This window comes from Serratia sp. MMO-28, from assembly GCF_037199905.1.
GTDB classification, from domain to species: domain Bacteria; phylum Pseudomonadota; class Gammaproteobacteria; order Enterobacterales; family Enterobacteriaceae; genus Chania; species Chania oryzae.
Genome location: NZ_JBBCVB010000015.1, coordinates 57,672 through 115,342, shown reverse-complemented (window position 1 = coordinate 115,342; position 57,671 = coordinate 57,672). Strand labels below are relative to the sequence as shown.

Here is a 57,671-nt window from a genome sequence, read left to right as displayed (position 1 = left end):
GCTGGCTGCCGGTCAGGATGTTTTTAATCTTGTTGAAAAACTGCATGCCGGTATCTGCTGGCGGTTCGACGTCTTCCAGTTCAATGCTGAATTCCATGGTTTCATCAACGGCGGCGATCAGGCATTCGGCTGATTTCTTGCGGCTGGCGAGCGGGTTGGTTTTGGCCTGAGCGCAAAACTCCAGCATTTCGGTGCCGAGGCTGGCGGGTGTGTCGGTCAGGGCCAGGCCCATCAAATACGCGCCCCCGGTCTGCTCGAATTGCGGGTGAAACTGGATTGAGGGGTAAACCTTCTGCCGTTTCTTGTTCAGTGCGACCAGATCGTCGGTAGCATCGATCTGCGCGTACAGTGCCAGCTTGCCCTTGAGTGGGCCGTCGGCAATGACTTCGGTTTTCAGTGGTGCCAGGACATCACCGTAGGCGCGAAAGACACTCTCCGGAGAATAACTTTTGATGTGTTCCAGATCGACGCGGGCACCGTATAACGTCGGGTCATAACTGGAAGCAATATCCAACAGGTCGCGCTTGGTGATGGCGCGCCCGTCCGTCGTGCCCCCCTCGACTGCAACGCGGAACATTTTGGTTTTCTTACCCATCTGGTAGCCCTCCGGGCGTGATAAAGTGTGATGACAATCAGTCAGGGCTTTATCATTACCCCTGAATCTATCCCTCTCAATTCCTTGCGGTTGTAGGGCTCCCGGTACAATTCAACGCAATATCTCCTCGCCACCCGCGCGCGATAGTCTGAGCGCATGAAAACGAACGTTGCCGATCCCCGCCGACAGGCGCAAACCCTGTATTGGTCTGGGTATTCAATCCCCTATATCGCAGAGTTGACCGGCGTTAAGCCGCCGACGCTGTACTCATGGCGCAGGCGTGATGCCTGGGATGAAGTCGCGCCCCTTGATCGTGCCCGGAGTACCACCGAGGCGCGCTATCAGATGTTGATCAGCAAAGAGGTTAAGAGCGGGCGGGATTTCAAAGAGATTGACCTGTTGGGGCGGCAACTGTCGCGCTTCGAACGGCGTGTGCAGGAGGACAAGCAGGCCGAGAAGAAAAAGGCACCCAAAAACCACTTTACAGATGAGCAGATCGCGGAGCTGCGTACCCGGTTTTTCAACAGCCTGTATGAGCATCAGCGCCGCTGGTACAAATACGGTAACAAGCGTAACCGCAATATCCTGAAATCACGCCAGATTGGTGCTACCTGGTACTTTGCCCGCGAAGCACTGATCGATGCGCTGGAAACCGGCAGAAACCAAATATTCCTGTCAGCCAGCCGGGCGCAGGCACACCAGTTTCGGCGCTATATCATTGCGTTTGCACGTGAGATCGGTATCGAGCTGAAGGGCGATCCGATGGTGCTGTCGAACGGCGCAACGCTCTATTTCCTCGGCACATCGGCAGCATCGGCGCAGTCATACAGCGGCAACCTGATTTTTGATGAATATTTCTGGACGAGTAACTTTATTGAGCTGCGCAAAGTGGCTGCGGCCATGGCGACACATTCGCAGTGGCGCCGTACTTACTTTTCCACGCCTTCCACCGAGGAGCACGAAGCGTATGGCTTCTGGACAGGCGCAACCCTGCAATCGTCGAAGAAAAAAGTTGACCGTGCCGAGATCGACGTCAGTCACAAAGCGTTGAAAGGCGGCAAGATCTGTGCGGATGGTCAATGGCGTCAAATTGTCACCATTCGCGACGCACTGGACGGCGGTTTCAACCTGGTCAATCTTGACGAAATCATGCAGGAGAACAGCGCTGAGGATTTCGACAACCTGTACATGTGCGAATTCGTCTCCGGCGATCAGCGGCCCTTTGGTTATGACGAGCTGATCCGCTGCGGCGTTGATGCCTGGGATCCCGGTAACCCGGCGGCGTGGAAAGACTGGAAGCCTTACGCGGCGCGGCCTTTTGGCGATCGTGGTGTCTGGTTGGGTTATGACCCCAACGGCGACGGCGAAGGCGGCGACAGTGCCGGGCTGGCCGTTCTGGCCCCCCCAATGGTGCCGGGTGGTAAATTCCGCGTGCTTGAAGCGCTGCAATTGCGCGGCATGCCGTTTGAAAAGCAGGCTGATGAGATCCGCAAAATGACCAAACGCTATAACGTCCAGTTCATCGGTATTGATGGCACTGGCATCGGTAAAGCGGTGTACCAGATCGTGAAAGGATTCTACCCGGCGGCGGTCATGTTTGAGTATTCACCATCGGTGAAAGCGGCCCTGGTACTCAAGGCGCAGATGGTTATCCGGCGCGGGCGGTTTGAGTATGACGCTGGCCTGCACGTTGTTGCCCGATCATTTCGCACTATCCGCAAAAAGGTTACCCCTGGCGGCATGGTGACCTACGCGTCAGACAGGACAAAGGGAGCCAGTCACGGCGACGTGGCGTGGGCCATCATGCATGCACTACATAACGAGCCTATCGGCACCGAGTCCGGCGGCACCGGCAACAGCTTTGTAACGGAGTTTTAAACGTGAGCCGAAACCGCAATAGGAATAAACCGCGCGGCATGCAAAACCATGCCCGCGAAGTAACCCTTGATCCCTTTACGGAAGCGGCAGTTACCGTGCCGCAGCCGATTGGTGATATCCAGTCATTCACCTTTGGCGACCCTAGCCCGGTACTGAGTCAGCGTGACCTACTGGATTGTATGGAATGCGCGAATAACGGGATATGGTACGAGACACCGATCAGTTTCTACGGCCTTGCACGTACCTTGCGCGCGGCTGTTCATCATGAGTCGGCCATCATGTTCAAGCGCAATGTGATCATGAGCTGCTTCCAGCCTCACCCGATGCTGAAACGCCAGGCGGCAGAAGCGTTCATCCTTGATCAACTGGTGTTCGGCAATAGCTATCTTGAGCTGGTCAATAATCGCCTTGGTCGCCCGCTGGAGCTGCGACACGTCCCGGCCAAGTACACGCGCCGAGGGGTGGATCTCGATCAGTATTTCCTGGTGACCTACTCGAAACCCGATCACGCGTTCGCGCCTGGTTCGGTGTTTCATCTGCTTGAGCCTGATATCAACCAGGAGATTTACGGCCTGCCGTCCTACATGGCCGCGATACAGTCGGCGCTGCTCAATGAAGATGCCACGTTGTTTCGCCGAAAGTATTACATCAACGGAAGCCATGCCGGGGTGATCGTCTACCTGTCCGATGCCATCCAGAATCAGAGTGACGTTGACGCACTCAAGCGCACGCTGACGGATGCGCGCGGCAAGGGGGCATTTAAAAACGTGTTTGTCTATGCTGCAGGTGGCAAGAAAGACGGCCTGCAAATCATGCCGTTCAGTGAGATCACGGCGAAAGATGAATTCAGCGGCATCAAGAATGTCACGCGTGATGACCTGCTGGCTGCGCACCGCGTGCCGCCGGTGCTGATGGGTATCATGCCGAATACCAACGGCGGTTTCGGTGACGTTGAGAAAGCCGCGAAGGTATTCGCCATCAACGAATTGGCACCGCTGATGTCACGCTTGAAAGGGCTTAATGAATGGATCGGGGTTGATGTGTTCCGCTTCGATCCCTATGCCCTGATCGAAGCGGCTGGCGGAATGCCACCACGCACCTAAAGTCATTCAAATATTTTACTCATCACCTCGCCCGCAACCCGCGCGGGCTCTGGCTTTTCTCGGTTTTACCCCACCCCCAACCTAAGCGCCTGAGCGCCTCATAGCGAGGCGTTCCCTAACCTCAACCCGCGTCGTGACTCGTCAGAATGCCGCCTCACCTTGGCCCGTATAGGTGCCCCCTTTGGTGCGCCAGCGCCGACCCCTCCCATGACCCAAAGCGCGCGCTCTGCTCCCCTCCACGCCCGCACGTGAAAAGTGTCGATTTCTATGCACTGTTGCAACCTACCCAAAGCCGCGCCAGTTCTGGCCCCGGACGGCCTGATTACTGTCAAAAAAATTGTGCAATCCTATGCAGATTTATGCGGCTATTTTCAGCGCTATTGCTGCGGTAAAAATGACTGGCGTTTCGCATGGCTTCAGCTATTCCCTTTGAGCATTTCCGTGAGGATTGCAAGCTGTTCACCTGGTGGCAATTCCCGGTACTTTGCAGCCCAGCGCTCAGCTTTGCGCTTGATGCGCTGGCGATCGATGTAGTCCGTTCCCGCATAGGCGGCACTGTAAGCGGCCTGTTCTGGAAAGTTCATCCACAATTGTTCGGTGCGCGGCCCGCCGCGCGTCATAACTTGAAACTGTATAGAGCGCCAGTCGCTTAACAGGTCGTCATAAAGTGCAGATGGATAGCCGGAGATCATTACATTGGCTGGCACGTTGCGCAGCTTGGCAATCAGTTTGCGGTGATCGTCGTCGGTGTATTCATGGCGATAGCGCGCGTTACTGGTGCGAGTTGATGCCAGATACGGCGGATCCGCGTAAATTAGTACTCTGCCAGCTCTGGAAAAATCAAAAAAATCCAAATAATCAACTGCATCTGTGTTTACTAAACTCACGTGCGGTAAGTTATGGGTAAATGCAAAATCTATCAGGGCGTCGTAATCTATGTCGATCCCGATATTGAGGGGTGCTGGCGGCTTTTTCAGCATAATGGCACCGCCGCCCAGGTGCGTTTCAATGTATGTATCATGCGGTGGCATCTGGCTGATGATCGCTTGATATGCGCCGCTTGCGGCTTTACTTCCCAAATACCCCATTTGCAGGCCTCCATAGTTAAAAATAACTTTGCTGCAGCACAGATAAAAATGGCCTTGCCGCAGCAAAGTGGTGATTAGCCACGGGTGCACATCACGTCGTCGCACACTTCTACGCATTCGTTGCAGATGCATGTACGTCCCTGCCCTAAAATCAACAGCCTCACTTCGTGCTGAAACTTGCCGCAAAAACCGCACTGTAATTGCTCATTGGTATTTGCTTCTGATATCTGCCGAGGCTCCTTAGGTGGGCTGCTCATTCCTTCAAAATCTTGATGACTTCTGCGCACGACGCGCGCGCAACCCACCAATTCATTGGGTGTAATGTTCTCGTTTAGCATGATGCTTTGTAAGCGACTGGTGATCGCCGCCAATTTCTTCATGCGCCTGCTTCTGCTGTGGCGCGGATTCTCAGGTATTTTTTTTAGTGGTGGTACGTATGGCATTGAGTGATCCCCTTTGTTTTGTGTGGCGGTACCACATAGACGCCGCCGTCTTTGCCTGGTAGCACAGACGTTCTCGCCTGTGCTCGATGTCATGGCCACAACAGCCATTACTGTCTATGCGGTACCCAGCAGCTGACACAGATGTATGCGGCTGTGTGTACCGGCCAGCATAGTTAGTGCTGACAACTTGCCTTTTGCTGTGCTGCGTTTTTCCATCTTTCGATCAGGCTGCTGGTTTCTTTACGCGATATTGACTTGCGCCACGGCTCAAAGATGCCGCATGGAATGATCTCGCCGGTGTTGAGGTTGGCGCGGTACACGTTATCAAGCACCGTCACTTCATTGCCCTGCGCAAGCTGTACCGCCTGCGGCTTGCTCAGTGGTACTTTGCGGATTTCTGCCCAGCGCTGGATCTGTTCGGCCAGTGCAGAAACACCGGCGGTTACCGGTTGCTCTGCCTGCCTGATTGCGCTCGCGGCGCGGAGGTAACTGTCGGCGCGGCTACGGTCATAATCCGAACATTCGCCACTGACAATGACCTGCGCCAGCAATTCGAAATCATCAGCGGGCGATTTACGCCGCTGCGGTGGCTCACTGTGCAGGCTGGTTTGCAGTCGGTTTCGCTGCGCCCTGGTTGGCTGCCCGAAAGCCAACTGCTCCGGCTCGAGCTGATACAGATATTCCTGATCGTCCGGTGGTTGATCTCCGCCCGGTTTTGTCTGTTTTTTGGCCTCGGTACAGTTATTGACACGAGTCCTAGAGGGCGCGGGCGCGCCCGGCAGGTCAAAATCAAAACCAACGTCAAGGTCAACGGCCTGGCCTGCGTCGTCTGGCTTGGCGTTCATCTTCACTATTCGGTAACTGCGAAGGCGGGTTTCAACTGGCGGCAGCGCCATGCCTGGCATGTATACGCCTTTGATTGTCGGCAGGTATTCACCGTAGGCGTTTGGCTCATCTTCCTGCTTGTAGTAGGTGCGAACGTGCAGGGCGGCGCGGCTAACAAACGGGCCGCCCTGCAACTGTACGTATTCATCCCACCACCCTTGATCGGCGGCGCGGTGGATCTCGGCAAACAGGGGATTTACTTTGTCTGCCAGTTCCTGATCGCCCATTCTGCGCAGTTCACGCCAGACTGATACCGGCGCGCCACCGAGGAATTGAAACTGTCTGATGCCCCAGCATGAGGCCCACGCGGTGGCGTGTTTGGCGGTTTCCTTTAGCGGCTTGCCGCTTTCGTCGTCTACTTCGTTATCTAATGCGTAACCGTCGATGTTTTTTGAGACATATTTTACGACGTAGCCTGTGGCGCTACCGACTGATGCGTCGATCGGCTTCATCTCGAAACGTGGCCGGCTGCCATGCTTGCCTTGCAATTCTTCGGCATCTTCACGCGTGGCGTATTCTTCCATCACTGCGGCCAGGGTGTTGCTGTGTTCTGGTGCGGTAAACAGCAAGCCATGCCAATGCGGCGTGCCATCGTGATGCGATTCGGCAACGCGCAGGCCAAATACGGGAATTTCACGGCGGGCCAGTTCGGCGCGGATTTGTTGCCACAGGCGGGTGAGGTAGCGCTGAGTTTTGCGCGGGCTGGCCCCGCTCCATTTTGCGTTACGGTGGCCGAACATGGTGTAAGCGTGGTATTTCGACGGGGCTGTCAGCGTAAAGAAACTACCTGTGAACCCCTCACTATTTGCCACTTTTTCAAAACCGCCAATGCGCGTCATAAGCTCAACTCGGCGCTTTACCGGGTTGGAAATACTTTTATCAATCTGCTCTACCAACGAAATGCGCTCTTTGGTTTCTTTATCTTCCAGCTCAAGGCGGCTCATTATTGCGCGGCTGCGCTTGCGGCGTGCTTCCCATTCGTCAACATGGTGTTTGCTGCAATACGGTGCCGCGCCGCGCTTCACATCACCGAAGGCAATGTGTAGATGTTCACGCCAGCGGGCGGCATACTTGCGCAAGGTGCGCACCCAAAAACGCGGATCCAGCATCTTACTGATTGCCGATGCGTCAGCATCCCCAGGCGCTGCCTTGCGGCTGGGTAGTGCCGGTGACTGACGAAACAGCTCAGTAACGTTTGCCGCTTCTTGGTAGAGGTAGAACGGTAAATGAAGGTCGCTTTCTGACGCAAAAACCTCGTTCACTTCGCTCAAGGTTGCTGTCATGTAAATGGCAATATCCTGCGCCAGCAGCTCAATATCTTCGCGTGAGAAGTCAGGCAAATGATTGAATCGTTTGATCAGACCGTTCAGGGTAGCAAAGGTGTGATAGAGCGGATTAAGGTGCCGGAATGCGTCGGTGTAGGATCCTGCTGGCCTGCCGCTATCCTGCTGGATGCCGTATTGCTCTGTCACCATGTTGATGACCGGTAGATCGCGCCGGATGACATCGCGCAGCGCTAAGCGGGCGATGTGTCGCCCCTTCATGTTGTGAATACTGTCGATGCGTGACGCAAGGCGCTGGCGGATAAAGCGCGGGAATGGCTGGAGCGCGGTAGTAACCTGACCTAAAAACTCTTGCTCTTGACCCAGTTCAACGAGATCAACAGCAGGAGTTTTATCAACGAATATGGCGGTTTTTGGTTTGTTCCAGTCGTACTGATACCGGACATTGTCGGTAACAATGCCCGGATAGGGTAAGGGATCGGTCGGGGCGCGGCGGCCCCGTGTGTCTTTTTTCACTCACATACTCCCGCATAAACACTGCTGCAAGAGGTGTGATCGTTCATTGCGGCCAGTAAATCGAACTGTTGCCCCCCCCTAGTGGTCAAGGCCCAATCGCGATAGGTTTCAATGCCATGTGATTCAACGGTAATGCACTCAATGCGGCGTTCTGCTTTCTTCGGATCCTGAGTGGCAGGAAAGAAGGTGCTGTTTTGACGGCGTGAGCAGGCAGCGACCAGTTTTTCCCAGCAGGCGACGCGTGCGATCTCTTCGGGCCAGCGGGTGAATATTTCGGCCAGTTCTGACTTGCGGGCGTGAATGCATGGCATGCAGCCGACACGGCTACAGCCTTGCAGGTAGAGCGGGTTTGGTTTGATGCCATGATGCCTCGCAATAGCAAAAACATCGGCGTGCTTCCAATCCAGAATAGGGCGGTAAATGTTTAACCCTGGGGTTTTATCTGCGTCAGTTTCCCACATTGGTAAACCTGCGCGCTGCGGTGACTCTTCAGCGCGCACCCCTTGCCAGCTAATCACCTCGTCATACTCATCCAGCAACGGCATAACCAACTGATCGCGGATCGGGATGTGCTTCAGTTCGAAGGTGCAGAAACGGGCCATTGTTGAGGGGAAACGGCCTTTCCACATGCACAGATCAAGGAATGGAACGCCCGTTGGGTGAAGGCATTCAAGCGCCAAAGCAATTGTTTCTTGTGCTTGCTCATCGGTAAGCCCGCACTCAGTGACCAGTGATACGGGCCAGTGTTCGGCAATAAAGCGGCGCTTACCTTCAATGCGATCGCTAAAGTCGGCCTTTACGCGGCAAATCTGGCCCAGATTGTTTTCAAGGTAATCCAGGTATTCCATTGTGATCGGGTGTTCGTGGCCGGTATCCGCAAATACCGGAACAACATTCACACCCGCATCAAGGGCTAACAACCACTGCGCCAGGCTATCTTTACCGCCGGAAATTGAGATCACATTGATTGTATCGGTAGCGCTTGTGCGGGGATCGACAAACGCGATCCCTGATGGGTAGGTGATGGCTTTCATGATTTGAATGGCCCTCTCTCAATACTCAGCATCACGTAACCTGGTAACCACTTACTTAGGTCGGTGATGTGGGTTACACGCGCCCAGATAAATTCCCCAGAAAAACCCATCAATCCATTGAGTGCTGGACGCTGGCCGTATTCATTAAGGCGAAGCATGTCGCCTACCTCGTAGTCACGGTCATTGATGCGGATTTCTGCCTTCTTATCTCCACTTACTACCGCTGCAAAATACTCAGGCTGGATCTTTAGGTGATGGGTTTTCATGCTGACGCCCTCACTGCCTTAATGATTTCGCACATGGCCTTTGGCGGCACGGCGTTGCCTGCCATGTGGGTTGTTAGCCGGTTTGATGATGGGCGGATGTAGTCACTCGGGAAGGTCATTGCCTGCATATTTTCGTCTGCTATCAGCATGCGCATGCGGTCGCCATCGACAATGGCCCACCTGTCGCGGGTGGTGATCGTGCCGATAGGGCGAGAGAGTGATCGGCCTGTCTTGGTGTTTCCGTAGTAGCTAAACAGGAAGCGATCGCCAAACTGTTGGCGGCCATTTCTGACACGTTCCAGTGTGCTGGCTGCGCGCCCTGGCTTGTCAATGGGTTGCCATTTCCCTGCTGTGAAATCGATAAATGAATCAGCCGGTTTATGTGTCTGCTTTGGTAGCGTCAGGTAAAGCGGCGAATGACTGCGGGTGCAAACAATGAACATGCGTATGCGGTTTTGGGGAACGCCGAGATCGGCACATTCAACAATGTGAGGGGCGAGTGAATAGCCCAGCGCCTGCATAGCTGCTTCCCATGCTGGGTATAAAGCCCATTGCAGAAACTCTGGCACGTTCTCAACGATGATCGCCTGTGGCGCATGGAATTCAGCCGCCGAGACAACCGCCCATGCTGTTGATCGGCTGGCGTCATGTTGCGGGTTGCCGGATTTCTTGCCGCGAGCTTTGCTGTGCCCTTGGCAGCACGGTGAAGCCATCATCAGATCGTGCGCTGGTACTTGCGACCAGTCAGCCTGATGCAAGTCTTGGCAAACATGGATTGAATCAGGATGGTTTAATGCATGTATATCAACAGCGGCTTGCCAGTGATTACCCGCCCATAGAACCCTGGCGCCAGCCATGCGCGCGCCAGTGGATGAACCACCAAAGCCAGAAAACAGATCAATAACATTCATGCTGATGCCCTCATGCTTGCGATGATCTCGCCGACGCGTTCCCGGCTGGTTGCGCTGGCGCTAACGCTGCGGCGTGCGGTGATGGCGGTAATGCTGAAATCTGAGTACAGATCCAGCGCGGCGGCGGTTTCGCTGTTTGATGCCACAACGTGGCGCCCACGGCGGGCGGCAATGCGCAGCATGCAGGCCAACTTTCGCTGTTGGTCGCTGGTGAATCCGTCGGTGTGGTAGCCGGTGAAGTTGGCTGTTGCTGATGCAGGGATGTAGGGTGGATCGCAATAAATCACGTCACCGGCCTGCGCCATCCTGATCGACTCTTGGAATGTGCAGCACAGGAAAATAGCTTTCTTGGCCTGTGCCTTCTCCGAAAAGGCGTGGATTTCCGCTTCGGGAAAGTAGGGGGCTTTTCGGTGACCGAATGGCACATTGAATTCACCGCTCAGGTTATAGCGGCAAACACCATTAAAGCAGTGGCGATTCAGGTAGAGGAACTGCGCAGCACGGTACAAAAAATTACTGTCGCAGCGCAGGTTAAAATCAGCCCGCACGGCATAATAACCGGCCTCGTCTGCGTACTCGTTGAACAGGTTACGCGTTTCCCGGATCAGCGCGTCAGGCAGGTTTTTAACCGCATTATGGAAGTTGATCAGATCGCTGTTGATATCGGTCAACAGGTAGCTGTCGTAATCGGTATTGAGGAATACCGCGCCGGAGCCGGTGAACGGCTCAACCAGGCGTTTACCTTCCGGCAGGTGCGGGCGAAGTGTGTCGATGATGCTGGCTTTGCTGCCAAGCCATTTCAGGGCGGGGCGGATCATGCATCCCCCTTAATGACGGTTAACTGACGAGTGGACGCCCAAGCTTTCAGGGTGGTAATGATCTGATCGGCGTTGGCGTGATTGGCTTTCAATGTGTCGAGTTTTGATTCAAGCGCATCTAACAACTGAAGCCGCGCTGATAGGCGGGCATCGGTTAGCATTTGCACCAGTTCGGTGTTTATTTCCGGCGTGGTCATATAGCCCTCGTTAAATTCAGGATGAGCGAAGCCCGGTGCGACAATGCGCACCATTTTTTTAGTGGATACTTTTTTATTTCAGAAGCGACTTATAAGCGGCTTCTGAAATAAATGCCGGGTTTTACCCATGCCCGGCGCATGGTCTTGTGGTAACGTTGTTTCGCCTGTGGCTGTCCACTCTTGAAAGGACGCAGGCGGAACAACTACCAACCACAAAAGGAGTTAGTAAAATGGAAATATCTAAAACTCAGTACCTCAATCTTTTTAGAAAAACATTTGATGGAATACCTAAATCACACAAAATCGGTGTAAGTGATAATGCCATTAACTATTTTTCTCATCGTGCACTTATCATCTTTCGCCTAGACATGCTCCTGTTTAAATACAAGCAGGACAACGATCCCCTTCGATTAATATTATCTGGTAAAAATGCGCTGACATCCTATCTCATCAATAAGAAGAATATTCCGCTTAATGATGCAAAAAACGCTTCCTTGCGTGATGCACTTACTATTTTATGGACTGATATTAAATCAGTTTCAATACCCGACTCCCTGCTTGATTCGCTTATGGAGGCATACTCTTATAACTTCAATAAATTCAATCCTCGTTACTATGCGGAGCAGCATCTAGATTATGTTGATGATGAGTGGAATCCTGAGCTTTGGGATAAATTGCTCCTGCAATAAACTCCTTACTCTTTTTAAGAGTTGTTTGAGATAGCTCCACATCTTCTTTGAGATCTGCAATTCGTTTTTTTGTGGATCTCATGCTTTCTAATTTGTAAACAACCATGTGCAGCCATTCGATGAGTTTCTCATCGCTTAAGCTTCCGCGGTGAATAAAAGGTTTATCGATATCTTTTCCAGCACTCGGCGCCGCAGCCTCTTGTGGCCTATTCGCATTAATGAGTGCTAGCACTGCGCCTTCATCCATTTCACTTGATGGGCCGTTTTTTCTTGATACGCCGTAGAATACAAATCCCTCATGAGTGCCATTCTTAAAATATCCCCTTCTGAAAAATTCCGTTCCTTCATAAATTACCGTTGTGACATTTTTAATGTGCATTGATTCAGTCACGGTTAAACAGTTGCCGCAATTTGTACAGCCTGCTTTCTTCAAGCAAACAAACATATTCTTATTCATGATACCCCCTGATTTTGGTTTACCTATTGGAGAGCGCACCTTGATAAACAGATTCGCTCTCAAATAGGACCGGGCAAACCGGCCTAGGCTGCAAACTGATCCGCGCAGAATGGCTGCGGAATATCACCGGCATTGCACTTGCTGACGATCTCCGCCAGTGCGGTGGCTGACTCGGTATCGCCAGCGGCTTCGGCGGTAGTCAGCAACCCTTCGAGGCCAATGCTCAAGCGGAAGGCGTAATCGTTCTGCGAGTACTCGCGAACCACATCGGCAACGGCTGACGCCGCGCGCATGTTCTCGGCCTTGAAGTGGTACTGCTGCAACAGATCGTTGATAAGAACGCTGTAAGCCTGTTTCATTGCTGATCCTCGCTGTTACGTTTTGCCTCACGGCGGCTGCGGTAATCACTCACGACAAGCACCACTGACAGCACGGCGATGATCGCGATAACAATCAAGTGCGCGGTGGCGTCGGGTGATAGTGTTTTGATGAAATTGATCATTAGCACCCCATCTGATTAATTTTTGCCGGGGTTTTTAGCCACGCCCGGCGCGTGGTTTTTTGTGCTACTGTTCTTGCGTCTGCTTTATTCCGTAGCAGGAGAGACAGACGCAATAACCACTCACACACAAGGAGGTCGTATGACCGACAGAGAAGAGACTTTCCAAGGTACGCATGGCGACCGTGGGGATCTTGTTCCGCACCATGTTGTTCACAAGCCTGCCAGCCCTCCGCAATCTGATCGGGGTTCTGGCGGCGATTCCAATCAATCGGCGGGAGGCGACTCCAGCCAACAGGAGTAAAACCATGAACGAGCAGCCGTCTTACGATGAAAAACACAGTCTGTTTTACGCTTACAATCTGGAGGCTATGAGTGCGACGTTTTATCGCCGCGTAAATGACCTTTCCTCCTTCCTTCTGATTATTCTTGGTAGTGCCATTGCCGCTGGCGTTCTCAACGCCGTTGCCCTCGGCCTGGCTGTCACTGTGATTTCCGCTTACCAATTTACTTACAGACCCGGTGAGGCGGCTGCAAAGGCCAGCGCGCAAGCGCTGAGATATGAAAAGCTCATTCACAAGCTGAGTTTTCACGGCATGACTTCCAGCGAGCTGTTTAGCGAAATGGGAAGCCTTATTGAAAATGACACTCCACCGCTTGGCGTTTTTCGAAATCCGGCATATATCAGGGCGCATATTGCTTTGGGTATGGAGACCGAAAAAGTCACCGCAGAGAAAGCAAAACTGACACGCTGTGAGCGTTTCTTTTCGGCTATTTCCGGTGGTATACCGCAATAATAAATTCATGATCCTGATCCTCGTGAAAAGCCCTTTTGCAAAGCAATTTTGAAAGAGGGCTTTTTTAATGCCCGCTTTCCCTTGGCATTAGTGAACCGCTGCCTTTCATTTCATATGGTTTTGGTGTTTTCCCGGTGAGTAGCCAGTTGGATGCCATTAGCCCGAGGTAAGCTGCTGAGTCATCACCCGCATAACGGGCAGCGTCGGCTATTTGCTCAAGCAGGTTTGCCGCTGTCGTCATTTCTGCTGTGGCGTATTTCGGTTGCGTGTGTTCCATGCGTGCATTGAACCTGTCGATAACGGCACTCGCGGCTACATAGAATGGGTTGATGGACAGGGTTTTCATGCGACACACTCCGCCAGATCTTTGGTGGTAATAACATCTGTACCCAAGCAAGCCGGGGTTGTTGTCAAAAACAAACCGATTAAATAAGGAGATGGAAGTGGGCCTTCTCCGTACAGAATGGTAATTGCTAAATACTGGTTTTCCTTCCAGTGTTTCGACAACTCGAGAAAGTCTTTACTTGCCTTCACCTCAACATATAAATCGGCTTTATCACCTACCATTTCGGCTCTTGTGCTTTCAACAAAACCCAGCGTTGACGATAGGCTTGGCTGTTCTGCAATTATCGCTGTGCGAGTCGCTGTGTTGTAGTTGCTGGCGATAGCCATAATATCGGCGGCGCTGAACTCTCTGCCGTCTACGGTCTTGCCACTGGTGGCAACCAGGAACATTTTCTTATTCACTTTGAACCTCCGCGCTGCTGATACAGATGATCGATATACCCGGTTGCCTGTGCTTGCGCATCGAACTTGCCGTAAGACTGATCACCCTGGCGAACGTGGTAGCGGGTGATCGGCTGGCAGGCTTTACGCGGCAGCTTGATAACGCTGAATCCCCGGTAAACGCTGGTGTGCTCGCTGACTTTGGTCAGTGCGTAAACGTTTTGGCTCATGCTGCCGCCCCAGAGCGGCGACCTTTTCCGGTGCTGCGGCGGTAGGTTGATTTATCACGCATCAGGCGATCGATGTGATAACGCTCATCGGCGGTGATGATGGCGCGGCAGTGGCGCAGAGCATCCAAATATTCTTGCATCATGATGAAGCGCTTCGGACGTTTTGAACCCGGCATGCCCTCGCGGTGGACGGGGATCTGGTTTCTGTCCATGAGGTGCTGCACTGACTTGAGAGTGCGTCCGGTGAGATAGGCGAATTCTTCTGCACTAACAAAGATCTGGCTTGCCAATTCATCGGTTGGCATATCACGCAATTTTGCTACTTGCTTGGCGGTCATCCGGCACACACGCACCGCGCGCGCATCATCAACCGGGAACTGCCTGGCGTACCGCGTATCGATTTCGTTGATGGTTTTCATTGTGATAAAGTTCCTTAATTGGCCCCCATTGGGGCTAATTGGGTACAGGAGGCTCTTAGTCGCTTCCTGATTTCACTGTTGTGTAAAAATAGGAGATCTGTAGTTTTATGTCAATGACTCAAAGTGAAAAACTTAAGCTTATGCGGGAGTCTGAGCGTATGAAAATCAAGGAAGTTGCTGAATTGGTTGGACTTAATTATGTTACTTACCACAACTATGAAGTTGGCAAAGCCAAAATGTCATTTGAGGCTGGCATGAAGTTATTCAAGCATCCTCGTTTTAGAAAGTACCGCGATTGGTTCATGTTTGACGAAACAGATCCAGCGAAGGGGCAAGTTGCACCGGCGCTCGCGCTATATATGCCCGACGAAACAGACTCACCCCGCTAAGAGATGAGAATTGGTTAGATGTTTTTTACCTGTGGGTTGAATACCTATGGGAACAAGTTGTGCAGTACATCGGAGGGTTATCTTATGTCTATTAAGAAACTCGAAGATGGTCGCTTTGAAGTGGATGTTAGACCACGGGGCCGCAATGGAAAGCGTATCCGTAAAAAGTTTGATCGCAAGGCCGACGCTCATTCGTATGAGCGCAGCATTATCGCCAAGTATCAAAATAATGATTACTTGAACCGGCCAGCCGACAAGCGCCGCATGAGTGAGTTTGTTGAATTATGGTGGATGCTTTTAGGGCGAAACCTGCCGTATGCAAACGCAAGGCTGAGCACTATCAATGGAATATGTCGTGATATGGAAGATCCCATGCTTTACCAAATTGATTCTCGATGTTTGGTTAATTACCGGGCGTATCGCCTGGGTGAAGGGATCAAGGCGTCGACCATTAATCATGACCTGTTCGCCCTCAGCGGCGTGTTTAAGTCAATGGCCGAGATTGACGAGTATCACGGGGAAAATCCCGTCGCCTCACTGAGCCCTCTAAAAGAGGTGCGCTCTGAAATGTCTTACCTCACCGCTGATGAAATTGAACATTTTCTGGCGCAGTTGAAGGGGGATTACTACCGTATCGCCGTTCTCTGTTTGGCTACCGGCGCTCGCTGGGGTGAGGCTTACGGCCTGAAAGCTGAAAACATTGTGCATAACAATGTGATGTTCTCGCACACCAAAAACGGTGATAAGCGCGTTGTGCCTATTTCCTGCGAGGTTGCTGATATTGTCAAAACGCGGGAGTCTGGGCGATTGTTCCGGGTGAGTTACAGCCGTTTCCGCAAGATGATAAAAGAGGCCAAGCCAAACCTGCCGGATGGTCAGGCGGCGCATGCCTTGCGCCATACCTTTGCGACACACTTTATGATAAAGGGGGGCAATATAATCACCTTGCAGCGGATCCTTGGTCATTCTGATGTTTCGCAGACCATGACCTATGCGCATTTCTCCCCGGACTTCCTGGCGGATGCCGTAAGTTTAAATCCCCTTGCGGGCGTGTCCACATTGCGTCCACAGATAGAAGGTCAAAAGGGGGTAATTGGGGAGTAATGGGGTTATAATTTATTGATTTCCCACAGTCACATAAGTGGCTGTGGGTTCCGTAAACCTCCCAGCAAGGGTAAGGTCAAGGGGGTTCAATGAATATCAGCGATGTGGCTAAAAAAACCGGTTTAACCAGCAAAGCGATCCGTTTTTATGAAGAAAAAGGCTTAGTCACCGCCCCAATCCGCACGGAAAATGGCTACCGCAGTTACGATCTGAAGCACGTTGAAGAGTTAACGTTGCTGCGTCAGGCACGTCAGGTGGGGTTTAATCTTGATGAGTGCCGCGAACTGGTGGCGTTGTTTAACGATCCGGCGCGCCACAGTGCCGATGTCAAGGCGCGCACCCTGCAGAAAGTGGCTGAGATTGAAAAACACATCAGTGAATTGGGGCAAATGCGCCAGCGGCTATTAGCGCTGGCGGAGCAGTGCCCAGGGGATGAGGGGGCAGACTGCCCGATCATTAACAATCTGGCAGGCTGCTGTCACCGGCATTAGCGGTTAAGCGCGCGGATCACCAAGGTGACGCCTTCAACGGCCACCACTTCTACTTCGGTGCCGACCGGCAGATCCTCGTTAGCCTGCGCGCGCCAGCTGCTGTCACCAATATTGATGCGCCCCAGGCCGTTTTGCATGGGTTCGGTCAAGGTTGCGCGGGTGCCAATCAACTGGCGGTTACGCTGGTTCAGCACCTGCGAACCGCTGGTCGCTGCGGCAGGCCGCTGGCGCAGCCAGTACCACCACAGATAAGCCACGGCGATGGTCAGCACGGCAAAAATGGCGCCTTGCCACTCCCAACTGAGCTGCGGCAGCAACCAGACGACAATCCCGACCAGCACCGCCGACAGGCCGCTCCACAGCAGATAGCCGCTGGCACCGAGCATTTCGGCGGCCAGCAGCAACCCACCGAGAGAGATCCAGAACCACTGCGGGTTTGCTGCGATCTGCTCAATCATGATTACTTGCCTTTACTTTCTTTCAGCAACTCGGTAATGCCACCGATGGAGCCCAACAGACTGCTGGCATCCAGCGGCATCATGATCACTTTGCTGTTATTGGCGGAACCGATTTTCTGCAGCGCATCGGTGTACTTTTGCGCCACGAAGTAGTTGATCGCTTGAATATTGCCGCTGGCAATAGCGTCAGAAACCAACTGCGTCGCTTTTGCTTCCGCTTCGGCGGCACGTTCACGCGCTTCTGCCTGTAAGAACGCCGATTGACGTTCCCCTTCGGCTTTCAGGATCTGCGACTGCTTATCCCCTTCGGCACGCAGGATCGCCGCCTGGCGCACCCCTTCGGCTTCCAGAATATCGGCACGTTTGGTACGTTCGGCCTTCATCTGCGCATTCATCGCCACAATCAGTTCGGCTGGTGGGCGCACATCGCGGATTTCAATACGGGTAATTTTGACGCCCCAAGGATTGGTGGCCTCATCGACGATATGCAGTAAACGGCTGTTGATGCTGTCGCGCTGCGATAGCATTTCGTCCAGCTCCATGGAGCCGAGCACGGTACGGAAGTTGGTCATGGTGAGGTTAACGATCGCCTGCTCCAGGTTGCTGACCTCATAGGCGGCACGCGCCGGATCGACCACCTGAATAAAGCACACGGCATCAATGGCCACGTTGGCGTTATCGCGCGAGATAATCTCTTGGGAAGGGATATCCAGCACCTGTTCCATCATATTGATCTTGCGGCCGATGCGATCCATAAATGGCACCACGATGCTCAGCCCGGGCATCAACGTTTTGGTATAACGGCCGAAGCGCTCCACCGTCCATTGGAAGCCCTGTGGCACAATTTTTACGCTGGCGAAGACGATAATCAACGCAACAACGATCACAACGGGAATAACGGTAAACATGGCATAACCTCCTGTCAGACGTATTAATAGATAGTACGTCAACGGTGGGAGAAAGCCTAATGCCGCGGCATAAATATACCCTGATTACCCGAAGTTGCCGGAGTTCAAATCCCCGGCGGTATCACAGCATCATACCGCCGGGTGAGGTGTTACCGAACTATGGCAAGATCCTTTGATCTGCGATTATTTTGGGATAAACGCATTTTTATAGAAGTGGATAAATCCGTCATTAGGCACGGTGAATTCAACACCGTTATGCAGCGACAGCGGCGAGTTGACCGCGTCATTCACGATCGCCCCGTAGCGGAAATAGCGGCTGGCATCAATGTACATAAAGTCGAGACGGGCCTCGCGGTTATCCTTGGCCTGATAGAAATTACCGACAATCGGGCTGATAAAGGAGGCTTTCGGCCGCTCTCTGGTGCCTAACAGCCTGAAGTTAGTGTAGTTTCCTTGCTCGTCACGAGTCAGGGTGTAGTGATAGGTATTCTCTGGATCCAGATTGTTTTGCAGCGCATAGAGCAGGTTGACGGTGGTGCCGGTGGTGATGGCCGATAGCATGGCGAAAGGGTTCTGATAATCACCAACCCCATAATCATTAACAACGGTGGTGATGCGCCCACCGCGTACCTGATGGACTCTTTTGTTGGTAAAAATCAGGAACAGGGGTTCTGATAGGCCATTGACCGCCACCACGTCTTGCAGGAACTCCTGATATTCGGTCAGGTTCCGCAGCTCATTACTGCCGGTTGGTGCATCCTCGAGCCCCTGGGTCAGGAAAGCTCGCGGGTAGGCATACTGATCATTGGCGGCAAAAAATAGGGCGGAGGTGGCCCCGGATGACGAACGGCTTTCCACTGCGGCAGTACAGACTTGAAGTGCGTAATCTGGGTACCAGTTGCTTAGCCGCTGATTGGTTCCCTGTTTGAAGAAATCGGCGATATGGCAGTATGCCGCGTCGCGGATCTTGGCAAAGTTATAGATGCGCGAGGTTTTAGCAGAAGTGACCAGTGCCCCGGCTTGCGTATAGACGGCACCATCCTCTCGATCGACCAGATGTGGGACATTATCCCAATCTGAATTCATGGTTTTGGCATCATAAGCACAGACCATTGCACCATTCCAATAGGTCATGGCTTTGCACAAATAGCTGCCAATATCCTGATAGACCAGGCCTCTGGGTTGAATAACCTGATTGGTATAGTCTTGGATCGGGGACAGCGGGATCACCGGTTTTTTGAACAGTTCATACAGCCACTGGGCGATCATCACCACCAGGCCGACAATGGCAATGACGATCCCAAGCGGCCCGGCAATCGCCAGGCCCATCACGGCTGCGATGGAAACCCCCAGCGCCACGGTTGCAATGAGCATGTTGATCGAGGCAAAGATAATATCGGCGGTATCTCCTTCCATTACCGCCTGATAGAGGTTGTAGGCTGCCAGCGCGGCGCCCAATGCCGCCAGGCCGACGAAGCAGATTTCTATAATGCGTGTGACCGTGGAGGTGGCGATGAAAAGCTTATTGACCACCTGTCTTTCGAGGTTGTTCAGGAACTTCCCTTTGCCGCAGAGATTGCTGATGAACTGGCTGAATTTGCCCATATTCACCGCAATGGCTTCGATCAGGGGTTCGCCATTGCCAAAGATAAACATGCTGACGCGGTTTAACAGAATCTGGAAGCTGATGACGATCGTCAGCCCCGTTTCGACAAAGGCCAACCCCAGTTCCATCAGTGAGATCGGGCTGAAAAATTCCTCGCGTTCGGTTGCCGTTGCCCAGGTAAAGTGCCCAATCCCCAGCAGCAGGGCTAGTGTTGAAAGGGACGAGTCCAAATTCAAACTCTTTGCCCCGTTGCCCTTCAATTCCGGGTATTGCTGTATAATGCGTTGGCTGGCAGCGTCATCCTGCAACGTGTAAGACGCCAGCCCCAGGGTATTTAGATTATTCCAGAACGAGTCTGGATCATATTTTCTGAAGAAGTCCTGCCAGAAGATTCCACCGTCAGTTTTGAGTAAGTTAACCACATCGATAAAATTCTGGCGGTTAGCGAGCAGGCTATTTTTTTCGCTTTGTTTACCCCAATTCATACTCATGGCAAAGCCGCTGTAGACCGCACCGTACAGCGTGCGTTCGAAGTCTGCCAGTTCTTCTTCTTTGATCGAATAACCAGAGGCAATATTCAGTGCGCGAACTTTGTTGATGGTGTTATAAACCTTTTGCATGGCTTTGGAAAATGACGACTGAGTTGATTCTTGAATTTTGAAAGACAAGACAAGATTATTCAGCACATTATTATCAGAGTAATGATTAATCAGTTCGCGCGCCCAGTGTGCGCCGTTATTCTTATAAGCGCTGAATAAGCCATTCTGACAATAGTGTGTGGCAATAGCGTAGAGCCTGTCCATCATCGCTTTATATTTCTCACCTTTCTCAGCAAGGTGAATATTGGCGTTGGCTTTAATCATATCCCATGAGTTATAGGCCAGGCGGTCACTTACAGGAACATCCTTTTGCTGACTGTAGGATTTTTGCAGCATGCCACTGATATATTCGGCAAGATGTTCTTCAAAGTAATCGGTGTTGTCCTGAAACACTTTGCTGGCGGAATCTCGCCCATCATTCATCCCAAGAATTTTGTCGTTGGGCGTCATGGCTTGGCCCAAGCTGTCGCTCAGCCCGTAATATTGGCTCTTAAACTGCTGTTTCATCAGCTCTTGAAAGATCGTCTGTGCCAGATACTGCGCTTCATCGGTTTCCTGCTGAAAGCGTATAACATCCAGGCCCAGTCCATTCTGCGATGATTGGCCGACATAGAAATTGATGGCATCAAGTTCATTAAATGAGGTGCTGCGCTCACTGAACAACAGATTGGCGGCAGATACGCTAGTCGGGAATACGGAGCTTATCGCCAGACTTAATACCGATGCAGAAGAGTAAGTCAGGAAAGTTCTACGCCCTTGAGAAACTTCATTGTTAACAAGCAGGCTTAATTTTTTCAATCGTCTTTCTCCATAAAGTGTATAGATGTTTTACTGGCTGAGACTTGATCTAATAATGCTGTTGTGGCGGGGTTATTAATTCCTTTGGTGTGGGAGTGCACCTTATACAAAACGCCTAGCCGCATGTAAAGCGATAATTTTAATTGTGGGTATTTTTTGTGATATTTAATTTTTCAGGTGTGTTATATGAATGAGTGATTTAAATAAAATAAAATAGAGTTAATTTAAAAATAAACCCTTATTTCTAAAATGAGATATTTAATTAGTGGGGTAATTATTATTGTTTATTGAATAAGTTAGAGGGTTAATTGTTATTAATACAAATGTCAGACATATTTATAATATATACCCAAAATAATTCGAGTTGCTTGTAGGCGGCAACTGAGTGAAGCCCTGGGAGTATAGATAAACTATGTGACCAGGGTGAACGAAGGCAGCCAACACCCAAGCAACTTGAAGTATGACGGGTATATTGGTTTGCAGGGGAGGCTTTAATTTAGGGGGGCAGGAGCGTGTTATAACGTCTTCTCGATGGTACCGTCGCCGTTGCAGACACTGCCCGCAGAGGCAGTGTCTTTATTATGGCAGCCCGTGTTTAATACAAAAGTGAATACAATTGGCGGCGATATTTACCCGCCAGCGCATCACCGGTGCCCAGCGCGGCCAGAATATCCATCAACGTTTTGCGCGCATTGCCGTTTGCCGCGGCCAGATCTTTTTGCAGATGGCCCATCAGCAGTTCCAGCGCTTCTTCGTTACGGCCAACCTGGTGCAGTTGCAGGGCAAGCTGAACCGCCAGCTCGACGTTATGTGGCTGCTGCTGCACTTGCTGCTGTAACTGTTGGATCTCTGGCGTATCGGCAGCCTGTTTCAGTAATTCAATCTGCGCCACCAGCCCTTGGTAACGGGTATCGCGATCCTGCAATGGAATGGTTGCCAATACCGCTTCGGCATCTTCCGTCTTGTTCAGGGCGATTTGCGTTTCGGCCAGCGTCAGGCCGATATCGCTGCGCTGATTACTGGCTTGCCAGGCGTCTTTCAGCAATGGCAGTGCGTCGAGGGCACGATCGTCCTGCAGCAGTTCCATGGCTTCGGCCAGTTTCAGATCTTCCGTTTTGGGCAGGAAACGTTGCAGGAATTCACGGATCATCTCTTCCGGCTGCGGACCTTGGAAGCCATCAACCGGCTGGCCTTCTTGGAACATATAAACGGTGGGGATCGAGCGCAGCCCAAACTGGGAGGCGATCATCTGTTCTGCATCACAGTCCACTTTGGCCAAAATAAACTGCCCGGCGTACTCCGCTGCCAGCTTGTCCAGAACGGGCGTGAGCTGCAGACAGTGCTGGCTGCGATCGGACCAGAAGTAGAACAGCACCGGGACGGACATGGATTGTTCCAGCGTCTGGTGCAGGTTAGTTTCGTTAATATCAACAACAGCTTGAGCTAGCATGATTTTTCTCTCTGAGCTTGCGGAGCAATTTGATTCTTAATGGGGGCAAACTGACGCACTTCAACCCTAGCCATTGCTGCGCATCATCCAATCCAGCACGCGGCCGGGCAGCAAGCGGCGCAGGATGCCCATGGCATGGGCCAGCAATGTCACCGGATAACGTAATTTAGCCTTGGGGCTTTCCAGCGCGTGGCGCAGTTTCGGCAGCACGGCTTCCGGCGGCAGCGTCAGCAGTTTGGCGATGCGGGGATTATGCACCGGTTTATCGCTCTGCGTCTGATTGACGTTCTGGGTAAAATGCGTGGTGAGCGGGCCGGGTTCGATCAGGCTGACCTGAATCCCCGTACCGTGCAGCTCCATACGCAGTGCATCTGACCAGGCCTCCAGCGCAAACTTGCTGGCGGCATAGGCTCCGCGCCCAGCGCTGGAGACCAGCCCCATCACTGAACTGGTTTGAATGATACGCCCTTCGCCGTGCGGCAACATGGCCGGCAACAGCAACTGCGTTAGCTGATGGGTACCGAACAGGTTGGTTGAAAACTGCTGTTCCAACTGCTGGCGTGAGATCGTACTGAGCGGGCCATAGACGCCATAACCGCCGTTGTTGAACAGGCCATACAGACGCCCGTTGGTCATTTCGATCACCTGCGCGGCGGCACGCTCTACGCTGGCGCTGTCATCCAGATCCAGCTCAATCCCTTCCAGCCCGAGCTGGCGCATGTTTTCCACGTCCTGCGGCTTGCGGCAGGCGGCCAGCACGCGGTAGCCACGGTTACGCAGATCCTGCGCGGCAATCAGCCCAATTCCGCTGGAACAGCCGGTTATCAATATCGCTTTTTGCATAACTTTACCTAGTTGGCGGCCTTATTCAGTTAGACTCATGTTTTACTAGAGGTTCCAGCCGCTTTGCCATCCAGGTGGCGATAAACGGCTGGGCATCCTGATTAGGATGCAACCCGTCATCCTGCATCCATTCCGGTTTAATCACCACCTGTTCCATAAAGAACGGCAGTAGCGGAATGTTGAACTGTTTGGCCAGCGCCGGGTAGATGGCACTGAACGCCTCGGTATAGCGGCGGCCATAGTTTGGCGGAATATGAATTTGCATGAGCAGCGGTTGTGCACCCGCCTGCTGCACCTGGGTGATGATCTGGCTGAGATCTTGCTGGATATCCTGGGCCGGGAAGCCGCGTAACCCATCGTTGGCACCCAGTTCAATCACCACCCAGCGCGGCTGGTGCTGTTTCAACAGCTCAGGCAGGCGCGCCAGCCCCTGGGCTGCGGTATCGCCGCTGATACTGGCGTTGAGCACCCGTGGGCTACCGGGGTGTTTCTGCCAGCTATCAGCCAGCAGCGTCGGCCAGGCCTGCGCCACCGGCAAACGGTAGCCAGCACTTAAACTGTCGCCCAGAATCAATAAGGTATCGGCGGCGGCAGCACGTAAACTGAATAATCCCAACAGCAAAAGGAAGGGAAGATGCCAGCGGAAAACGTTCTTGAAGTTCATCATCTTAGTAAACACGTTGGTCAGGGTGAGCATCAGCTCACCATCCTTACCGGAGTCGAGCTGGTTGTCAAACCCGCGCAGACAATTGCCCTGATCGGCGAATCCGGTTCGGGGAAATCGACGCTGCTGGGGATCCTTGCCGGGTTGGACGATGGCAGCGAAGGAGAGGTGCATCTGCTGGGCGAGTCGCTGACTGCCCTGGATGAAGAAGGGCGTGCGGCACTGCGTGCCAAAAACGTCGGGTTTGTGTTTCAATCTTTCATGCTGGTGCCAACGCTGAATGCGTTGGAGAACGTCCAGCTACCGGCGTTGCTGCGTGGCGAGAGCGATCGCCACAGCCGCGAGCAGGCGGTGCAATTACTGGAGCAGCTTGGCCTGGGCAAACGCCTTAACCACCTGCCTGCGCAGCTTTCCGGCGGTGAGCAGCAGCGTGTGGCGCTGGCGCGGGCGTTCAGCGGCCGCCCTCGGGTGTTGTTTGCCGATGAACCGACCGGTAACCTCGATCGCCACACCGGTGAACGCATCGCCGATCTGCTGTTCACCCTTAACCGTGACTTTTCCACCACGCTGATCCTGGTCACTCACGACGAAACGCTGGCGGCGCGCTGCCAGCGGCGGCTGCGCTTGCGTGAAGGCAAGCTGTGGGAGGAAGCATGATCTGGCGTTGGTTCTGGCGTGAATGGCGTTCGCCTTCGCTGCTGATCGTCTGGCTGGCGCTGACGTTGTCAGTTGCCTGCGTGCTGGCGCTCGGCAGTATCAGCGATCGTATGGACAAAGGCTTGAGCCAGCAAAGCCGCGACTTTATTGCGGGCGATCGCGTGTTACGCAGCGCGCGCCCGGTTCCGGAAGGGTGGATCCTTGATGCGCAGCAGCAGGGGCTGCAGGTCAGCCGCCAGCTCAGCTTCACGACCATGACCTATGCCGGGCAGCGCCCGCAGCTGGCGGAAGTGAAAGCGACCGATGTGCTTTATCCGCTGTATGGCAAGCTGGAAACCCGCCCGGCCAATCTCAAGCCCGAGCCGGGCACGGTGCTGGTGGCACCGCGCCTGTTGGATCTATGGGGGATTCGCGTTGGCGACAATCTGGAGGTGGGGGATACCACCCTGCGCATTGCCGGTGAAATCATTCAGGAACCGGATGCGGGTTTCAACCCGTTCCAGACCGCACCGCGGGCGATCATCAATCTGGCGGATGTCGCAAAAACCGGTGCGGTGCAGCCGGGCAGCCGCCTGACATACCGCTATATGTTTGCCGGTTCCGCAGAGGATATACAGCGTTATGAAGAACGCCTGAAGCCGCAGCTCAAGCCGGATCAGCGCTGGTTTGGCCTGGAAGAGTCCGGCAGCGCGCTGGGGAAATCGCTGCAGCGCTCACAGCAGTTCCTGCTGCTTTCGGCACTGCTGACGCTGCTGCTGTCGATTGCCGCCGTGGCGGTGGCGATGAGCCACTATTGCCGCAGCCGTTACGATCTGATTGCGGTGCTGAAAACCTTGGGGGCGGGGCGCCGGGCGCTGAGCCGGCTGATCGTTGGCCAGTGGCTGGCGGTGCTGTTGCTGGCCGGGGCCGGTGGCAGCCTGATCGGGCTGGGGTTTGAAGCGCTGCTGATCCGCCTGCTTTCGCCGGTATTACCAGGGCAACTGCCCGCCGCCGGTGCCTGGCCGTGGGTGTGGGCGATGGGGGCGCTGGTGATGATTTCGCTGCTGGTCGGCCTGCGCCCGTACCGGCAATTGCTGGCCACCCAGCCGCTGCGTGTTTTGCGCCGGGACGTGGTGGCTAACGTCTGGCCGCTGCGTTATTTCCTGCCGGTCAGCGCAGTGATAGTGGTGCTGCTGCTGACCGTGCTGATGGGAGCCAGCACGCTGCTGTGGGCGATCCTCGCCGGGATGGTGGTGTTGGCACTGTTGCTGGGCGGCATTGGCTGGGGCAGCCTGTTGCTGCTGCGGCACATTACGCTGAAAAACCTGGCGCTGCGCCTGGCGGTAAACCGCTTGCTGCACCAGCCGTGGGTGACGATCAGCCAGTTGGCGGCTTTTTCGCTGTCGTTCATGCTGTTGGCGCTGCTGCTGGTGCTGCGTAACGATCTGCTCGATCGCTGGCAGCAGCAGTTACCGCCGGGCAGCCCGAACTATTTCCTGCTGAATATGACGCAAGCGCAGGTGCCGCAGGTGAAAGCTTTCCTGCAGCAGCACCAGCTGAAAGAGGAAACCTTCTACCCGATCGTGCGTGTGCGCCTGACCGAAATTAACCAGCAGGTGGCAACGGAAAGGGTGCATGAGGACGATCCCGGTGGTGAAGCGGTCAATCGTGAACTGAACCTGACCTGGCAGGTGGATCTGCCGGATCATAATCCGCTAACGGCGGGTACCTGGCCGCCGAAGCGCGGGGAAGTCTCCATGGATGAAGGCATCGCCGGGCGGCTGAAAATCAAACTGGGCGATACCCTGACCTTCAGCGGCGATACTCAGTCGTTCAGCGCCAAAGTCACCAGCCTGCGGCAGGTGGATTGGGAAAGCCTGAAACCGAACTTCTACTTTATCTTCCCGCCAGGTGCCCTGGACGGCCAGCCGCAAACTTGGCTGACCAGCTTCCGTTATGACGGCGATGGCCAGATGCTGACCCAGCTCAATCGCCAATTCCCTACGCTGAGCCTGCTGGATATTGGTTCGATCCTGAAACAGGTTGGCGGCGTGCTGCAACAGGTGAGTAGAGCGCTGGAAGTGATGGTGGTGCTGGTGGTGATCTGTGGCGGCCTGCTGCTGCTGGCACAGGTGCAGGTAGGGATGCGCCAACGCAGGCAGGAACTGGTGGTGTACCGCACCTTGGGGGCGGGTAAACGCCTGCTGCGCGGCACGCTGTGGTGCGAGTTCGCCTTACTCGGGCTGGTGGCCGGTATTGCGGCAGCGGTGGGCGCGGAGGCGGCGTTATGGTTGCTGCAAACCAAGGTGTTCGACTTCCCGTGGTCGCCGACGCCGGTATTGTGGTGGGCATTGCCGTTACTGAGTGCGTTGCTGCTTTCGCTCTGCGGTGGTTGGTTGGGCGTGCGCCTGCTACGTGGCCAGGCGCTGTTCCGCAGTTACGAAGGGTGATTGACGGGTTTGATTGTTAAGCAAAAAGCTTGAGCACGGTGAGCCGCACCAGGCCGTTAAGCCAGATGGTGCGGCCACTATGTTTAAGCCAGAACCGCCTCTCCCCACGGGAGAGGCGTGGCCGGAATGGAAGTGTAATGTTAAAGGATGCTTAAGAGTCTGGTGGGGGTATCATTTTACCATCCAGTACAAACAACTAAATTAAAAGTCAGGGTAAAGATAAACTACCGATAGATATTCTTAAGGTAATCAGTAAATCTGGGTTTTTTCTCAATAAAGTCTTCACTATCTCTGTATATACCAATTTAGTACCTATTAAGAGGTATTTTCTATGCTTATTTAACCATAAAATAACCTATCAGCCAGTATGTTCTTTTCTTAAGGAAAGTAGGCAGGAATGTAAATGGATGAGACACCTCAAAACATCATTTCCGATGACGTATCGGGTAGCGTTATCCTTATAAAATGTAAGGATTGCTGCGGTAACCAGACCCGGTTATGCACTTGTGCAACCCACGAGCATATCCGCAATCATCAAGAAGATACTCTACTCATCATTCCTACGCAGCCTCATGATTCCTACACGTGAAAAAATAGCCCAGTACGAAACTATTCAATGAAATATCCAGATAAACCGCTCGGAAAAACCTTGAGTGACATGAATTATTATATTCAAATTACTTGTTACATTTATTTGACTACGTTTTAAAGACTGGATAAAAATAGCGTCATTACGTTTGAGTTATAAAGTGGTTACGGAAATATTTACCTTAGTATGCGGAGTTTGAATGTGTATCTGCGCCGTAGGGTGTAGGTATTACAATATTTATATTCCTATTGTTTCCTAATTGTGCGGGCATAAGAAAATGATTACGCCAAACCCAAACCGTTATTTTGTAGCACAACAGATCACAGATCTCTCTGAACCACTTCTCTTTCGCACGTTAACGGGTGAAGAACGGTTATCTGAAATTTACGAATTCGATGTCGAGCTGCTCTGTCCAAATAATACCCTTGATTTAAAATCACTGCTCGGCAAGTCATTTACTATTACAATTAATGACTTACCTGGTAATCCGCGTTATCTGAATGGCAATATCACCGGCATGTCACTGTCAGGCCGCGAAGAGAGTGGTGAAAAATATTACCTTTATCGCGCCACGCTGCGCCCCACGCTGTGGTATCTGACGCAAAATCAGGATTGCCGGATTTTCCAGAGTAAAAGCGTGCCAGAGATCCTCATCAGCATATTAGGTGAATATAAAGTCAAGGTTGAAAATCGCTTAAGCTATGATTACCGCTCGTGGGATTATTCGGTGCAATACCAGGAAAGCGATTATGATTTTATCTGCCGCTTGATGGAGCATGAAGGGATCTATTTTTATTTCACCCATCAGGCTGACGGGCATACCATGATTCTGACCGATGCGCCTCAGGGGCATAACGTCCTGGCAGGTTATGACAATATTGTTTATCGCCTGACGGAAGGGGGATTAACGCAAAACGACGCCACAATTTATCAGTGGAACGTTTCCGATATTATTACCCCCAGTCTTTACAGCATGGATGATTATGATTTCCGCAAGCCGCGCGCCAACCTGCTAGAGAATCGCCGTAACCCTTTGTCCTACGCGAAAGAAAAGGCCGAGATTTTCGATTGGCCAGGCTGTTATACCGATCAGAGCCACGCGCAGTTTTACACCCGCGTGCGCCAGCAGGAATTTGAAGCCAATCATGAACACATGACCGGGCGTGCCTCTTCGCTTGGCCTGGCGCCGGGATACCGGTTTATGCTGGATAATGCGCCACGCCTGGAAGATGCCCGCGAATACCTGACCATCGCGGCCCGTTATTTCTTTCAGGAAAACAGCTACGTCAGCAATGACGACGATGATGCTGAACATTACATCGATTTTGAGGTTCTGCCCGCCAGCACTCCGTGGCGGCCTAAACGGAAAACCGCCTGGCCAAAAACGCATGGCCCACAGACGGCAGAAGTGGTTGGCCCGGCAGGGGAGAGTATCTGGACCGACAACTATGGCCGGGTGAAACTCAAATTCCGCTGGGATCGCTACAGCAAAGGTGATGAAACCAGCTCGTGTTGGGTGAGGGTTTCCAGTAACTGGGCCGGGTGGCAATACGGCGGCGTGCAGGTGCCGAGGATTGGCGAAGAGGTGGTGGTCGATTTTATCAACGGCGATCCTGACAGGCCGATGATCACCGGGCGCGTGTATAACGAAGACAATATGCCACCGTGGGAGCTGCCGGCCAACGCCACTAAAATGGGGATTATGAGCCGCACCACCGAAGGCAGTATCTCGAATGCCAACAGCATTTTTCTGGACGATACGCCGGGTGCCGAGCTGGTTGATATACACGCCGAACGGGATATGAAGATTTCGGTGGAAAACAACCTGGACATGCTGGTGGAAGGGGACAACACCAGCACCATTCAGGGGTTCAGCGACGCGCTGATTGAGGGGGACGCCACCTCGATGATCCGAGGCGCTTCCGCGGCTTCTGTCGTGGGCGACGCGGTAGAGACCTTCTCCAGCAACCTGACCACCACCGTGGCACAGACGCTGACCACCATTGCGCCAATCATGATGATTCAGCCAACCACCAATCGCGTCTCCATCACGCCCGACGATCTGGAGGCGACAAAACTGAAAGTTTTCGCTGCCGGGCTGCGGGTGCAGGCCGTGGGGGCCGATATTCGGGTGCGTGGGATGCATATTGATTCCACGCAGTTCGAAGCGCAGGTTATTCCCACTTATCTGGGGGTCACCAAAGCCAAAATATTGGCCGATGACACCGTACTGAAGATATTTAAAGCGCAGATTAATATCGGCAAATTGGAGTTGAATGCCAAAGATTTGGTGCTTTATCTCTGATTAGAAAAGCAACGGGGATCCCCTGGAAATAGAACGCTCGCAATGCTCCATAAAGTTATGGGGCATTGCATAGCCAATAACCAATTGAAAAAGAAAATGCTTTTCTGACAAGTGTGATATTTCGCATGTCTTTTACGGATTGCCATTTGGAAGGCGAACTATAAATGAGAATTATCAAGCCGTTGCGTCTCGGGATTATGAACCGCCCTTGTTATTATAAAGCGCATAAGCCTTATTTGGGGGTTGCCGTGCTGGCCTTGGTCGATATGGGAGTTCAGCCCCTGTTGCGTCCAGAGCCGGAATTATGGCAGCTGGCGCAAAGCGAATTATCCAGTACGGGAGGCGTGGTCGATACCGCCTATCCCAAATATTATGCCGAGTTTCTGGCAACCGGCCATGCCTATCCACACGCCTGTCTGGCCGAAAATGTTTGCCGCGTCAGCATTACGCTGGGCGAAAAGCAAAAATCCTTAATCGTTTCCGGCGATCGGCAATGGCAGGGGGCCACGCCGACCCACCCGCGCCCTTTTGCTTCCATGCCGATCAACTGGCAACACGCCTACGGTGGCCCGCAGATCGCGGATAACCCGTTGGGTATCGGGGCAGAGGCCAGCGGCGTTCCCCAGCGTTTGCCCAATATTGAATTGCCTGGCGAACGTATGACCTCGCCGACGCGGCCAATAACCCCCGCCGGGTTCGATGCCGTTGATATCACCTGGCCAGCCCGGCAGGCGTTTATCGGCCGCCGTTACGATGAAGCCTGGGTGCAACGGGGGGCGATCGGCCTGGCCGATGATGCCGATTTCCGCCTGTTCAACATTGCGCCGCGGGATCAGCAGTGGCTGGAGCTGGCCGAACTGCCGCGCGGCACGCAGTACCGGATCGAGAATATGCACCCTGAACAGGCGCTGCTGACCGGGCAGCTTCCGCCCTGGAAAGCGCGCTGCTTTGCGCATCATACGCAAAAGGGCGAAGAGGTGTTCTCTGAGATTGAACTGCGTCATACCACGGTCTGGTTCTTGCCTCATCTGGAAAAAATGATCCTGGTGTACCACGGCGAACTGCCGCTGGAGGCGGAGGAAGAGGATGCCCGCAACGTGCATATGCTGATGCCCGCGCTGGAACATGAAGATCGGCCACGCTCGTTAACCCATTACCGGGATGTGTGGATCAAGCGCAGCGATCGGGAGAAAGGCAGCGCCTTTGCGTTTCAGGATCGCGATCTGCTGCCGGAAGAGAGCCTCGGGCCATGGATAGATAACACCCCTGAGCCGGAAACGGACCATCCGCTGCAGCAAAACCTTGAGGCACGTAAGCAAGCCATCTACCAGGATGCCGATCAACGCCTTCAGGTGGTGGACACGACGCTGTACGCAGAGGCGAAAGAGACGCCGGATATCCCGCGCCCGATGCTGTCTCAACTGCCTGAGTTTATGGCGCAAATGGAAGGAATGGCCAACAAAGCGAAAGGTGACGCCGTCCAGCAGATGGAGCAGCGCATGCCGGAGCGGGATGACTATGATGCGCGGCGCCCGACGGGGCCAGAGTCGGTTAATAAGATGCGTACCGCGTTGCAACAGCAGCAGGGGGCCCTGCATCCCGGCCAGGAAGAGGGGTTGCACCAGCTTTATCGCCTTGGTGTACCCAACCAGAATGCCGCTCCGCGCCTGAGCGGTGAGCGAGCAGCGCAGTTGAGAACCTGGGTGATCGGCAAGATGGCGCAGGATCGTAACTTTACCGGTTGCGATCTCACCGGTGCCGATCTTTCCCACCTCGACCTAAGCGGTGCCAACCTGACCCGCACCATGATGGAGAGCGTGGATCTGAGCCACAGCGTGCTGGATCACGCCACGCTGACGCAGACCATTCTGGCCCGCAGCGTTCTGAACCATACCTCGCTGCGCCACACGCTGTTCCATGAAGTGACGCTGGCGCTGGCTATCTGCAACGACTGTGATTTTACCGGCACCTATCTGAGCCACATAGAAACCGCGGGCGCGCAGTTTGAGCGCTGCAACTTCAGTGAGGCGACGATAGCGAACCAGATGTTCACCGAGACTTCGCTGACCGATTGTGACTTCAGCGCCTCCAGCCTGGATAACGTGATTTTCAACGGCATCACGCTGGAAAATCCCCGTTTTTCCTCGGTGCGCATCAACAAAGGCACCTTTATCGACAGCCACCTGCAGCAGGCGGTGTTTGAAAATGCGCGGCTTAAGCGCTGTTCACTGACCCATTGCCAAGCCGACGGCAGCGATTTCACCCGTGCCCGGCTGGAGAATTGCGCTTTTGTTGCGGGCACCTCGCTGGCAAACGCCCGTTTCACCCACGCGCAGCTGATGCAATGCAACCTGCGCCAAATGCCGCTTAGCGGGGCCGATCTGAGCTTTGCCCGGCTCGAGGGGTGCGATCTGTCCGAAGCCAGCTTACGCCAGGCAACCCTGCGCCTGGTGCAGGCTAACGATTCGCTGTTTATCCGCACCGATCTGACGGGGGCGGATCTCAGACAAGCCAGCCTGATCGGCAGCCGCTTACAGAAATCACGGCTCATCGGCTGCGATCTCACCGCTGCCAACCTGTTCCGCGCGGATATCTCGCAGGCGGAAACCGATGACACCACCCTGATGCATGATGCCTGGGTTAAGCAGATGAAAGTCTACCCGTTGCGTAGTCGAGGAGCCGAATAATGGATGCGGTTCAGCTACAGCAGAAAGTCAAACAGGGGGAAGTGATTGAAGAACAGACCCTGTGCGGCCTCAGCCTGGCCTCCGGCGATCTGGCCGGTGGCATCTTCAGGCAGGTGGATTTCAGCGAAGTTGATTTTAGCGATTGCAACCTGGAACGCTGCCTGTTCCTTGAGTGCACCCTGGCGGGAGCGCTATTTAGCGGAGCCCGGCTGCACTATGCGAGCTTCAGTGAGTCCGATCTGCGCCACGCCAACTTTAGCGCCACCGCGCTGCCTGGGCTGATCTTCAGCGAGTGCAATCTGCAACACGCAGATTTCAGTCAGGCCCGGGCAGAGAAAATGCAGTTTATCGGCTGTCGCCTGGAGCACAGCCGGTTCCGGCAGGCGCAGTTCGACAAGAGTGCCATTTCTGAATCGACGATGGATAACAGCGACTTCACCGAGGCCAAGCTGCAGAAAACCACGTTTTATCAAACGGATTTGCGCCAGTACATCGCCAGCAGGGCGCATTTTGAGCAGGTTAACTTTTTTGAGTGCCAACAGCAGGGGCTCGACTACGGCGGCCAGTCATTGATTCAGTGCCTGTTCACCCGCAATCAGCTCGACAACGTTAATTTCACCGCTGCCGTGCTCACGCGCAGCCTGTTTCATGGGGCATCGATGCAGAAGGCGAACCTGAGCGGCGTTCAGGCGGAAGGGGCCCAGTTTGTGGATGCCGACCTGTCTTCCGCCGACTGTCACGCCAGTCAGATGAATCAGTCGATGTGGATTAACGCCTGCCTGTCTGCAACCAACTTCACGGGGTGTCAGCTTGTACAGGCGCAGTTCAGCAAAAGCCGGGCGCTGGGGGCGGTGTTTACCAACAGCCAACTGGTCTATGCCAATTTTTCCTACGCCGACGTCAGCTATGCCGATTTTGGCGGAGCGCATTTCAACCAGACGCAATTTCACCGGGCGGTACAGCAGGAAACGCACTGGGGAGATAAAACCGGTGTGCTGGCGAATGACCCGGAACTGTTCGCCGCCGAAAGCTGGAGTGAACAACAGTCCTACCCAGCGGATCACGGATAAAAAGGAGAATTTAATGAGCACCGTAACCACATCACACGCTCTGCCGGTCTATTTGCCACAGCAATTCAGTGGCCGGGTGGCGGATATTTTATCCGATGGCAGCATGATCGTCGAAAGTGAAGGGCGCGGCTGGCACTGCCGCCGGGCGGCCAGTTGCCTGCTCACGCCGGAGGCCGGTGATACGGCTTTGCTCGCCCGTTCCAGTGACGAAAAGCTCTGGCTACTGGCGGTGCTGGAGCGCGGCAAACCGCAGCAGGCGGCGCAAATCCTCGTTGAGGGCGATCTGAATATCGCCACGCGCGGCGGTTCGCTCACCCTGAACAGCGAACGTCAGTTGGCGCTGGAAAGCCACCGCTTGCAGGTGAAATCCAGCCACGGCGATTGCAGCATCGGCAACCTGGAATACCGTGGCGACGAACTCAATGCCCGCGTGACCCTCAGCCGCTGGGTCGGCGAACGCTGCGAATCCGTCTGGCATACCCTGACGCAGCTCAGCGAAGTGATCTTCCGCCAGGTGAGCAAGACGGAACATGTGCGTGCCGGGCAACTGGACTACCAGGCCGAAGATTACGCGCGGCTGCACGCCCGCAGTACGATGATTACCTCGGAAACCATCACCAAAATAGATTCGGAACAGATTCACGTAGGGTAAGACCACCATCACTGGCTAACAACAAGAAGGAACTGACTGATGCCTGCAAATTGCCAACTGGCTGGAACAGATTTTGCCGTCGTTGATGTTTGTATCACGCCGCCAGCTATCCCTATCCCTTACCCCAATTTTGCCCAGGGATGTACGGCGATCCCGAACGTGCTGCATATCCTGTTTATCGCCATGCCTGCGCACAACCTGCTGACGCCGATCCCCTTCACCAGCGGCGACTCGCCCGGGGTGCTCGGTGGCGTGTGTTCAGGAACGGTCATGGGCCCCTCCCGGCATATTACCGGCGTGCTGACCTTCCTGGTGGCTGGGTTCCCGGCAACCCGCCTGACCAGCCTGACGCAGCAGAACCTGACCAACGTGATCGGCCTGCGTGTGCTGCCCAGCCAGCTGACGATCTGGCTATTGGGGCTATAACGCGGCCGGGGTTATCGGTGCAACTTGCGGCATTACGGAGAACGGGAGACGCCATGAAACAGGCAGTGTGTATTTGGGGGCAACGCGGGGGGAGATTGCTGGTGGTGATCATCATTGGCCTGCTGCTCTGCGGTTGCCTGAGCATGGGCAGCAAAAAAGCCGAACCCGTGGTGGCGTCTTATCGCATCACCTTCTCCGCGACCCGCGAAGCCAACGTTAACCAGGAGAAAAAGCCGGCACCGTTAAAAATCAGCGTGTTTTACCTGCGCTCCGATAGCGGGTTTATGAGCGCGGATTTCTTCGCCTTGCACAATAAGGCCGCCGCCGTGCTCGGCGAAAACTTAATGGGCACCGAGCAGTTCTTTTTATTGCCGGGGGGAGAGACCGTCAAAATTAGCAGAGAGAAAAAGAGTGAGCGTTATTATATTGGGGTTACCGGGGAGTTTCAGGATTTAAATAATAAAACCTGGCGGATTATTATTCCGATCCCCGATCCAGAAAAAGTGCCGTTTTATAAGTTCTGGCGCGGTCAACCTCCTCCACAGGAAATTAAGGTTGTTGCCAACGGGCAAGGGCTGCGCGTGACGGAAAACAGCAATAAAGAAAAATAAGCCTAAAAACGGTAACCAACGTATTTCAAGCTGAAATACGGCGTGTATTAAGTAATGCCGGTCAGGCAGGCAGAAAGTGTATATACCCAAAATAATTCGAGTTGCTTGTAGGCGGCAACTGAGCGACAAATCGGTCTTTGACCGATTTGAACAGCGCTTGCGCTGGCCCGCAGGGTGAGCCTCTCTGAGGCTCATAACCCCCAGGAGCTTACTCAAGTAAGTGACTGGGGTGAGTGAAGGCAGCCAACACCCAAGCAACTTGAAGTATGAAGGGGATAACCCTGCGCACCCTATTGACAGTTGCGCCCCCTCTCCCTGTGGGAGAGGGGATGGGTGAGTCTTAATTGACCGGCATAAGTGTACCAAGCGCTTTTTATTTCCAAGGACCTCGGTAATGAAACGAGTACATAAAGTTGTTTGGACGGAAGGGATGTTTCTGCGTCCGCACCATTTTCAGCAATCTGAAAACTACCTTGAACATTATATTCGTTCATGGGGTATGGCACAGCGAGAGCATTATTGGGGTTTTATCTCACTGGATATTGATGAGAGCGCCCTGCGCCTGGGGAATATCGCGCTTAATTCCGCCAGCGGTATTATGCCCGACGGCAGCTTCTTCTCTTTTTACGGGGCTGAGGAAGCGCCGCTGCCGATTAAAATCGCCGAAGGAAAGAACATCGTTAACGTGATGCTGGCGCTGCCGGTGCACCGTGCCAGCAGCCGTGAGGTGGCGTTTAACGATGCGCCCGATTCACTGGCCCGCTACGTGGCTTATGAAAGCGAAGTGGAAGACATGAACACCATTTCGGTTGGCAGCGCAGAATTACAGTTCGGCCAGTTACGCTTGCACCTGATCCCGGAACAGGAACTGACGGCCGATTGGTGCGCCATTGGCGTGCTGCGGGTGTTGGAAAAAAGCGCGGATAACAGCCTGAAAATCGACGCGACCTACATTCCGCCGATGCTGGCCTGCCAGGAAAACCCGCTGTTGAACACCTTTATCAGCGACGTTCTCGGCCTGCTGCAGCAGCGCAGCCAGCAGTTGGGGCAGCGCCTTGGCCAAAGTGGGCGGGGCGGCATATCGGAAACCTCGGATTTCATGATGCTGCAGTTGATCAACCGCTACGTGGGGATCACCCACCATGCCCGGCAGAGCCATCAGTACCATCCGGAACGGCTGTTCAGCGAATGGCTGGCGCTGGCCTGTGAATTGATGACCTTCTCCCCGGCGCGTGTTGCGGGTGAAGCGCTGCCGGTTTACGACCACGACGCGCTGGCGTTCAGCTTTAACGCCCTGATGAACTGGCTGCGGCAAGGCCTGTCGATTGTCTTTGAAGAGAACGCCATTCAGCTGCCGCTGATCGAGCGTTCACACGGCCTGAACATCGCCACCCTCCCTTACGCCAACATGACCAACGAATTTGGCTTCGTGATTGCCGTCAATGCCGACGTACCGATAGAGGCCATCCGCACCCGCTTCCCGGCTCAGCTAAAAGTGGCACCGGTCAACAACATCCGCGATCTGGTGCAGCTGCAGCTGCCGGGCATTGGCTTGCGCAGCATGCCTGCGGCTCCGCGCCAACTGCCTTATCACGCGGGATATACCTACTTTGAGCTGGAAAACAGCGGTGAGCTATGGAAGCAGATGAGTAAGTCCAGTGCTTTTGCGCTGCATCTCGCCGGGGAATTCCCTGGCCTGAATATGGAGTTTTGGGCGATTCGGAATCCGTAAGCTGTCGGCATATCCCCCGGGTTTCACGCTGCAGCCAGCAGGTGAAAGGCGGTGGCGATAAGGATCAGGAAACAGGAATGTTCTATGCAAAATACTCACGCTAAGGCGGCTGGCGACGATCTTGCCGCGCCACTGGCGCATGTGAAAGCCTCAAACAATCTGTTGGTGACGCTGGCAAACCCGCTGCTTAACCGGATCCCGTATATCCGGAATATGGCCAGCCGCCCCGATCCGCTGAAGCTGCGCCAGACCTTGATCGACGATATCCGCCGGTTTGAAGTTCAGGGCCAGCAGGCAGGGCTGCCGTATGACGTGCTGATCGGCGCTCGCTACTGCCTGTGCACCGCCCTGGACGAGGCCGCCATGTTCACCCCTTGGGGGAAAAGCACCGTCTGGTCTACCAGCGGGCTGCTGGTCACTTTTCATAATGAAACCTGGGGTGGGGAGAAATTCTTCCAACTGTTGGCCCGGCTCTCTAAGCAGCCGCAGAAAAATATCCTGCTACTGGAGCTGATTAACTACTGCCTGCTGCTGGGCTTTGAAGGCCGCTACCACATTATTGAGAACGGCTACTCGCAGTTGGAAACGCTGAGGCAGCGTCTGGCGCAGATTATCCACGCGGTGCGCGGCGAGTACCCGCTGCCGCTGTCCCAGCATCCAACCGATCTGCCGGTGGGCAAAAAAACCTGGCGGCCGATGCTGCCGGTGTGGGCCTGCGCGGCATTTCTGGGGTTGATGTCCTGCCTGTGGTTTATCTCGCTGGACTGGCGGCTTGGCGAAGCCACTACGCCGGTGGTGGCCTCTATCTATCAGCTTGAACTGCCGCAGGTGCTCTCGGCGGAGATACCGGCGCCGCCGACGCCAACTCTTGCCAGCCTCAAGGGCTTCCTGCAGCAGGAGATCAAAGAAGGCCTGCTGAGCGTACATGATGAAGATCAGAAGAGCATCGTGGTGCTGCGCGGCGACGGCCTGTTTGACTCGGCCTCAACCGCCGTGCGCGCGCCTTACCGGCCGATCCTCAGCCGGGTGGCGGAAGCCCTTAACCAGATCGACGGGAAAATCATGGTCACGGGATACACCGACAGCGATGTGATCCGTAAGGCGCGCTTTGCTTCCAATTACGATCTCTCGCTGGCGCGTGCGGATTCCGTCAGTGCGTTGCTGAAGAAGTCGCTGACGCAGCCAGAGCGGCTGATGATCGAAGGGAAGGGTGAGCAGGATCCGGTGGTGCCTAACGACAGCAAAGCCAATAAGGCACTGAACCGCCGGGTTGAGATCACGCTGCAACTGGCGCCGGGCGCCGTCCAAAACACGACGATGCCGCTCTAGGTGGGGGTCTGATGTTGAATTCAATCATTGCCATTATTACCAGTCGTTTCCTGTGGGGCATGGTGGGCGTCGGTTCCATTTCGATGATCATCTGGTTCATCGGCCCTTACGTTGCCGTGGGCGACTATCGGCCACTGGAGTCGGCGGTCAACCGGCAGATCGCCATTGCCCTCATTTGCGGGATCTGGCTGCTGTTCCGGCTGATCGCCGCCGCCTGGCGCGCAAGGCGTAACCGCAAGATGCTGGCGCAGATGGCGGAAACCCCGGCGGAAAACGCGCACAAAGACGCGGAGCGCGACGATCCGAAACTGGTCGAACGCTTCGAAGAGGCCACGCGGCTGCTGAAAAAGGCGCGCTTTAACGGCCAGCAATCGCGCTTTCTACCCGGCTGGCTGAGCCGTTTCGGGCGGCAGTATCTCTATCAGTTGCCGTGGTATGTGCTGATCGGCGCGCCCGGTGCCGGGAAAACCACCGCGCTGGTCAACTCCGGCATTAACTTCCCGCTGGCGGATCGTTTCGGGAAAACGGCACTGCGCGGCATCGGCGGCACCCGCCACTGTGACTGGTGGTTTACCGAAAATGCGGTGCTGCTGGACACCGCCGGGCGTTATACCACCCAGGAAAGCGACCCGACGCACGACGCGCAGGAGTGGGGCAGCTTCCTCGGCCTGCTGAAGAAATACCGCCCACGGCAGCCGATCAACGGTGTGATTGTCACCGTCAGCCTGAGCGACTTGATGAATGGCACCCCAGAAGAGCGCCAGGAACAGGCGCAGGCGCAGCATAAACGCCTGGTGGAACTGCGCGAGTCGCTAAAAATCGACTTCCCGGTCTACATCATGGTCAGCAAGGTCGACCTGCTGCGGGGGTTCCTCGCCTACTTCGGCCAGTATGACAAAGAGCAGCGCAGCCAGATCTGGGGCTTTACCTTCGCCCGCAGCGACGCGCAGCAGGCCGGTTTCGATCTGATGGCGGCGTTTGAGCACCATTTTACCCTGCTGCAGCAGCGCCTGAACCTCGGGCTGGCTGACACCATGCTGGCGGAGCAGGATCAGCAGACGCGTGCAGAAAGCTATCTGTTCCCGCAGGCCTTCGCCCGGCTGCGCCAGGTGCTGGGGGATTACCTCAACACCCTGTTTGCCACCTCCAGCTTTGAAGCCGCTTTCACGCCGCGCGGCGTCTATTTCACCAGCGGCACGCAAGACCGGATGCCGTTCGACAAGATGATGTCGGAAATGAACGGTTCGCTGCATCTGAATCTGGCCCCGCGCTCTGCCGAGGAAAGCGGCCAGGCTGGCGAGGCGGAAGAAGAGAAGCAGACCCAGGGCAAAAGCTACTTCCTGAAAAAATTCCTCGAAGAGGTGGTGTTCCGCGAGTCGGAGCTGGCCAGTAACAACCGCTGGTGGATCTACCGCAATACCACGCTGCACTGGGCGGGCTATCTGCTGCTGGGGGCGATCTTTATGACCGCCGGGCTGTTCTGGTATTCCAGCTATACCAACAACCACAACTACCTGAAGGAAGTGACCGCTCACGTCCCGCTGCTGGAACGGCAGGGCAGTGAAATGGAGCTGTATAACTATCAGGATATTTTCACCCTGCTGCCCTATCTCAACGCGCTGAAGCAGCTAGGCAGCAGCGCGAGCTTTTCGCTGGACGAGCCACCGCTCAGCTACCGCCTGGGGCTGTATCGCGGTGCTCAGGTAGAAACCGCCAGCCAGGCGCTGTATCAGAAGGCGTTGAAAAACATGCTGTTGCCTTACGTCGCCTGGCAGGTGACCGCCATTTTGCGCAACGATATGGGGGCCGATGCCGATTTCAGTTTCGAAGCGCTGAAAGCCTACCGCATGCTGTACGAGCCGGAACATTACGATGGCAAATTCCTGCGCGCCTGGATCATGTTCAATCTGCACCGGGTCTCCGGGCCGGGCACCAGCAAAGCGGCGTGGGACGTGCTCGACGGGCACCTGAAGCAACTGCTGGATGAACGCATTCAATCCTCACCGTATGTGCGCGACAGCCAGTTGGAACAGGCGGCGCAGCAGCGGCTGAGCCAGGCACCGTTATCGGTGCGCATCTACGGGCGGTTAAAGCGCATTCTGCTGAAAGAGCCTTCGCTGAAAACCGTCTCGCTGACCGATCTGGCTGGCGCACAGGCAGAACTGGCCTTCCGGCGTAAAAGCGGCAAGCCTGCCGCCGACGGTATACCGGGGTTGTACACCCCCAAGGGCTACTGGCTGGCGTTTAACAAGCGCATCGACAACGTGGCGCAAACGCTGCTGACCGAAGACGGCTGGGTGATGAACGTCAACGACAGCGCGTTGGCTAAAGAGAGCCGTGCCGATCTGCTGAAAACCGTGCGCCTGCTGTATATGCAGGATTTCATCAGCGCCTGGGATGCGCTGCTGGGCGATATCGAACTGAAGAACATCGCCAACCTGAGCCAGCGCATCAACACCGCGCGCCTGCTCTCCGCCGGGGATTCGCCGTTACGCAACTTTCTGATCAACGTGGTGAAAAACATCAAGCTCACCGACGAGCAGGAACAGAAAGATAACGGCCTGAAGCTGAGCAATGGCGAGAAAAGCAGCGCGGGCCCCGGCCATTTTCTCGATACGCTGTTTTACAGCACGCCGTCTGAAGATGTGGGGGATATCTCCTCTCTGCCGGAGCAGGTGGTGATCAAGCATTTTGCGCCGATCATCGAGCTGGCGCAGAGCAGCGACGAGGCGGCGAAAAGCATCCCGTTTGATACGGTGCTGAAACAGGCCGATGGCCTCTACAACTACCTGATCGCGGTGCAAAGCGCGGCCAACAGCGGCATGGCACCGCCGCCGGGGGACGTCATTCTGGCGTTGCAGGCCGAATCGGGCCGTTTGCCGCAGCCGTTTAAAGACATGATGCTGTCACTGGCGGTCGGGGCCAGCAGCGACTCGCAGATGAAAGAGCTGGAAGGGCTGCAAAAGCGCGTCGGGTTTGAGGTCGGCAGCTTTTGCAACCAGGCCATCAGCGGGCGTTATCCGCTGGTGCGCAATGCTGAGCGGGAGATCGCCAGTAATGACTTCTCGCGCATGTTTGCCCCGAACAGCGGCATCATGGACAGCTTCTTCCGCCAGAACCTTGAAGGCAAAGTGGACACCTCACGCGGTGGATGGCGCTTTAATCCGGGTGTCGACGGCAAAACGCTGTCCGGCGGCGGCAACATGTTGCGCTCCTTCCAGCAGGCGCGCGACATCCGCGACACCTGGTTCAGCGGGCAGAATCAGAAACCCTCTTACCACCTGACGATCAAGCCCGTCACCATGGATGCCGACATTCTCAGCATGACGCTGGATATCGACGGGCAAGTGTTCCATTACAGCCATGGCCCGCTGGTGCCGCTGGTGGTGAGTTGGCCCGGCACCGGCAACACCAATCAGGTCAGCCTGCAGCTGGCGCTGGTCAACGGGCAGATGGCCACCCTGGCGACCAACGGTGATTGGGCGCTGAACCGGTTGATCGACAAGGCCGCGCTGAAACCCAACTCAGCCTCGCTGACCCAGACGGCGACCTTTAACCTGGAAGGGCACCGGGTGGTGCTGGAGCTGACGCCCGACAGCATACGCAACCCTTTCCAATCCACTGCCTTCAATTGTCCTTAGGAGGCGAATCATGACGCAACAGGCCACTTATGCACCCCAGGACAATGGCATCGGCTGGTACGGCAAGATCCCCAGCTGTGGCGACTTTGTGCAACGCCGCCTGCCCGCCACGCTGGTTAATCAGTGGGCGCACTGGTTCCAGTCAGGGCTGGCGGCCCGGCAGCTTTCTGCCCCGCGCGATGGCCTTTACTCGCTGCTCGGCGCGCCGATGTGGAGCTTTGTTCTGCCCGCTACGCTGGGCACGCCGTTCGCGCAGTTGGGGTATCTGCTGCCGTCGCAGGATCGCGTCGGGCGCCATTACCCGCTGTTCGCCATGTGGCTGGTGCCCCCAGAGCGCTGGGGCAACGAACATCTGCTGCTGGCGGCGGAGCGCTATTACAGCATCGGGCAAATCCTGCAGCGCGGCGTTCATCAGTGCCATTCGGTTGAGCGTATCGATCGCGCTCTGCGGGCGTTACCGCCGCTGCCAACGGAACTGGCGCCGCACGGTGACGCCGCCGTGCAACCGGGCTGGCCGATGGCGGTTTCAGACTTTGATCCGCGCCAGTACGGCAGCTTCTGGTGGAGCACGTCGGGTACCTACATTCACAGCGGCAATCTCACGGTGCAGCTTTTCCATCACCTTTTTGAGCCCGCAGGCGACGTGAGGCATGCGCGCCAAGGGCCTTACGGACCCATGTTTGACCAGGGAGAGAAGTCATGACGATTGAACGCCTGTTAACGCCGGTTGCGCCGGAAGACAGTTGCGGTGAGAACCTGGAGTATGACGCCGATTTTATGCGCATGGCACAGACCGCCGCAGGCAAGCCGGAACAGCAGTTTGGCGACACCATCATTCCGGCGGAAGCCCCCGACTGGGGCGCGGTGGAACGCCTGGCCACCGGCCTGTTACGCCGCACCAAAGATCTGCGGGTGATGTTTTTCCTCTCGCTGGCCTGGACGCAGCTGCGCGGGCTGCAGGGCTATGCGGACGGTTTGCAGCTGATCTACCTGGCGATCGAACGTTACTGGCACCAGCTTCACCCGCTGCTGGAGAGCGACGGCGTGCGCGATCCGATGTTTCGCATCAATGCGCTGGCGGAACTGGGGGATAACACCCAACTGACCCATGCGGCGCGGGCCGCCACCCTGATGAAAAACGGCGGCAGCGAGCTTGCGGTGCGCGACGCAGTGGCGTTGCTGGACGGCAGCAAGCAGGAACTTGCCAACTTCCCCAATGGGTTGAGTTACCTGCGCAGTGAGCTTGGCAACCCGCAGCAGGCCAACGTTCAGGTGGTGCAGGCGATCACCCGCACGCTGCCCAAATTGCGCCATGCCATTCAGCTCCACCTTGGCGAAAGCGCGCTGCCGGAGATGACGCTGCTGCAGAAAACCTTCGACAGCATCGCCCAGGCTATTCAGCAGCCTGAAGGCCAAGGCAGCCGCGAGGCCGATCCTGAGCGGATCCTGACACCCGAAGCGTTAAGCCTGCCTGGCGATCCGTTGCCGCTGCCGTTGGGGGGGTTGGGGTACGGGCAGGTGCAATCCCGTGCCGATGCCCTGCGTCTGCTGGAGAAGGTGAAAGGTTACTTCGAACTCTATGAGCCCAGTCATCCGGCACCGCTGATGATCGAGCGCTTACAGAAGCTGATCAATCTGAATTTTCTGCAAATCGTCAGCGATCTGGCCCCGGACGGCTTACGCCAACTGGAGGTCATTCTCGGCACCGGAGAGAAACAGAATGGAGAGAAGTAGTCAGGCAAGGTGGTGAGCGCACAATGCGGCGTGGATGTTATCAAAAACCTCTAATAACAGTGATTTATGGAGAAAATAATGGCAAATGTCAAAACGCGCAGCGGGCAGAAATTTATCGCCCGCAACCGGGCGCCCCGCGTACAGATCGAGTACGACGTTGAGATCTACGGTTCGGAACGAAAAATCCAGTTGCCTTTCGTGATGGGGGTGATGGCCGATCTGGTGGGAACGCCTCTTGAGCCACAGCCAAACCTGGAAGAGCGCAAGTTTCTCGAGATCGACATCGATAATTTCGACGATCGCATGAAATCACTCAAGCCCAGAGTCGCGTTCCAGGTGGAAAACACCCTGAATGGCGATGGTCACCTCAACGTCGAGCTGACCTTTGAAAATATGAACGACTTCTCTCCGGCCGAGATCGCCCGCAAGGTGGAGCCGCTGAGCCGCCTGCTGGAGGCACGCACCCAACTGTCGAACCTGCTCTCCTATATGGACGGCAAAAACGGGGCCGAAGAGCTGATTACCAGCGTGCTGAGCAACCCGGCGTTATTGCAGTCGCTGACCCGTGCCCCCAAGCCGGAAAGCGATAACCCTGCCAACCTGGCCCCGCTGGCGGAGGAGTAAATCATGAGCCAACAACTTGAGCAATACGCCGCACCCGTGGCCAAAGCCTATACCAGCGACGAGTTCAACGCTTTGCTGCAGAAAGAGTTTCGCCCCAGAACCGATCAGGCGAAAGAGGCGGTAGAAAATGCGGTGAAAACGCTGGCGCAGCAGGCGTTGGAAAATACCGTCACCGTCTCTGCCGACGCCTATCGCACCATTCAGGCGCTGATCGCGGAGATCGACAGCAAGCTGTCGCGGCAGATCAACAAAATCATCCACCACGAAAAATTCCAGAAGCTGGAAGGGGCCTGGCAAGGGCTGCACTATCTGGTCAACAACACCGAAACCGACGAGATGCTGAAAATCCGCTTTATGAGCATCTCTAAACGTGAGCTGGGCCGGGCGCTGAAGCGCTATAAGGGCGTGGGCTGGGATCAGAGCCCGCTGTTTAAGAGCGTCTATGAGCAGGAGTATGGTCAATTCGGCGGCGAGCCGTTCGGCTGCCTGGTGGGGGATTACTATTTCGATCACAGCCCACCGGACGTGGAGCTGCTCGGTGAAATGGCCAAGATCAGCGCGGCCTCGCACTGCCCGTTTATCGCCGGGGCATCCCCCAGCGTGATGCAGATGGAGTCCTGGCAGGAGCTGGGCAACCCGCGCGATCTGACCAAGATCTTCCAGAACACCGAATATGCCCCGTGGCGCAGCCTGCGCGAGTCGGAAGATGCACGCTATATCGGCCTGACCATGCCGCGTTTTCTCGCACGCTTGCCTTATGGCATCAAGACCAACCCGGTCGACGAGTTTGATTTTGAAGAGGAGACCGACAGCGCCAACCACGAAAACTACACCTGGACCAACGCGGCTTACGCGATGGCCACCAATATCAACCACTCTTTTAAAGAGTACGGCTGGTGTACCGCCATTCGCGGCGTCGAGTCCGGTGGAGCGGTGGCTGATTTGCCGTGTCACACCTTCCCCAGCGATGACGGCGGCGTGGACATGAAGTGCCCGACCGAAATCGCCATCAGCGATCGGCGCGAAGCCGAACTGGCGAAAAACGGCTTTATGCCGCTGATCCACCGTAAAAACTCCGACTTCGCGGCGTTTATCGGCGCCCAGTCGCTGCAGAAACCGGCGGAGTATTACGATCCCGATGCCACGGCCAACGCCCAACTGGCGGCACGCCTGCCTTACCTGTTTGCCTGCTGCCGCTTTGCGCATTACCTGAAGTGCATCGTGCGCGACAAGATCGGCTCATTCCGTGAGCGCAGCGATATGGAGGTGTGGCTGAACAACTGGATCATGAATTACGTCGACGGCGATCCGGCCAACTCATCGCAGGAAACCAAAGCCAGAAAACCGCTGGCGGCGGCAGAAGTTCAGGTGCAGGAAATTGAAGACGCCCCAGGCTATTACTCGGCGAAGTTCTTCCTGCGGCCACATTATCAGCTGGAAGGATTGACGGTTTCGTTACGCCTGGTTTCGAAGCTGCCTTCATTAAAACAAAGTTAATTAAACAAGAACGAATCCTGATATTTCGCCTGCGGGTCACAGATACCCGCAAGCTGAAATACAGGACACAAAGAACAGCATAGGAATAACAACTTTCGTTTTCTGAAGGGTTGGGATTTCTCATGCCGTGAACCACCGTTGCTTTATAAAAACGGAATTTACTTAACTCTAAACCCAAGAGGCTTTTGTTATGGCAATTGATATGTTCATGAAGGTTGATGGCGCGAATGGTGAATCCAAGGACGCTAATCACAAAGGTTGGACCGATATTATTTCCTTTTCCTGGGGCGCATCCCAGCCTGGAAATATGGGCGTTGGCGGTGGCGGTGGTACCGGGAAAGTCTGTTTTAACGATTTGCACATCAAAGCATTGATCGATAAATCCACTCCGGCGCTGCTGAAGCACTGTGCCAGCGGCAAACACTTGAGCAAAGTCGAATTATCCGTCTGTAAAGCCGGCGGCGGGCAGATGGAATATACCCGAGTGACGCTGGATGATGTGTTGGTCACCAATATTCAATACACCGGTGCCGATGACGAAGACACCGTAGGCATTCTTTATTCCTTCCAGGCTGCCAAAGTTCAGCAGCAATACTGGGAGCAAACCGAGCAAGGAGGCAAAGGCGCAGAAAGCAGTGCCGGCTGGGATATTAAGCAGAACTGCGAAGCGTAATTGATAGGGACGATTTCCTGGGTTTCCTGGGAAATCGTCCACTAAAAAATAAAGCGGCGACTCTGGCAAGACAATATAAAAGGGAAAGGGCTATGCGGCTAACGATGATCAGGAACAGGGACAATGAGCGGTTACCCCAGAATTACTGTGACTTCACGGCACCGGGGGGAACCATTGGGCGCGATACCAACAATACGCTGATCCTGCCTGACCAAAGCCGGGCGATTTCCCGTTTGCAGGCCGTTGTGCACATTTCTCCCACCGGGGAAGCCCAGATTACACAGCGCGGCAGCACCACGGCGCTGCTGCTGAACGGCGGTGAACTGCCGCACAACGTGCAACACCCGCTGGCAGAAGGCGACATTCTCGACATCGCGGGTTACCAGTTCAGCGTCAGCCTGAACGATCCTCCTCTCTCGTTGGCTCCGCTGCTGCTGTCGCAGGGGGCCGCGTCATCGGTGAACAGCATCGACGAAGCGGTCTGGGACAACCTGGAGGCGGAGTTTCTGTTGCATCAGCCACAGCATAAAAGGCCGTTACCCCACGAGCCGAACCACCCGCTGTTTGCCAACGAACCGGACAACCGTGCCAGGCAAGATCCGTTGGCGATGGCGCAGGAAACCGATCTGGCTTCGCTGCATGACCAATCGATCGATCCAGACCACCTGTTTGCGCAGGACGATCCCTTCTCTCTGCCGCCGATCATGAAAGACACCACGCCCAGCGTGTTGTCGGTGAACCGTAAATGGTCCGCAGAGGATCTGGCCACCCCTGAGCCTGTGCAACCCCCGGCGGCGGAGCCTGCGCCGCCGCTCTTGAATCTGCCCGATGAACTGGCGGCAGAGTGGGCACTGAATGCCGACAGCGGCAGCGAAGACGACGTTCTGCTCGGCCTGTTTGCCGATAACGCAGTGCCGCTCGCCTCAACCCTGAACGACGAGGCTGCCTTTGACCCGGCGCTGGCAATCTGGCCCGCAGCACCCGGCGCAGCAGCGGCAGCGCCAAAGGCTGCCGAAGGCAAACCGGAAACGCCCGTTCAGCATGACGATCTCACCTGGGCGGAGCAGGCCCGCGCTGCCGATGGCGTTTCCCTGAATGATTTCGCTCCCCAGGAGCATGAAGCACCGCATCGGCAGGCAGGAGCTCCGCTCGATGCCATGCCGCCCCCGCTGACCAGGCTCGGGGTCGATCCGGTCAGGCATCAGCCGTTCAAACCGGCCAAATCGGCTTCGCAAGAGCAGTTGCACGGTGAGCTGTTCAGCGCGTTTGTCGCCGGGCTGGGGTTGGATGATGCGGTGCTGCAACCGGATTTTTCGCCAGAACAGCTCTACCTGGCGGGCAAGCTGCTGAGCCTGTTTTCACAGGGCACCGTCGCGCTGCTGTCGTCGCGCAACATACTCAAGCGCGGCTTGAAAGCCGAGATGACTATGATCCTGGAAGAGGAGAACAACCCGTTCAAGATGCTGCCCTCGGGCAAAACCGTGCTGCTGCAGATGTTCAGCACCCCGATGCCGGGTTTTATTCCGCCGGAAAACGCCGTGCGCGATGCGATGATCGATCTACAGGCCCACCAGTTGGGCATGATTGCCGGGGTGCGCGCCATCATTGCCGCCATGCTGCAAACCTTCCACCCCGATAACCTGGAGAAAATGGCGGCGGAGCAGGGCACACTGCCAGGCAAGGGAGTGTTTTCCGGCAACCGCAAGGCGGCGCTGTGGGACACGCTGAAGGCCCATTATCAGCGGGTAGCCAATGAGGTGGAGGATGATTTTCACACCCTGTTCGGCGAGGCTTTTCTCCACGCTTACGATCTGGAGATCCGCCAATACAAGGCGTCTCAGAATCAGAAGGTGCCGTGATGAAAATAGAAGCCGTCTGGTGCTCGAACCAGGGTAACCGCGCGCAGAATCAGGATAAAACCGGTGAATACCTGGGGGAACAGGCGGCCTGCTTCGTGCTGTGTGACGGGGTGGCTGGTGATGCGGGCGGGGAACAGGCCGCCGCGCTGGCCTGCCAGTTTCTGCTGGAGCACGCCGGGCAGGGCAACCCTTGCCAACCCGAGGCGGTACCCGGGTTGATCGCCCAACTGCAAAAGATGATCCAGCAGGCGCAGCAGCAGGATCAGGCTTACCACCGCATGCGCACCACCCTGGTGGCGCTGTTTATCGATCGCTCCGCCCTGCAGGCCCATTGGGTGCATGCCGGTGACAGCCGGCTCTATCTGTTCCGCAACGGCTATCTGTGCCAGTCCACCACGGATCATAGCCTGGTGCAAAAAATGAAAGATGCCGGGTTTCACACCGGCGGGCTGCCCGACAACCTGCTGTATGCCGCTCTCGGCACCGGCAACCCTCAGGATGCCACTTATAGCCCGACGCTCGCGCTGGCCGATGGCGACGTGTTTTTGCTGTGCAGCGATGGCTTCTGGAAGCGCTATAACCTGGCGCAACTGGAGTATACGCTGCGCCTGGCCCACACCCCCAGCGAGTGGCTGACGCTGATCGAACACCAGTCACCGCCGCTTTCACAGCAGGATAACTACAGCGCCATCGCCGTATGGATCGGTGCCCCGCAGGAATCCACGCTGTTGCAGATACTCCCCCTGGAAGAAAAGGTCGCCTTCCAGACGCCAAATTGCCAAAGAAGCAGGAGATAAACCGTGAAATCATTGCTCTCTGTTCTGAAAGGTCAGCCATTAACCAGCGCGCTGGAGCGTTGCGAGTCGGCGGTCAAAGCCGCCCCGGCGGACGCAGACAAACGCGCCGAATGGGTCCAGCTACTGCTGTTGTACGGTGATTGGCAGCGCGCCAGCAGCCAATTACCTGCCTGGCAGGCGCTGACGCCGCAGGCTGCGCCCACCACGCAGCAGTTGGCGGACTGCGTAGCGGCAGAAATGCAGCGCGAGCAGGTGTTCAGCGGTGAGATCGCCCCGCCGTTCTTCACGCCGCCGCAGGAGTGGCCATTGTTGTTGGCGGAAGCATTGCGCGCTGCGCCAGCGCAGGCCTGCCAACTGCGCGATCGCGCTTTCGAGCTGGCTGATGAGAACGCCGGGCAGCTCTCGCTCAACAGCGATGAGGGATCTGCACCCGCCACCCCTTTCGCCTGGCTGGCCGACGCCGACAGCCGCCTGGGGCCAATCTGCGAACTGTTTCTGGATAACCGTTACTACTGGGTGCCGTTTCAGGAGCTGGAGTCGATCAGGTTCCAGCCGCCGCAAAACGTGGTGCACTTGTTCTGGGCACCGGCAATGGTGAAGTGGCGCTCCGGCAAGCAGCAGGTGTGCCAGATCCCGGCGCGTTATCCGCTCACCGCGGCCAGCGAAGATGCCCACCGTTTGGGGCGTAAAACTGACTGGCAGACCCTGAGCGATAACGGCCACTATGCCGGTCAAGGGCAAAAGACCTGGATCACCGACGACGAGGAATACGCGCTGCTGACGCTGCAGCAGATTCAGTTCACCACGGATGAAGCCTGATGACAGATACCACCAACCAGCGCAGCGGGGCCCCGGTGGGATCGCCCGCCGTCGCCGCACGGGTTAACCGCAGGAACAGCGATGGGGTCTCTTCCCGCGATCGCATGCTGCCCGCGCTGTTCGATCGGCTGACGGACTTTGAACCGCAGAATAAGCGGGAAGCGGACAGCAACAAGACCATTGCGCACAGCACGCTGCGCAACATGATCCTGCGCGATTTGCAGTGGCTGTTTAACTGCAACAACAACGAACCGATGATCGATCTGCAGGCCTTTCCCGAAGTCCGGCGCTCTACCCTCAACTACGGCATTACGCCGCTGGCGGGGAAAAGGATGTCGGAAATCGAGTGGCCGGATATCCAGAAAAACCTCACTCAGGCCATCCTCAATTTTGAACCGCGCATTATTCCGCAGCAGCTGAAGCTGCTGTGTATCTCCGGCAGGGACGATCTGGATACGCACAACGTCCTGTCGATCGAGATCCGCGGGTTGCTGTGGTGCAGCCCCCATCCGCTGGAGTTCTGTTTCCGTTCCGACGTCGATTTGGAAAACGGTTATTTCAATCTCAAAGACATAGGGTGAGGACATGGACAGTAAACTGCTTGAGTACTATAACCGTGAGCTGCTCTATCTGCGCGAAATGGGCGCCGAGTTCGCCGAGAGCTACCCGAAAGTGGCGGGCCGCTTGGGGATGCAGGGGATTGACGTTGGCGATCCTTACGTCGAGCGCCTGATGGAAGGCTTTGCCTTTCTCACTTCGCGCATTCAACTGAAGATGGACGCGGAGTTCCCGCGTTTCTCGCAGCGGATGCTGGAGGTGATTTACCCCAACTACCTCTCGCCCACCCCGTCGATGGCGGTGGCCGAGCTGCACCCCGACGGCCGCAAGGGCAACATCAACGCCGGGTTTCTGGTGCCAAGGGGCACGGTGATGACCTGCGACACCTTCAGGAAGAACGGCATTGTCTGCAAATACCGCACCGCCCACGACGTGACGCTGTACCCGCTCAGTATCCGCCAGGTTGCGCTGGGGGCCTTGCCCGCCGATATCGTCAGCACCGCCAAATTCAACCGCAACGCCAGCCGCCATGCGTTGCGCATCCGCCTGCGGCTGGACGATAACGTCACCTTTGACAGCCTGAACCTCGACAAGCTGATGTTTTACCTCAGCGGCCAGGATCTGGAAGCCATGCAGTTGCTGGAGCTGTTGATGCAGCACACCACCGGCATTATCTGCCAGCCGGTGGGGGCAGCTCTTGAGCAGCGCCATTATTTGCCGAAAGAGCATTTGCACCATGAGGGGTTCGACGCCGATCAGGCGCTGTTGCCCAACGATCTGCGCAACTTTGACGGTTATCGTCTGCTGCAAGAGTATTTTGCCTTTCCCGCCCGCTTCCGCTTTTTCAGCGTCTCTGGGCTGGCGGCGCTGTTTGGTGCGGGCAAAACGCAGCATGGCGATGTGCGCGAGTTTGAGATCGTTCTGCTGCTGGACAAAGAGCTACCGGCGTTGGCCAAGCGCGTTGACGCCAGCCACCTTGCGCTGCACTGCACGCCGGTGATCAACCTGTTCCCCAAGGTGGCGGAACGCATCACGCTGAATGACAAAAGCAACGAATACCATCTGGTGGTGGACAATATTCAGCCGTTGGATTTTGAGGTGTTCTCCGTGCAACGGCTGTGGGGAACCTCAGCCAACAGCCAGCAGGAGCAGGAATTCCGGCCGTTTTATTGCACCCAGGGGCGCGATGGGCAGAACTACGGTGCCTACTTCTCTTTGCGCCGCTCGCCGCGCCCGCCCTCGGTGCAGAGCCAGCGCCAGGGGGCGCGCAGCAGTTATTCCGGCTCGGAGGTGTTCCTGTCGCTGGTCGACGCCTATCACACCCCTTGGCGTAACGATCTGGAGTACATCACGGCGGAAGTGCTGGCGACCAATCGCGATCTGCCTCTGTTGCTGCAACGGCAGGAGGCGCTCTCTTTTGTGGTGGCCGACTCGATCCCGCTGCGTCAGGTCACCTTGAAAACGCCGCTGTCCCCGCCGCGCGAGGCGCTGGCGGAAGGCCGCATCTCCTGGGGGCTGATCAGCCAGCTGCAGTTGGATTATCTCAGCCTGATGGAAGGGGATGACGAGCAGGGCGCGCGGGCGCTGCGGGAACTGCTGACGCTGTACGCTAAGCTGGATGAACCGCAGATTACCAAGGAGATCAAAGGGGTGCAGCACTGCCGCCTGTCGCCTTCCTATCAGCGTGCGCCCGCGCCCGGGCCGATCGTGTTTTCACGCGGCGTGGCCATTGATCTGACCATTGATGAACAGGCATTTTCCGGCAGCACGCCATACCTGCTTGGCTGCGTGCTGGAGCGATTGTTCAGCCGCATGGTGACGATGAACACCTTTGTCACCACCTCACTGAGCACCCCGCAGCGCGGTAAGATCGCCCAGTGGCGGCCGCGCATGGGCAGGAGAACCCTGATATGAATTCCGCCATGAAAGTGCGCAGCAGCCCGCGCCTGCCGGAGGATTTCTGGACCTCACTCACCGAACACCCTTATGAGCACGATCTGTTCCAGATCCTGCGGCGTCTTGACGCGCAGGGCGGGCTCGATTGGCCGCTCGGGCGCGCGCCGCATCCGCGCCAGGAGCCGATACGCCTGGGGCAACAGCCTTCGCTGTCGTTCGCGCCCTCCACGCTGGCCAGCGCCGGGCCCGCCAGCCATTCGCCGTCATACCAGTTGCTGATCTACAGCTTCGGGCTGTTTGGCCCCAACGGCCCGCTGCCGCTGCATTTTACCGAATACGTGCGCGAGCGTTATCTGCACCATCAGGACCGGACGCTGCTCGACTTTATCAACCTGTTCCACCATCGCCTGATCCTGTTGTTTTACCGCGCCTGGGCCAACAGCCAGCCGACCGTGTCGCTCGATCGCGAAGACGATCGCTCCTTTACCCGCTACCTCTCCGCGCTGGTGGGGTTGGGCGTGGAGGGGCTACGCCCACGGGATCGCCTGCCCACTCACGCCAAGTATTTTATGGCGGGGCACCTGGTGCGGCAGGGGCGCGACGCCGAAGGGCTGGCGAAGATCCTGCGGCACTACTTTCAGGTGCCGGTACGCATTATAGAGAACATTCCCGTGTGGTTAGCCATCGCCCCGGAGCAGCAGACGCAACTGGTGGCGGGCCAGGCATTGCAACTGGGGCGCGACGCGTTTCTTGGCCGCGCGGTGCGCGACGTTCAGCACAAATTCCGCATTGAGCTGGGGCCGATGTCGCTGGCGGAGTATCACAGCTTTATGCCCGGCGGCCCGCAGGCGCTCGCGCTGCGCGACTGGGTGCGGCACTACCTCGGGATTGAATATATCTGGGATGTGCGCCTGATCCTGCGCAAGCAGGAAGTCAGCAGAACAGCGCTGAGCGGCGGGCAGCGCCTCGGGTTGAGTAGCTGGCTACGTGATGCCGAACATGACAACGATGCGGGTGAGCTGATTTTTTCACCTGAGCCCATCGAAGGGCAGTATTGCCATTGATATTCATTAAAACAAATCATTAAGGTGTAAGCATGAGAGAGATCAGCCGCGCAGTTCTGTTTGGCAAATTAAACGGCATGTTACTCAGTAGCCTGGAAAACGCCACCTCATTTTGCAAACTCAGGGGCAACCCCTATGTTGAACTGACCCACTGGATCCATCAGTTGCTACAGCACCCTGATGGCGACTGGCAGCACATTATCCGCCACTTCGGCATCAATGCGGGCAAGCTGGGGGAAGATGTGGTCGCCGCTATCGATCGGCTGCCGCGCGGTGCCAGCTCGGTGTCGGATCTGTCGGAGCATATCGACAGCGCCGTCGAACGCTCTTGGATCTTCAGTTCGCTGAAGTTCGGTGCCCAGCAGATCCGCGGCGGCCATCTGCTGCTGGGCATGCTCAATACCACCAATCTGCATAACCAACTGCTGGCGATTTCGCCCTGCTTCGCCCAGATCAGCAGTGAAAGCCTGTTGCAGCAGTTTGAGGCGATCCTGCTCTCTTCTTCTGAAACGGCGCTGGCTGCCGCGCAGAGCAGCACGGCGGCACCTCCCCGCAGCGGTGAAAGCATGCTCGAGCAATACGGCAGCAACCTGACGGAAAAAGCGCGCCGTGGCGAGCTGGATCCGGTGACCGGGCGTGATGAGGAGATCCGGCAAATCGTCGATATCCTGATGCGCCGCCGGCAGAACAACCCGTTGCTGACCGGCGAGGCGGGCGTGGGGAAAACCGCGGTGGTGGAAGGGCTGGCGGCCTATATCGCCGCGGGCGATGTGCCGCCGAAACTGCGCGACGTCACGCTGTACCAGCTGGATATGGGGATGTTGCAGGCGGGGGCGGGGGCCAAGGGCGAGTTCGAACAGCGCCTGCGGGCGGTGATTGACGAGGTGCAGTCCAGCCCGTCGCCGATCATTCTGTTCGTTGACGAAATCCACACGCTGATTGGCGCAGGTGGTGCGCAGGGCACCGGCGATGCCGCCAACCTGCTGAAACCGGCGCTGGCGCGGGGCCAGTTGCGCACCATCGGAGCCACCACCTGGTCGGAATATAAAAAATACATCGAAAAAGATCCGGCCCTGACCCGTCGCTTTCAGGTGGTGCAGGTGCTTGAGCCTGACGAAAGCAAAGCGGTGCTGATGCTGCGCCACCTGCGCCACACGCTGGAGCAGCATCACCAGATCATCCTGCTGGATGAGGCGGTGGAAGCGGCGGTGCGCCTGTCCCACCGTTATATTCCCGATCGCCAGTTGCCGGATAAAGCCATCAGCCTGCTGGATACCGCCTGCGCCAGGGTCGCGGTCAGCCAGCATGCCGAACCGGGCCGGGTGGAAAGCTGCCGCCGCCAGATCGAGGCGCTGGAAACCGAGCTGGAGGTGGCGGTGCGCGACGTGCGCATCGGTGCCGGTGACGCGCAGCGCCCGGATCAGATCCGGCAGCAGTTGGAGCAGGCCCGGCAGCGGTTGGCCGCCCTCAGCGCCCGCTGGAACGACGAGCGGGTGCTGGTCAACGAGATCATCGAGCTGCGCGCCAAACTTTACCGCCCCGGCGAAATCGTGGATGACGAGGACGCTTGGCGCTCGAACCTCAACGAACTACAGCAACAGCTGGCTGCGGTGCAGGGGGACGATCCGCTGCTGTTTTCCTCGGTGGATGCCAACACCATTGCCTCGGTGGTGGCTGACTGGACCGGCATTCCACTGGGCCGCATGATGAAAAATGAGGTGGAAGCGGTGCTCAAGCTGGCAGACAGCTTAAACGAGCGGGTGATCGGCCAGAAACATGGCCTGGAACTGATCGCCCGCCGCCTGATTACCTCGCGTGCCAGCCTGGACGATCCGAACAAGCCGATCGGGGTCTTTATGCTGTGCGGCCCTTCCGGCGTGGGGAAAACCGAAACCGCCCACGCGCTGGCAGAAAACTTCTACGGTGGGGAGCGCAATGTGATCACCATCAATATGAGTGAGTTTCAGGAGCCGCATACCGTCTCTACCCTGAAAGGCGCGCCCCCGGGCTATGTGGGCTACGGCGAAGGGGGCGTGCTGACCGAAGCGGTGCGCCGCCGCCCTTACAGCGTGATCCTGCTCGATGAGATCGAGAAAGCGCACTCCGACGTGCATGAAATTTTCTATCAGGTGTTCGATAAAGGCTGGATGGAAGATGGCGAAGGGCAGCGCATCGATTTCCGCAACACCATCATCATTCTCACCTCCAACGTGGGCAGTGAGGTGGTGAACGCGCTGTGCGCCGATCCGGCCCTGTTGCCGGACTGCGATCAACTCACCGCTGCGTTGCGCGATACCCTGCTGCGCGCGTTCCCTGCCGCGCTGCTCGGCCGTTTGAACGTGATCCCTTACTATCCGCTGAGCGATACGGTGCTGGGGGATATTGTGAAGCTGCAGTTAGAGCGGATCCGCAAGCGCCTGCTGGAAAGCCACCACATGACCTGCTCGTTTGATGATGAGGTGATCCAGCAGATCGTCAACCGTTGCACAGAAGTGGAATCCGGCGGGCGCATGGTGGATACCATTCTGACCAATACCCTGCTGCCGCAGATCAGCCACCGTTTGCTGAGCGCCAGCACCGAGCTGCAGCCGTTCCGCCACCTGCATATCAGCTATGCCGATAAGGCCTTTGCCTATGACTTCCGTGCGTAACCCAGCGGAGAGCGAACCGTGCTGACGGCTTATACAGGGTTAGCCACGGCGGTGTGCGGGGGCCGCGCTCAGGCGCTGCCTCCGGGCTATCGCTTTGCACAGCTGGAGATTCAGCAGGCGATTGGCGAAGGTGGCTTCAGCATCGTTTATCAGGCGTTCGACCATCAGCAGCAACGTTTCGCCGCCGTTAAGGAGTATATTCCTACCACGATCGCAGAGCGAAATGCTGAAGGCGTGGTTGTGCCGCGTAACCCGTTCCTGCTGCCTACCTTCAACGCCGGGCGGGATTACTTTTGCCAGGAAGCCAAAATACTCGGCAGCCTTGCGCACCCAGGCATACCGCCGCTTTGGGATTTCTGGCAGGCAAATGGCAGCGCCTATATCAGCACGCCGCTTTACGGCGGCACCACCCTGAAGAAACGCTATGCGCAACACCCCGCGCTGGTGACCGAACCCTGGCTCAGAAGGCTGCTGGCTTCGCTGCTGCCTACCGTTGCGGCGGTGCACCGGCAGGGCTACCTGCACCGGGATATTTCGTGGGATAACATACAGATTGCGGAACATCAGCGGCCAATTCTGTTGGATTTCGGCTCCGCCTGCCCCCTGGCTGCAGGGGGCGCGAAAGAAACCAACATCGTGCTAAAGCCCGGGTTCTCGCCGGTGGAGCTCTATTGCAACCGCGGTGGTTACGCCCACGGCCCTTGGTCGGATATCTATGCCATCGGTGCGCTGCTGGCTACGCTTATCACCGGCCACTTGCCACCGGTCAGCCTGACGCGCTCGATTGAAGACCGCTATCAGCCGTTGGCGCAGTGCGGCCCAACCGGCTATTCCCAACGGTTTTTGCGGGCCATCGACGCGGCGCTTGAGGTTCACCCCGCCGATCGGCCGCAGGATATCGCCGCCTTTGCCCGGTTATTGGCGATCGACCTGCACGATTACTTAACGAACGCCTCAAAGGGGATGATGGCTCCGTAGTCATTAACGAAACTGCCGCTGACCTTGCTGCCGGCATGGCCCGGCAGAGTGAACAGCTGGGTAGAACGTGGGGCGATCATCGCTCCTTCGAGTTTTTTGCCATTCACCGACAGATAGGCGAAAGAGACATAGTATGGCGTCGGGTTGCTGGCCTGCAGGTTGCGGTCTTGGGTGCTCCAGGTGAGCACCTTGACGGCATCGTTGGCATTACCTTGCAAGCTCGCCGGGCGATAGAACAGCTTGATGCGG

The 57,671-nt window shown here is 56.0% G+C and carries 54 protein-coding genes (2 of these 54 cut by a window edge); 31 read left to right on the top strand and 23 right to left on the bottom strand.

The window, feature by feature from the left end:
* Nucleotides 1-595, bottom strand: the 5' portion of a protein-coding gene (locus WG891_RS14885) for a GPO family capsid scaffolding protein (RefSeq protein WP_337263338.1). The gene continues 263 nt to the left of window position 1, outside the view; the window shows 595 of its 858 coding nt (coding positions 1-595); it begins with the start codon at nucleotides 593-595; its stop codon lies beyond the left edge, outside the window.
* A gap of 156 nt (nucleotides 596-751) precedes the next feature.
* On the opposite strand from WG891_RS14885, the gene WG891_RS14880 reads away from it, so the two are divergent.
* Nucleotides 752-2,473, top strand: a complete 1,722-nt coding sequence (locus WG891_RS14880; RefSeq protein ID WP_337263339.1) for a terminase large subunit domain-containing protein — start codon at nucleotides 752-754, stop codon at nucleotides 2,471-2,473.
* Between the two features lie 38 nt (nucleotides 2,474-2,511).
* The gene (locus WG891_RS14875) at nucleotides 2,512-3,576 is read left to right on the top strand and encodes a phage portal protein (protein ID WP_337263425.1); all 1,065 of its coding nucleotides are present in this window, start codon (nucleotides 2,512-2,514) and stop codon (nucleotides 3,574-3,576) included.
* A gap of 416 nt (nucleotides 3,577-3,992) precedes the next feature.
* Here WG891_RS14875 and WG891_RS14870 read toward each other — a convergent pair whose 3' ends face one another.
* The 8 genes from WG891_RS14870 to WG891_RS14835 form a co-directional block, all read right to left on the bottom strand.
* Nucleotides 3,993-4,664 carry a DNA adenine methylase gene (locus WG891_RS14870; protein ID WP_337263426.1) on the bottom strand — a complete coding sequence of 224 codons (672 nt, stop codon included), beginning with the start codon at nucleotides 4,662-4,664 and terminating at the stop codon, nucleotides 3,993-3,995.
* A gap of 74 nt (nucleotides 4,665-4,738) precedes the next feature.
* Complete coding sequence (locus WG891_RS14865) at nucleotides 4,739-5,044, bottom strand: ClpX C4-type zinc finger protein (RefSeq protein WP_337263340.1); 306 nt, start codon at nucleotides 5,042-5,044, stop codon at nucleotides 4,739-4,741.
* A 236-nt stretch (nucleotides 5,045-5,280) separates the two neighbouring features.
* Complete coding sequence (locus WG891_RS14860) at nucleotides 5,281-7,791, bottom strand: replication endonuclease (protein WP_337263341.1); 2,511 nt, start codon at nucleotides 7,789-7,791, stop codon at nucleotides 5,281-5,283.
* Nucleotides 7,788-8,825, bottom strand: a complete 1,038-nt coding sequence (locus WG891_RS14855; RefSeq protein WP_443006159.1) for a phosphoadenosine phosphosulfate reductase domain-containing protein — start codon at nucleotides 8,823-8,825, stop codon at nucleotides 7,788-7,790. The genes WG891_RS14860 and WG891_RS14855 overlap by 4 nt, the downstream gene beginning before the upstream one ends.
* Nucleotides 8,822-9,091: a DUF3850 domain-containing protein gene (locus tag WG891_RS14850; RefSeq protein ID WP_337263342.1), complete on the bottom strand. Its 270-nt coding sequence runs from the start codon at nucleotides 9,089-9,091 to the stop codon at nucleotides 8,822-8,824. Before WG891_RS14850 ends, WG891_RS14855 begins: the two co-directional genes overlap by 4 nt.
* Nucleotides 9,088-10,002, bottom strand: a complete 915-nt coding sequence (locus WG891_RS14845; protein ID WP_337263343.1) for a DNA cytosine methyltransferase — start codon at nucleotides 10,000-10,002, stop codon at nucleotides 9,088-9,090. Before WG891_RS14845 ends, WG891_RS14850 begins: the two co-directional genes overlap by 4 nt.
* Nucleotides 9,999-10,820 (bottom strand): Dam family site-specific DNA-(adenine-N6)-methyltransferase, encoded by an 822-nt coding sequence (locus WG891_RS14840; RefSeq protein ID WP_337263344.1) that lies wholly within the window; start codon nucleotides 10,818-10,820, stop codon nucleotides 9,999-10,001. Before WG891_RS14840 ends, WG891_RS14845 begins: the two co-directional genes overlap by 4 nt.
* The gene (locus WG891_RS14835; protein WP_337263345.1) at nucleotides 10,817-11,071 is read right to left on the bottom strand and encodes a hypothetical protein; all 255 of its coding nucleotides are present in this window, start codon (nucleotides 11,069-11,071) and stop codon (nucleotides 10,817-10,819) included. Before WG891_RS14835 ends, WG891_RS14840 begins: the two co-directional genes overlap by 4 nt.
* Before the next feature lie 176 nt (nucleotides 11,072-11,247).
* Between WG891_RS14835 and WG891_RS14830 the strand changes: the two genes are divergently transcribed.
* A complete protein-coding gene (locus tag WG891_RS14830) occupies nucleotides 11,248-11,706 on the top strand; it encodes an ECs1072 family phage-associated protein (RefSeq protein WP_337263346.1) in 459 nt (152 codons plus the stop codon).
* On the opposite strand, the gene WG891_RS14825 is transcribed toward WG891_RS14830, so the two are convergent.
* The 3 genes from WG891_RS14825 to WG891_RS14815 form a co-directional block, all read right to left on the bottom strand.
* Complete coding sequence (locus tag WG891_RS14825; RefSeq protein ID WP_337263347.1) at nucleotides 11,618-12,163, bottom strand: hypothetical protein; 546 nt, start codon at nucleotides 12,161-12,163, stop codon at nucleotides 11,618-11,620. The two genes, WG891_RS14830 and WG891_RS14825, sit on opposite strands and share 89 nt — an antisense overlap.
* Before the next feature lie 83 nt (nucleotides 12,164-12,246).
* A complete protein-coding gene (locus tag WG891_RS14820) occupies nucleotides 12,247-12,522 on the bottom strand; it encodes a hypothetical protein (protein ID WP_337263348.1) in 276 nt (91 codons plus the stop codon).
* On the bottom strand, nucleotides 12,519-12,665 hold the full coding sequence (locus WG891_RS14815) for a hypothetical protein (protein WP_337263349.1): 147 nt from the start codon (nucleotides 12,663-12,665) through the stop codon (nucleotides 12,519-12,521). The genes WG891_RS14820 and WG891_RS14815 overlap by 4 nt, the downstream gene beginning before the upstream one ends.
* A gap of 173 nt (nucleotides 12,666-12,838) precedes the next feature.
* On the opposite strand from WG891_RS14815, the gene WG891_RS14810 reads away from it, so the two are divergent.
* Entirely contained in the window at nucleotides 12,839-13,459 is a 621-nt protein-coding gene (locus WG891_RS14810; RefSeq protein ID WP_337263350.1) for a hypothetical protein, read from the top strand.
* A gap of 64 nt (nucleotides 13,460-13,523) precedes the next feature.
* On the opposite strand, the gene WG891_RS14805 is transcribed toward WG891_RS14810, so the two are convergent.
* From WG891_RS14805 to WG891_RS14790, 4 genes are read right to left on the bottom strand one after another with little or no spacing between them, the layout of a single operon-like run.
* Nucleotides 13,524-13,805, bottom strand: coding sequence for a hypothetical protein (locus WG891_RS14805; protein ID WP_337263351.1), 282 nt, complete (start codon nucleotides 13,803-13,805; stop codon nucleotides 13,524-13,526).
* Complete coding sequence (locus WG891_RS14800) at nucleotides 13,802-14,206, bottom strand: GPO family capsid scaffolding protein (protein WP_337263352.1); 405 nt, start codon at nucleotides 14,204-14,206, stop codon at nucleotides 13,802-13,804. Before WG891_RS14800 ends, WG891_RS14805 begins: the two co-directional genes overlap by 4 nt.
* Nucleotides 14,203-14,415 carry a hypothetical protein gene (locus WG891_RS14795; RefSeq protein ID WP_337263353.1) on the bottom strand — a complete coding sequence of 71 codons (213 nt, stop codon included), beginning with the start codon at nucleotides 14,413-14,415 and terminating at the stop codon, nucleotides 14,203-14,205. The genes WG891_RS14800 and WG891_RS14795 overlap by 4 nt, the downstream gene beginning before the upstream one ends.
* On the bottom strand, nucleotides 14,412-14,834 hold the full coding sequence (locus WG891_RS14790) for a hypothetical protein (protein WP_337263354.1): 423 nt from the start codon (nucleotides 14,832-14,834) through the stop codon (nucleotides 14,412-14,414). The genes WG891_RS14795 and WG891_RS14790 overlap by 4 nt, the downstream gene beginning before the upstream one ends.
* Nucleotides 14,835-14,941: 107 nt before the next feature.
* On the opposite strand from WG891_RS14790, the gene WG891_RS14785 reads away from it, so the two are divergent.
* The 3 genes from WG891_RS14785 to cueR all read left to right on the top strand — a co-directional run bounded on the left by WG891_RS14785 (nucleotide 14,942) and on the right by cueR (nucleotide 16,818).
* Nucleotides 14,942-15,223, top strand: a complete 282-nt coding sequence (locus WG891_RS14785) for a helix-turn-helix transcriptional regulator (RefSeq protein ID WP_337263355.1) — start codon at nucleotides 14,942-14,944, stop codon at nucleotides 15,221-15,223.
* A gap of 84 nt (nucleotides 15,224-15,307) precedes the next feature.
* Entirely contained in the window at nucleotides 15,308-16,327 is a 1,020-nt protein-coding gene (locus WG891_RS14780) for a phage integrase (protein ID WP_337263356.1), read from the top strand.
* Nucleotides 16,328-16,416: 89 nt separating this feature from the next.
* On the top strand, nucleotides 16,417-16,818 hold the full coding sequence (cueR, locus tag WG891_RS14775; RefSeq protein WP_337263357.1) for a Cu(I)-responsive transcriptional regulator: 402 nt from the start codon (nucleotides 16,417-16,419) through the stop codon (nucleotides 16,816-16,818).
* On the opposite strand, the gene WG891_RS14770 is transcribed toward cueR, so the two are convergent.
* From WG891_RS14770 to tesA, 6 genes are all read right to left on the bottom strand, one after another.
* The gene (locus tag WG891_RS14770) at nucleotides 16,815-17,276 is read right to left on the bottom strand and encodes an NfeD family protein (protein WP_337263358.1); all 462 of its coding nucleotides are present in this window, start codon (nucleotides 17,274-17,276) and stop codon (nucleotides 16,815-16,817) included. The two genes, cueR and WG891_RS14770, sit on opposite strands and share 4 nt — an antisense overlap.
* Before the next feature lie 2 nt (nucleotides 17,277-17,278).
* A complete protein-coding gene (locus tag WG891_RS14765; RefSeq protein ID WP_337263359.1) occupies nucleotides 17,279-18,184 on the bottom strand; it encodes an SPFH domain-containing protein in 906 nt (301 codons plus the stop codon).
* Nucleotides 18,185-18,367: 183 nt separating this feature from the next.
* Nucleotides 18,368-21,187, bottom strand: a complete 2,820-nt coding sequence (locus tag WG891_RS14760) for a hypothetical protein (RefSeq protein ID WP_337263360.1) — start codon at nucleotides 21,185-21,187, stop codon at nucleotides 18,368-18,370.
* 595 nt (nucleotides 21,188-21,782) lie between these two features.
* On the bottom strand, nucleotides 21,783-22,637 hold the full coding sequence (locus tag WG891_RS14755) for a co-chaperone YbbN (RefSeq protein WP_337263361.1): 855 nt from the start codon (nucleotides 22,635-22,637) through the stop codon (nucleotides 21,783-21,785).
* A gap of 66 nt (nucleotides 22,638-22,703) precedes the next feature.
* Nucleotides 22,704-23,480 carry an SDR family oxidoreductase gene (locus WG891_RS14750; RefSeq protein WP_337263362.1) on the bottom strand — a complete coding sequence of 259 codons (777 nt, stop codon included), beginning with the start codon at nucleotides 23,478-23,480 and terminating at the stop codon, nucleotides 22,704-22,706.
* A gap of 25 nt (nucleotides 23,481-23,505) precedes the next feature.
* Nucleotides 23,506-24,144 (bottom strand): multifunctional acyl-CoA thioesterase I/protease I/lysophospholipase L1, encoded by a 639-nt coding sequence (gene tesA / locus WG891_RS14745; RefSeq protein ID WP_337263428.1) that lies wholly within the window; start codon nucleotides 24,142-24,144, stop codon nucleotides 23,506-23,508.
* Here tesA and ybbA point away from each other — a divergent pair.
* From ybbA to WG891_RS14625, 24 genes are all read left to right on the top strand, one after another.
* Nucleotides 24,115-24,801 (top strand): putative ABC transporter ATP-binding protein YbbA, encoded by a 687-nt coding sequence (ybbA, locus tag WG891_RS14740; protein ID WP_156292472.1) that lies wholly within the window; start codon nucleotides 24,115-24,117, stop codon nucleotides 24,799-24,801. The two genes, tesA and ybbA, sit on opposite strands and share 30 nt — an antisense overlap.
* Nucleotides 24,798-27,230 (top strand): putative ABC transporter permease subunit YbbP, encoded by a 2,433-nt coding sequence (gene ybbP, locus WG891_RS14735; protein ID WP_337263363.1) that lies wholly within the window; start codon nucleotides 24,798-24,800, stop codon nucleotides 27,228-27,230. The genes ybbA and ybbP overlap by 4 nt, the downstream gene beginning before the upstream one ends.
* A gap of 866 nt (nucleotides 27,231-28,096) precedes the next feature.
* Complete coding sequence (locus tag WG891_RS14730; RefSeq protein WP_443006160.1) at nucleotides 28,097-30,124, top strand: type VI secretion system Vgr family protein; 2,028 nt, start codon at nucleotides 28,097-28,099, stop codon at nucleotides 30,122-30,124.
* A gap of 164 nt (nucleotides 30,125-30,288) precedes the next feature.
* Nucleotides 30,289-32,811: a DUF2169 family type VI secretion system accessory protein gene (locus tag WG891_RS14725; RefSeq protein WP_337263364.1), complete on the top strand. Its 2,523-nt coding sequence runs from the start codon at nucleotides 30,289-30,291 to the stop codon at nucleotides 32,809-32,811.
* Nucleotides 32,811-33,881 (top strand): pentapeptide repeat-containing protein, encoded by a 1,071-nt coding sequence (locus WG891_RS14720; RefSeq protein ID WP_337263365.1) that lies wholly within the window; start codon nucleotides 32,811-32,813, stop codon nucleotides 33,879-33,881. Before WG891_RS14725 ends, WG891_RS14720 begins: the two co-directional genes overlap by 1 nt.
* A gap of 13 nt (nucleotides 33,882-33,894) precedes the next feature.
* Nucleotides 33,895-34,533 (top strand): DUF3540 domain-containing protein, encoded by a 639-nt coding sequence (locus WG891_RS14715; RefSeq protein ID WP_337263366.1) that lies wholly within the window; start codon nucleotides 33,895-33,897, stop codon nucleotides 34,531-34,533.
* A 39-nt stretch (nucleotides 34,534-34,572) separates the two neighbouring features.
* A complete protein-coding gene (locus WG891_RS14710; RefSeq protein WP_337263367.1) occupies nucleotides 34,573-34,959 on the top strand; it encodes a DUF4150 domain-containing protein in 387 nt (128 codons plus the stop codon).
* Between the two features lie 53 nt (nucleotides 34,960-35,012).
* Nucleotides 35,013-35,570 (top strand): type VI secretion system lipoprotein TssJ, encoded by a 558-nt coding sequence (tssJ, locus tag WG891_RS14705; RefSeq protein ID WP_337263368.1) that lies wholly within the window; start codon nucleotides 35,013-35,015, stop codon nucleotides 35,568-35,570.
* Nucleotides 35,571-35,964: 394 nt separating this feature from the next.
* A complete protein-coding gene (gene tssK, locus WG891_RS14700; RefSeq protein WP_337263369.1) occupies nucleotides 35,965-37,302 on the top strand; it encodes a type VI secretion system baseplate subunit TssK in 1,338 nt (445 codons plus the stop codon).
* A gap of 84 nt (nucleotides 37,303-37,386) precedes the next feature.
* A complete protein-coding gene (locus WG891_RS14695; RefSeq protein ID WP_337263370.1) occupies nucleotides 37,387-38,631 on the top strand; it encodes a DotU family type VI secretion system protein in 1,245 nt (414 codons plus the stop codon).
* An 11-nt stretch (nucleotides 38,632-38,642) separates the two neighbouring features.
* Nucleotides 38,643-42,272 (top strand): type VI secretion system membrane subunit TssM, encoded by a 3,630-nt coding sequence (gene tssM, locus WG891_RS14690; RefSeq protein WP_337263371.1) that lies wholly within the window; start codon nucleotides 38,643-38,645, stop codon nucleotides 42,270-42,272.
* 10 nt (nucleotides 42,273-42,282) lie between these two features.
* A complete protein-coding gene (gene tagF / locus WG891_RS14685) occupies nucleotides 42,283-42,975 on the top strand; it encodes a type VI secretion system-associated protein TagF (protein ID WP_337263372.1) in 693 nt (230 codons plus the stop codon).
* Nucleotides 42,972-44,006: a type VI secretion system protein TssA gene (gene tssA, locus WG891_RS14680; RefSeq protein WP_337263373.1), complete on the top strand. Its 1,035-nt coding sequence runs from the start codon at nucleotides 42,972-42,974 to the stop codon at nucleotides 44,004-44,006. Before tagF ends, tssA begins: the two co-directional genes overlap by 4 nt.
* A 78-nt stretch (nucleotides 44,007-44,084) precedes the next feature.
* Nucleotides 44,085-44,630 carry a type VI secretion system contractile sheath small subunit gene (tssB, locus tag WG891_RS14675; protein WP_156292480.1) on the top strand — a complete coding sequence of 182 codons (546 nt, stop codon included), beginning with the start codon at nucleotides 44,085-44,087 and terminating at the stop codon, nucleotides 44,628-44,630.
* Between the two features lie 3 nt (nucleotides 44,631-44,633).
* A complete protein-coding gene (tssC, locus tag WG891_RS14670) occupies nucleotides 44,634-46,127 on the top strand; it encodes a type VI secretion system contractile sheath large subunit (protein ID WP_156292481.1) in 1,494 nt (497 codons plus the stop codon).
* 190 nt (nucleotides 46,128-46,317) lie between these two features.
* A complete protein-coding gene (locus WG891_RS14665) occupies nucleotides 46,318-46,800 on the top strand; it encodes an Hcp family type VI secretion system effector (protein ID WP_076940651.1) in 483 nt (160 codons plus the stop codon).
* Between the two features lie 92 nt (nucleotides 46,801-46,892).
* On the top strand, nucleotides 46,893-48,659 hold the full coding sequence (gene tagH / locus WG891_RS14660) for a type VI secretion system-associated FHA domain protein TagH (RefSeq protein ID WP_337263374.1): 1,767 nt from the start codon (nucleotides 46,893-46,895) through the stop codon (nucleotides 48,657-48,659).
* A complete protein-coding gene (locus WG891_RS14655) occupies nucleotides 48,659-49,456 on the top strand; it encodes a PP2C family protein-serine/threonine phosphatase (protein ID WP_337263375.1) in 798 nt (265 codons plus the stop codon). Before tagH ends, WG891_RS14655 begins: the two co-directional genes overlap by 1 nt.
* A 3-nt stretch (nucleotides 49,457-49,459) precedes the next feature.
* Entirely contained in the window at nucleotides 49,460-50,275 is an 816-nt protein-coding gene (locus WG891_RS14650; RefSeq protein ID WP_337263376.1) for a type VI secretion system accessory protein TagJ, read from the top strand.
* Nucleotides 50,275-50,856, top strand: coding sequence for a type VI secretion system baseplate subunit TssE (tssE, locus tag WG891_RS14645; protein WP_083704358.1), 582 nt, complete (start codon nucleotides 50,275-50,277; stop codon nucleotides 50,854-50,856). Before WG891_RS14650 ends, tssE begins: the two co-directional genes overlap by 1 nt.
* Before the next feature lie 4 nt (nucleotides 50,857-50,860).
* Entirely contained in the window at nucleotides 50,861-52,747 is a 1,887-nt protein-coding gene (gene tssF, locus WG891_RS14640; protein ID WP_156292486.1) for a type VI secretion system baseplate subunit TssF, read from the top strand.
* Nucleotides 52,744-53,793, top strand: a complete 1,050-nt coding sequence (gene tssG / locus WG891_RS14635; protein ID WP_337263377.1) for a type VI secretion system baseplate subunit TssG — start codon at nucleotides 52,744-52,746, stop codon at nucleotides 53,791-53,793. Before tssF ends, tssG begins: the two co-directional genes overlap by 4 nt.
* A 32-nt stretch (nucleotides 53,794-53,825) precedes the next feature.
* Nucleotides 53,826-56,444 (top strand): type VI secretion system ATPase TssH, encoded by a 2,619-nt coding sequence (tssH, locus tag WG891_RS14630; protein ID WP_337263378.1) that lies wholly within the window; start codon nucleotides 53,826-53,828, stop codon nucleotides 56,442-56,444.
* Between the two features lie 18 nt (nucleotides 56,445-56,462).
* Entirely contained in the window at nucleotides 56,463-57,422 is a 960-nt protein-coding gene (locus WG891_RS14625) for a serine/threonine protein kinase (RefSeq protein ID WP_337263379.1), read from the top strand.
* Here the strand turns inward: WG891_RS14625 and WG891_RS14620 are convergent.
* Nucleotides 57,383-57,671: the 3' end of a fimbrial biogenesis chaperone gene (locus WG891_RS14620; RefSeq protein ID WP_337263380.1), read on the bottom strand. The gene runs 401 nt beyond the window's last position; only the last 289 of its 690 coding nucleotides appear in the window; its start codon lies off the right edge, out of view — the gene reads right to left on this strand; it ends in the stop codon at nucleotides 57,383-57,385. The genes WG891_RS14625 and WG891_RS14620 overlap by 40 nt on opposite strands.

Bases quoted from the DNA above. Each gene is read 5' to 3' on its own strand.
- WG891_RS14880 (WP_337263339.1), top strand. From the start codon at position 752: ATGAAAACGAACGTTGCCGATCCCCGCCGACAGGCGCAAACCCTGTAT.
- WG891_RS14875 (WP_337263425.1), top strand. From the start codon at position 2,512: ATGCAAAACCATGCCCGCGAAGTAACCCTTGATCCCTTTACGGAAGCG.
- WG891_RS14870 (WP_337263426.1), bottom strand. From the start codon at position 4,664: ATGGGGTATTTGGGAAGTAAAGCCGCAAGCGGCGCATATCAAGCGATC.
- WG891_RS14865 (WP_337263340.1), bottom strand. From the start codon at position 5,044: ATGAAGAAATTGGCGGCGATCACCAGTCGCTTACAAAGCATCATGCTA.
- WG891_RS14855 (WP_443006159.1), bottom strand. From the start codon at position 8,825: ATGAAAGCCATCACCTACCCATCAGGGATCGCGTTTGTCGATCCCCGC.
- WG891_RS14850 (WP_337263342.1), bottom strand. From the start codon at position 9,091: ATGAAAACCCATCACCTAAAGATCCAGCCTGAGTATTTTGCAGCGGTA.
- WG891_RS14845 (WP_337263343.1), bottom strand. From the start codon at position 10,002: ATGAATGTTATTGATCTGTTTTCTGGCTTTGGTGGTTCATCCACTGGC.
- WG891_RS14840 (WP_337263344.1), bottom strand. From the start codon at position 10,820: ATGATCCGCCCCGCCCTGAAATGGCTTGGCAGCAAAGCCAGCATCATC.
- WG891_RS14835 (WP_337263345.1), bottom strand. From the start codon at position 11,071: ATGGTGCGCATTGTCGCACCGGGCTTCGCTCATCCTGAATTTAACGAG.
- WG891_RS14830 (WP_337263346.1), top strand. From the start codon at position 11,248: ATGGAAATATCTAAAACTCAGTACCTCAATCTTTTTAGAAAAACATTT.
- WG891_RS14825 (WP_337263347.1), bottom strand. From the start codon at position 12,163: ATGAATAAGAATATGTTTGTTTGCTTGAAGAAAGCAGGCTGTACAAAT.
- WG891_RS14820 (WP_337263348.1), bottom strand. From the start codon at position 12,522: ATGAAACAGGCTTACAGCGTTCTTATCAACGATCTGTTGCAGCAGTAC.
- WG891_RS14815 (WP_337263349.1), bottom strand. From the start codon at position 12,665: ATGATCAATTTCATCAAAACACTATCACCCGACGCCACCGCGCACTTG.
- WG891_RS14810 (WP_337263350.1), top strand. From the start codon at position 12,839: ATGGCGACCGTGGGGATCTTGTTCCGCACCATGTTGTTCACAAGCCTG.
- WG891_RS14805 (WP_337263351.1), bottom strand. From the start codon at position 13,805: ATGAAAACCCTGTCCATCAACCCATTCTATGTAGCCGCGAGTGCCGTT.
- WG891_RS14795 (WP_337263353.1), bottom strand. From the start codon at position 14,415: ATGAGCCAAAACGTTTACGCACTGACCAAAGTCAGCGAGCACACCAGC.
- WG891_RS14790 (WP_337263354.1), bottom strand. From the start codon at position 14,834: ATGAAAACCATCAACGAAATCGATACGCGGTACGCCAGGCAGTTCCCG.
- WG891_RS14785 (WP_337263355.1), top strand. From the start codon at position 14,942: ATGTCAATGACTCAAAGTGAAAAACTTAAGCTTATGCGGGAGTCTGAG.
- WG891_RS14780 (WP_337263356.1), top strand. From the start codon at position 15,308: ATGTCTATTAAGAAACTCGAAGATGGTCGCTTTGAAGTGGATGTTAGA.
- cueR (WP_337263357.1), top strand. From the start codon at position 16,417: ATGAATATCAGCGATGTGGCTAAAAAAACCGGTTTAACCAGCAAAGCG.
- WG891_RS14770 (WP_337263358.1), bottom strand. From the start codon at position 17,276: ATGATTGAGCAGATCGCAGCAAACCCGCAGTGGTTCTGGATCTCTCTC.
- WG891_RS14765 (WP_337263359.1), bottom strand. From the start codon at position 18,184: ATGTTTACCGTTATTCCCGTTGTGATCGTTGTTGCGTTGATTATCGTC.
- WG891_RS14755 (WP_337263361.1), bottom strand. From the start codon at position 22,637: ATGCTAGCTCAAGCTGTTGTTGATATTAACGAAACTAACCTGCACCAG.
- WG891_RS14750 (WP_337263362.1), bottom strand. From the start codon at position 23,480: ATGCAAAAAGCGATATTGATAACCGGCTGTTCCAGCGGAATTGGGCTG.
- ybbA (WP_156292472.1), top strand. From the start codon at position 24,115: ATGCCAGCGGAAAACGTTCTTGAAGTTCATCATCTTAGTAAACACGTT.
- tesA (WP_337263428.1), bottom strand. From the start codon at position 24,144: ATGAACTTCAAGAACGTTTTCCGCTGGCATCTTCCCTTCCTTTTGCTG.
- ybbP (WP_337263363.1), top strand. From the start codon at position 24,798: ATGATCTGGCGTTGGTTCTGGCGTGAATGGCGTTCGCCTTCGCTGCTG.
- WG891_RS14730 (WP_443006160.1), top strand. From the start codon at position 28,097: ATGATTACGCCAAACCCAAACCGTTATTTTGTAGCACAACAGATCACA.
- WG891_RS14725 (WP_337263364.1), top strand. From the start codon at position 30,289: ATGAGAATTATCAAGCCGTTGCGTCTCGGGATTATGAACCGCCCTTGT.
- WG891_RS14720 (WP_337263365.1), top strand. From the start codon at position 32,811: ATGGATGCGGTTCAGCTACAGCAGAAAGTCAAACAGGGGGAAGTGATT.
- WG891_RS14715 (WP_337263366.1), top strand. From the start codon at position 33,895: ATGAGCACCGTAACCACATCACACGCTCTGCCGGTCTATTTGCCACAG.
- WG891_RS14710 (WP_337263367.1), top strand. From the start codon at position 34,573: ATGCCTGCAAATTGCCAACTGGCTGGAACAGATTTTGCCGTCGTTGAT.
- tssJ (WP_337263368.1), top strand. From the start codon at position 35,013: ATGAAACAGGCAGTGTGTATTTGGGGGCAACGCGGGGGGAGATTGCTG.
- tssK (WP_337263369.1), top strand. From the start codon at position 35,965: ATGAAACGAGTACATAAAGTTGTTTGGACGGAAGGGATGTTTCTGCGT.
- WG891_RS14695 (WP_337263370.1), top strand. From the start codon at position 37,387: ATGCAAAATACTCACGCTAAGGCGGCTGGCGACGATCTTGCCGCGCCA.
- tssM (WP_337263371.1), top strand. From the start codon at position 38,643: ATGTTGAATTCAATCATTGCCATTATTACCAGTCGTTTCCTGTGGGGC.
- tagF (WP_337263372.1), top strand. From the start codon at position 42,283: ATGACGCAACAGGCCACTTATGCACCCCAGGACAATGGCATCGGCTGG.
- tssA (WP_337263373.1), top strand. From the start codon at position 42,972: ATGACGATTGAACGCCTGTTAACGCCGGTTGCGCCGGAAGACAGTTGC.
- tssB (WP_156292480.1), top strand. From the start codon at position 44,085: ATGGCAAATGTCAAAACGCGCAGCGGGCAGAAATTTATCGCCCGCAAC.
- tssC (WP_156292481.1), top strand. From the start codon at position 44,634: ATGAGCCAACAACTTGAGCAATACGCCGCACCCGTGGCCAAAGCCTAT.
- WG891_RS14665 (WP_076940651.1), top strand. From the start codon at position 46,318: ATGGCAATTGATATGTTCATGAAGGTTGATGGCGCGAATGGTGAATCC.
- tagH (WP_337263374.1), top strand. From the start codon at position 46,893: ATGCGGCTAACGATGATCAGGAACAGGGACAATGAGCGGTTACCCCAG.
- WG891_RS14655 (WP_337263375.1), top strand. From the start codon at position 48,659: ATGAAAATAGAAGCCGTCTGGTGCTCGAACCAGGGTAACCGCGCGCAG.
- tssE (WP_083704358.1), top strand. From the start codon at position 50,275: ATGACAGATACCACCAACCAGCGCAGCGGGGCCCCGGTGGGATCGCCC.
- tssF (WP_156292486.1), top strand. From the start codon at position 50,861: ATGGACAGTAAACTGCTTGAGTACTATAACCGTGAGCTGCTCTATCTG.
- tssG (WP_337263377.1), top strand. From the start codon at position 52,744: ATGAATTCCGCCATGAAAGTGCGCAGCAGCCCGCGCCTGCCGGAGGAT.
- tssH (WP_337263378.1), top strand. From the start codon at position 53,826: ATGAGAGAGATCAGCCGCGCAGTTCTGTTTGGCAAATTAAACGGCATG.